The 57671-nt window shown below is 49.6% G+C and carries 50 protein-coding genes and 2 tRNA genes; 40 read left to right on the top strand and 12 right to left on the bottom strand.

What is annotated here, in order from left to right:
* Window positions 1–25 precede the first annotated feature (25 nt).
* Window positions 26–616, bottom strand: a complete 591-nt coding sequence (locus BZG76_RS13475; RefSeq protein ID WP_051109689.1) for a LysE/ArgO family amino acid transporter — start codon at window positions 614–616, stop codon at window positions 26–28.
* Between the two features lie 303 nt (window positions 617–919).
* Here BZG76_RS13475 and BZG76_RS13470 point away from each other — a divergent pair, with 303 nt between their 5' ends.
* Window positions 920–1618, top strand: a complete 699-nt coding sequence (locus BZG76_RS13470) for an oxidative stress defense protein (RefSeq protein ID WP_241824098.1) — start codon at window positions 920–922, stop codon at window positions 1616–1618.
* Between the two features lie 92 nt (window positions 1619–1710).
* Here the strand turns inward: BZG76_RS13470 and BZG76_RS13465 are convergent, their stop codons facing one another.
* From BZG76_RS13465 to BZG76_RS13455, 3 genes are all read right to left on the bottom strand, one after another.
* A complete protein-coding gene (locus tag BZG76_RS13465; protein ID WP_077461743.1) occupies window positions 1711–3258 on the bottom strand; it encodes an alanine/glycine:cation symporter family protein in 1548 nt (515 codons plus the stop codon).
* Window positions 3259–3495: 237 nt separating this feature from the next.
* Window positions 3496–4719: an ATP-dependent RNA helicase SrmB gene (gene srmB / locus BZG76_RS13460; protein ID WP_077461742.1), complete on the bottom strand. Its 1224-nt coding sequence runs from the start codon at window positions 4717–4719 to the stop codon at window positions 3496–3498.
* Window positions 4720–4825: 106 nt separating this feature from the next.
* Complete coding sequence (locus tag BZG76_RS13455; protein WP_241824097.1) at window positions 4826–5530, bottom strand: tRNA1(Val) (adenine(37)-N6)-methyltransferase; 705 nt, start codon at window positions 5528–5530, stop codon at window positions 4826–4828.
* A gap of 310 nt (window positions 5531–5840) precedes the next feature.
* Between BZG76_RS13455 and brnQ the strand changes: the two genes are divergently transcribed.
* On the top strand, window positions 5841–7145 hold the full coding sequence (brnQ, locus tag BZG76_RS13450; RefSeq protein ID WP_021023325.1) for a branched-chain amino acid transport system II carrier protein: 1305 nt from the start codon (window positions 5841–5843) through the stop codon (window positions 7143–7145).
* Between the two features lie 140 nt (window positions 7146–7285).
* On the opposite strand, the gene fldB is transcribed toward brnQ, so the two are convergent.
* Window positions 7286–7804 (bottom strand): flavodoxin FldB, encoded by a 519-nt coding sequence (fldB, locus tag BZG76_RS13445; protein ID WP_077461741.1) that lies wholly within the window; start codon window positions 7802–7804, stop codon window positions 7286–7288.
* A gap of 189 nt (window positions 7805–7993) precedes the next feature.
* Between fldB and xerD the strand changes: the two genes are divergently transcribed.
* The 5 genes from xerD to BZG76_RS13420 all read left to right on the top strand — a co-directional run bounded on the left by xerD (window position 7994) and on the right by BZG76_RS13420 (window position 14893).
* Window positions 7994–8842 carry a site-specific tyrosine recombinase XerD gene (xerD, locus tag BZG76_RS13440; RefSeq protein WP_241824100.1) on the top strand — a complete coding sequence of 283 codons (849 nt, stop codon included), beginning with the start codon at window positions 7994–7996 and terminating at the stop codon, window positions 8840–8842.
* A 21-nt stretch (window positions 8843–8863) separates the two neighbouring features.
* Window positions 8864–10594 (top strand): single-stranded-DNA-specific exonuclease RecJ, encoded by a 1731-nt coding sequence (gene recJ / locus BZG76_RS13435; protein WP_077461739.1) that lies wholly within the window; start codon window positions 8864–8866, stop codon window positions 10592–10594.
* Window positions 10595–10688: 94 nt separating this feature from the next.
* Window positions 10689–11787 (top strand): peptide chain release factor 2 gene (gene prfB, locus BZG76_RS13430; protein WP_108742909.1). Its coding sequence is split into 2 segments (ribosomal slippage): window positions 10689–10763 and window positions 10765–11787, totalling 1098 coding nucleotides; the frame shifts between segments, so codons are not numbered across the junction.
* Between the two features lie 26 nt (window positions 11788–11813).
* On the top strand, window positions 11814–13322 hold the full coding sequence (lysS, locus tag BZG76_RS13425; protein WP_077461738.1) for a lysine--tRNA ligase: 1509 nt from the start codon (window positions 11814–11816) through the stop codon (window positions 13320–13322).
* Window positions 13323–13555: 233 nt separating this feature from the next.
* Window positions 13556–14893: a sigma-54-dependent transcriptional regulator gene (locus BZG76_RS13420; RefSeq protein ID WP_077461737.1), complete on the top strand. Its 1338-nt coding sequence runs from the start codon at window positions 13556–13558 to the stop codon at window positions 14891–14893.
* A 34-nt stretch (window positions 14894–14927) separates the two neighbouring features.
* On the opposite strand, the gene BZG76_RS13415 is transcribed toward BZG76_RS13420, so the two are convergent.
* Both BZG76_RS13415 and BZG76_RS13410 read right to left on the bottom strand, forming a co-directional pair.
* Window positions 14928–15359, bottom strand: a complete 432-nt coding sequence (locus BZG76_RS13415; RefSeq protein ID WP_077461736.1) for a PACE efflux transporter — start codon at window positions 15357–15359, stop codon at window positions 14928–14930.
* A gap of 80 nt (window positions 15360–15439) precedes the next feature.
* Window positions 15440–16474 (bottom strand): NADP(H)-dependent aldo-keto reductase, encoded by a 1035-nt coding sequence (locus tag BZG76_RS13410; protein WP_077461735.1) that lies wholly within the window; start codon window positions 16472–16474, stop codon window positions 15440–15442.
* 208 nt (window positions 16475–16682) lie between these two features.
* Here BZG76_RS13410 and BZG76_RS13405 point away from each other — a divergent pair, with 208 nt between their 5' ends.
* On the top strand, window positions 16683–16985 hold the full coding sequence (locus BZG76_RS13405; RefSeq protein ID WP_077461734.1) for a DUF6482 family protein: 303 nt from the start codon (window positions 16683–16685) through the stop codon (window positions 16983–16985).
* Window positions 16986–16992: 7 nt separating this feature from the next.
* Here the strand turns inward: BZG76_RS13405 and mutH are convergent, their stop codons facing one another.
* Window positions 16993–17706: a DNA mismatch repair endonuclease MutH gene (gene mutH / locus BZG76_RS13400; RefSeq protein ID WP_198532351.1), complete on the bottom strand. Its 714-nt coding sequence runs from the start codon at window positions 17704–17706 to the stop codon at window positions 16993–16995.
* Window positions 17707–18287: 581 nt separating this feature from the next.
* On the opposite strand from mutH, the gene rppH reads away from it, so the two are divergent.
* The 5 genes from rppH (at window position 18288) to BZG76_RS13375 (ending at window position 23616) form a co-directional block, all read left to right on the top strand.
* The gene (gene rppH, locus BZG76_RS13395; RefSeq protein WP_021023314.1) at window positions 18288–18800 is read left to right on the top strand and encodes an RNA pyrophosphohydrolase; all 513 of its coding nucleotides are present in this window, start codon (window positions 18288–18290) and stop codon (window positions 18798–18800) included.
* Window positions 18801–18812: 12 nt separating this feature from the next.
* Complete coding sequence (ptsP, locus tag BZG76_RS13390) at window positions 18813–21071, top strand: phosphoenolpyruvate--protein phosphotransferase (protein WP_077461733.1); 2259 nt, start codon at window positions 18813–18815, stop codon at window positions 21069–21071.
* Window positions 21068–21877, top strand: a complete 810-nt coding sequence (locus BZG76_RS13385; RefSeq protein ID WP_077461732.1) for a sulfite exporter TauE/SafE family protein — start codon at window positions 21068–21070, stop codon at window positions 21875–21877. Before ptsP ends, BZG76_RS13385 begins: the two co-directional genes overlap by 4 nt.
* 12 nt (window positions 21878–21889) lie before the next feature.
* Complete coding sequence (gene lgt / locus BZG76_RS13380) at window positions 21890–22687, top strand: prolipoprotein diacylglyceryl transferase (RefSeq protein ID WP_021023311.1); 798 nt, start codon at window positions 21890–21892, stop codon at window positions 22685–22687.
* Window positions 22688–22776: 89 nt separating this feature from the next.
* Window positions 22777–23616 (top strand): thymidylate synthase, encoded by an 840-nt coding sequence (locus tag BZG76_RS13375; protein WP_021023310.1) that lies wholly within the window; start codon window positions 22777–22779, stop codon window positions 23614–23616.
* Between the two features lie 137 nt (window positions 23617–23753).
* Here the strand turns inward: BZG76_RS13375 and BZG76_RS13370 are convergent, their stop codons facing one another.
* Entirely contained in the window at window positions 23754–24902 is a 1149-nt protein-coding gene (locus tag BZG76_RS13370; RefSeq protein WP_077461731.1) for a Na/Pi symporter, read from the bottom strand.
* A gap of 434 nt (window positions 24903–25336) precedes the next feature.
* Between BZG76_RS13370 and nhaA the strand changes: the two genes are divergently transcribed.
* From nhaA to BZG76_RS13350, 4 genes are all read left to right on the top strand, one after another.
* Complete coding sequence (gene nhaA, locus BZG76_RS13365) at window positions 25337–26542, top strand: Na+/H+ antiporter NhaA (protein WP_077461730.1); 1206 nt, start codon at window positions 25337–25339, stop codon at window positions 26540–26542.
* A complete protein-coding gene (locus tag BZG76_RS13360) occupies window positions 26511–26792 on the top strand; it encodes a hypothetical protein (RefSeq protein ID WP_077461729.1) in 282 nt (93 codons plus the stop codon). Before nhaA ends, BZG76_RS13360 begins: the two co-directional genes overlap by 32 nt.
* A 73-nt stretch (window positions 26793–26865) precedes the next feature.
* Window positions 26866–27759: a transcriptional activator NhaR gene (gene nhaR, locus BZG76_RS13355; RefSeq protein WP_025744420.1), complete on the top strand. Its 894-nt coding sequence runs from the start codon at window positions 26866–26868 to the stop codon at window positions 27757–27759.
* A gap of 66 nt (window positions 27760–27825) precedes the next feature.
* Window positions 27826–28131, top strand: a complete 306-nt coding sequence (locus BZG76_RS13350) for an ArsR/SmtB family transcription factor (RefSeq protein WP_021023305.1) — start codon at window positions 27826–27828, stop codon at window positions 28129–28131.
* A gap of 80 nt (window positions 28132–28211) precedes the next feature.
* Here BZG76_RS13350 and rpsT read toward each other — a convergent pair whose 3' ends face one another.
* Window positions 28212–28472 (bottom strand): 30S ribosomal protein S20, encoded by a 261-nt coding sequence (rpsT, locus tag BZG76_RS13345; protein ID WP_021023304.1) that lies wholly within the window; start codon window positions 28470–28472, stop codon window positions 28212–28214.
* Window positions 28473–28747: 275 nt separating this feature from the next.
* Between rpsT and murJ the strand changes: the two genes are divergently transcribed.
* From murJ to carB, 9 genes are all read left to right on the top strand, one after another.
* Entirely contained in the window at window positions 28748–30319 is a 1572-nt protein-coding gene (gene murJ / locus BZG76_RS13340; protein ID WP_077461728.1) for a murein biosynthesis integral membrane protein MurJ, read from the top strand.
* Between the two features lie 91 nt (window positions 30320–30410).
* On the top strand, window positions 30411–31352 hold the full coding sequence (ribF, locus tag BZG76_RS13335) for a bifunctional riboflavin kinase/FAD synthetase (protein ID WP_077461727.1): 942 nt from the start codon (window positions 30411–30413) through the stop codon (window positions 31350–31352).
* 28 nt (window positions 31353–31380) lie between these two features.
* The gene (ileS, locus tag BZG76_RS13330; RefSeq protein ID WP_077461726.1) at window positions 31381–34206 is read left to right on the top strand and encodes an isoleucine--tRNA ligase; all 2826 of its coding nucleotides are present in this window, start codon (window positions 31381–31383) and stop codon (window positions 34204–34206) included.
* The gene (gene lspA / locus BZG76_RS13325) at window positions 34206–34715 is read left to right on the top strand and encodes a signal peptidase II (RefSeq protein ID WP_077461725.1); all 510 of its coding nucleotides are present in this window, start codon (window positions 34206–34208) and stop codon (window positions 34713–34715) included. Before ileS ends, lspA begins: the two co-directional genes overlap by 1 nt.
* A 43-nt stretch (window positions 34716–34758) precedes the next feature.
* Window positions 34759–35190, top strand: a complete 432-nt coding sequence (gene fkpB / locus BZG76_RS13320) for an FKBP-type peptidyl-prolyl cis-trans isomerase (protein ID WP_077461724.1) — start codon at window positions 34759–34761, stop codon at window positions 35188–35190.
* Window positions 35191–35199: 9 nt separating this feature from the next.
* Window positions 35200–36144: a 4-hydroxy-3-methylbut-2-enyl diphosphate reductase gene (ispH, locus tag BZG76_RS13315; protein ID WP_077461723.1), complete on the top strand. Its 945-nt coding sequence runs from the start codon at window positions 35200–35202 to the stop codon at window positions 36142–36144.
* 136 nt (window positions 36145–36280) lie between these two features.
* The gene (dapB, locus tag BZG76_RS13310; protein WP_021023297.1) at window positions 36281–37084 is read left to right on the top strand and encodes a 4-hydroxy-tetrahydrodipicolinate reductase; all 804 of its coding nucleotides are present in this window, start codon (window positions 36281–36283) and stop codon (window positions 37082–37084) included.
* A gap of 466 nt (window positions 37085–37550) precedes the next feature.
* Window positions 37551–38690: a glutamine-hydrolyzing carbamoyl-phosphate synthase small subunit gene (gene carA / locus BZG76_RS13305; protein ID WP_077461759.1), complete on the top strand. Its 1140-nt coding sequence runs from the start codon at window positions 37551–37553 to the stop codon at window positions 38688–38690.
* Window positions 38691–38705: 15 nt separating this feature from the next.
* Window positions 38706–41933: a carbamoyl-phosphate synthase large subunit gene (gene carB, locus BZG76_RS13300; protein WP_077461722.1), complete on the top strand. Its 3228-nt coding sequence runs from the start codon at window positions 38706–38708 to the stop codon at window positions 41931–41933.
* A 68-nt stretch (window positions 41934–42001) separates the two neighbouring features.
* Here carB and dacB read toward each other — a convergent pair whose 3' ends face one another.
* A complete protein-coding gene (dacB, locus tag BZG76_RS13295; RefSeq protein ID WP_077461721.1) occupies window positions 42002–43480 on the bottom strand; it encodes a serine-type D-Ala-D-Ala carboxypeptidase in 1479 nt (492 codons plus the stop codon).
* A gap of 268 nt (window positions 43481–43748) precedes the next feature.
* On the opposite strand from dacB, the gene greA reads away from it, so the two are divergent.
* Window positions 43749–44222, top strand: coding sequence for a transcription elongation factor GreA (greA, locus tag BZG76_RS13285; protein ID WP_021023293.1), 474 nt, complete (start codon window positions 43749–43751; stop codon window positions 44220–44222).
* 115 nt (window positions 44223–44337) lie between these two features.
* Here greA and yhbY read toward each other — a convergent pair whose 3' ends face one another.
* Entirely contained in the window at window positions 44338–44634 is a 297-nt protein-coding gene (yhbY, locus tag BZG76_RS13280; protein ID WP_021023292.1) for a ribosome assembly RNA-binding protein YhbY, read from the bottom strand.
* A 207-nt stretch (window positions 44635–44841) separates the two neighbouring features.
* Between yhbY and rlmE the strand changes: the two genes are divergently transcribed.
* The 13 genes from rlmE (at window position 44842) to rpsO (ending at window position 57378) form a co-directional block, all read left to right on the top strand.
* Entirely contained in the window at window positions 44842–45471 is a 630-nt protein-coding gene (rlmE, locus tag BZG76_RS13275; protein ID WP_077461719.1) for a 23S rRNA (uridine(2552)-2'-O)-methyltransferase RlmE, read from the top strand.
* Between the two features lie 51 nt (window positions 45472–45522).
* Window positions 45523–47472: an ATP-dependent zinc metalloprotease FtsH gene (ftsH, locus tag BZG76_RS13270; protein WP_077461718.1), complete on the top strand. Its 1950-nt coding sequence runs from the start codon at window positions 45523–45525 to the stop codon at window positions 47470–47472.
* 62 nt (window positions 47473–47534) lie between these two features.
* Window positions 47535–48380 (top strand): dihydropteroate synthase, encoded by an 846-nt coding sequence (gene folP / locus BZG76_RS13265; protein ID WP_077461717.1) that lies wholly within the window; start codon window positions 47535–47537, stop codon window positions 48378–48380.
* Between the two features lie 5 nt (window positions 48381–48385).
* Window positions 48386–49723 (top strand): phosphoglucosamine mutase, encoded by a 1338-nt coding sequence (gene glmM / locus BZG76_RS13260; protein WP_077461716.1) that lies wholly within the window; start codon window positions 48386–48388, stop codon window positions 49721–49723.
* Window positions 49724–49899: 176 nt separating this feature from the next.
* On the top strand, window positions 49900–50238 hold the full coding sequence (gene secG, locus BZG76_RS13255; RefSeq protein ID WP_021023287.1) for a preprotein translocase subunit SecG: 339 nt from the start codon (window positions 49900–49902) through the stop codon (window positions 50236–50238).
* Window positions 50239–50245: 7 nt separating this feature from the next.
* Window positions 50246–50332 (top strand) — tRNA-Leu (locus BZG76_RS13250).
* Between the two features lie 64 nt (window positions 50333–50396).
* Window positions 50397–50473 (top strand) — tRNA-Met (locus tag BZG76_RS13245).
* Between the two features lie 336 nt (window positions 50474–50809).
* Window positions 50810–51265 carry a ribosome maturation factor RimP gene (rimP, locus tag BZG76_RS13240; RefSeq protein ID WP_021023286.1) on the top strand — a complete coding sequence of 152 codons (456 nt, stop codon included), beginning with the start codon at window positions 50810–50812 and terminating at the stop codon, window positions 51263–51265.
* 21 nt (window positions 51266–51286) lie between these two features.
* Window positions 51287–52774: a transcription termination factor NusA gene (gene nusA / locus BZG76_RS13235; RefSeq protein WP_077461715.1), complete on the top strand. Its 1488-nt coding sequence runs from the start codon at window positions 51287–51289 to the stop codon at window positions 52772–52774.
* Between the two features lie 21 nt (window positions 52775–52795).
* Complete coding sequence (gene infB / locus BZG76_RS13230; protein WP_077461714.1) at window positions 52796–55513, top strand: translation initiation factor IF-2; 2718 nt, start codon at window positions 52796–52798, stop codon at window positions 55511–55513.
* Window positions 55514–55600: 87 nt separating this feature from the next.
* A complete protein-coding gene (rbfA, locus tag BZG76_RS13225; RefSeq protein WP_077461713.1) occupies window positions 55601–55993 on the top strand; it encodes a 30S ribosome-binding factor RbfA in 393 nt (130 codons plus the stop codon).
* A gap of 3 nt (window positions 55994–55996) precedes the next feature.
* Window positions 55997–56953: a tRNA pseudouridine(55) synthase TruB gene (gene truB, locus BZG76_RS13220; protein WP_077461712.1), complete on the top strand. Its 957-nt coding sequence runs from the start codon at window positions 55997–55999 to the stop codon at window positions 56951–56953.
* A 155-nt stretch (window positions 56954–57108) separates the two neighbouring features.
* Window positions 57109–57378, top strand: coding sequence for a 30S ribosomal protein S15 (rpsO, locus tag BZG76_RS13215; RefSeq protein ID WP_025673889.1), 270 nt, complete (start codon window positions 57109–57111; stop codon window positions 57376–57378).
* The last annotated feature ends 293 nt before the right edge of the window (window positions 57379–57671 follow it).

Here is a 57671-nt window from a genome sequence, read left to right as displayed (position 1 = left end):
AGTGTGCCGCATCCATTCCCATGGCTTAACTGGCGAGCAAGCGTGCATAAAGACCGAACGCCAGTTTGCCGGCAACAAAGATCATCATACTGGCCATTAACAGGTCGAGTAATCGACGTATCGATGGCGTCGACAGCCAAGGCGATAAGCGGGCAGCCCCTGCGGATAAGCCATAAAACCATAAACATGACCCCATCAGCGCGCCGATCGTAAAGGCAATTCGCTCATCGAATGCAAACTGGCCGCCAATCGCCCCTAACACCACCACGGTATCAAGGTAAACATGCGGGTTGAGCAAGGTCACCGCAAGCGCACCAATGATCACTGCTCGGCGCCCGCGGCTCATGCTCGGTACTGTTAAGTCGTCTTCCTGATGTTGCTGACGCGCACTTTGTATAAACTGCCACGCATACACACTGAGAAACGCGATGCCAGCGATAGTTATCGTATTCAGCAATAAAGGATAGCTCGCTAATAAAGCGCCTCCACCGAAGATACCTGTCGAGATCAAGACAATATCGCAGACAAAGCAAATGGATGCAGTGATCATATGGTGTTCACGGCTGATCCCTTGGTTAATCACATAGGCGTTTTGCGCGCCAATGGGGATAATCATGGTGAGACTTAATCCTAAGCCTTGAAGTGCAACTAAAAAACTGCTCACGGTCTATTCCTTTTATCTCGTGTCATTCCCCTCACTTTAAGCAGAGCGACCCGGAAAGGGAACCGAATTTTCTTCATCATGTAACGGATACGGGAGCAAGAAGAGAAATTGCCGATCACATACAGGTTTGTGCCGAGTAATAAATGGCGTTGATCGGGTTTTAACATAAACTTGACCTAAGCGAGGGAGTCTTTCGCTGATAAAAGAGTCTGACCTGTAACCTCATGATAATTTGAATCCATAAAAGGAGAGATGATGCGTAAGTTTAAAGCAATAATATGGCTCACCGGCGCGTTGGTTATTTCCCCGGCGGTGATGGCCAACATCGATTTTCCTCATTTAGAGATCACAGGTGTTGGGGAAATCACGGCAGCGCCTGATATGGCCAATATTGATGTTGGCGTGGTCACTGAGCGAAAAACCGCCAAAGCAGCAAAAAGCGCATCAGATAAAGCGGTTGCTGCTTTTATCGAACGGCTGGCAAAACAAGGTGTGAAACGTGATCAGATAGAGAGCGCCCATATCCAGCTATCTCCACGTTATCAACATACAAAAGACAAAGCGCCTGAACTGATAGGTTATCGTGCCGAACGACAGGTGACGGTGACGCTAAATCAGCTAGACAAATTGAATGCAGTGCTAGATGGTGCGTTGGGCGAGGGGATCAACCGTATCCGACAGGTACAGCTAACCAGTAGCGAACAGTTGGCGCTTAAAGACAAGGCGCGCGAGGCTGCTGTTAACGACGCAAAAGATAAAGCAGATGCCTTGGCTAAAAGCCTGGGGATGCGCATTGATGGCGTTTGGCAAGTGCGCTACCGCTCAAGTCATCCGCGCCCGGTGATGATGAACGCACAAATGCGTAGTGACAGTGCTGAAGTGGCAGCGACCTATCAGGATGCGACTATGCAGATACGCGATCAAGTCGATATTATTTTTCGTTTAGAAGACTAAGCCTGTAATACGTAATGCGCACGGCATTACCGCTATACCCATAAAAAAGGGCGCCCTCTAAGGCGCCCTGTATTTTATCGCTTTAGGATGGATTACGCGGTTGGATTAATCGGCTTTCCATCTGCATCTGTTGCTTGGCTGTCCTGAGTACCATTGCGACGCGCCAAGCGCTGCTCCCAGTAGTCAGCATTTTTGATCCCCAGTTTGACGGGATCAAAGGTGTAAGTTTCAACCCCTTGGGCTTGTTGCTCTTCATAGTCTTTCAACGCCTTCATCGCCGGTTTGGACATGAAGAAGATGATGATGATACCGACAATGTTGAGCCAAGCCATTAAGCCAACGCCAGCGTCACCAAATGCCCAAGCGAGGTTAGCACTACGAACACAACCATAGAATACCGCGGACATCAGCACCAGTTTCAGTACAAACATCATACCAGGCACTTTAAACGTGCGACGTAGGTAAGCAATGTTGGTTTCCGCAATGTAGTAGTAGGCAAGAATGGTAGTAAAGGCGAAGAAGAAAAGTGCAAACGCGATAAAGGGTTTGCCCAGTCCAGGCATCGCCGCTTCAATGGCAAGCTGAGTAAACTCAGGGCTATTGGCTGCCACCGATGAGGCTAAGTTTTGCACGATAAAGGCGTCACCGGCACCGTGCACATTGTAAGCGCCGGTAATGATGATCATAAATGCGGTGGCTGAACAGACCAGCAGAGTATCGATATACACGGAGAACGACTGCACCAAACCTTGCTGTGCTGGGTGCTCAACATTCGCTGCTGCTGCCGCATGGGGGCCCGTTCCTTGACCGGCTTCGTTAGAGTAAACCCCACGTTTCACCCCCCAACCGATTGCTGCGCCAGCACCGGCCATTGGTGTGAAGGCATCGCCAACAATCATGGCAAACACGGTAGGTACTTCGCTGATGTTGAGCAAAATGATGACGAAGGCGATAATAATGTACGCCAGCGCCATAAATGGCACGACGATCTGGGTAAAGTGGGCGATACGCTTCACGCCACCAAAAATAATGAAACCCAGCACGACAGAAATAAAGGCGCCGGTGATGATTTTAGACACCTCGAGTGCGCCAAACATGGCGGTATCAACCATAGCACCTGAGCCAAAGGCGGTTTCAACGGCATTACCAATGGCATTCGACTGTACGCCCGGCAACATGACGCCACAAGCGAGGAGTGTCGCGAGTGCAAAAAGAATGGCATACCATTTTTGCCCCATCGCTTTTTCAATATAATACGCTGGCCCACCGCGGAACTCACCGTTGTCTTCTTCTTTATAAATTTGCGCTAGGGTTGACTCGGTGAATGCCGTTGCCGCCCCTAAGAAGGCAACGACCCACATCCAAAAAACAGCCCCTGGGCCACCAAATCCTATCGCCGCTGCCACACCGGCAATATTACCGGTACCGACACGGCCAGAAAGGGAAACGGCGAGCGCTTGGAATGAAGAGATCCCTTTTTCCGAGCTTTTTCCAGAAAAGAGCAGTCGCCACATCTCGGAGAAATGACGGACTTGCACAAAACGTGTCAATATGGAGTAGAACAGTCCTGCACCTAGGCAGGTGTAGATCAGCACTGGGCTCCATATGATGCTATTTAAGAAATCGACAAACGATTGCATAGTGAGTTCCTTCTACTGTGTTTGCATCATGTTTTATTGTAATCGCGGCTAGCATCTTAAACTGATTTGCAGCTCAATTGTTAATATTTTGTGTCATTGCATTGCGTGATGTGTGAAATTGATCGTTTAGTGTGCAGTAAAATGGACGTGACAGGCGAAAAAAAGGAGACCGTGTAGGGCCTCCTTGAGTAAATCCTTATATTTCAGCCAGTCAGTGTGACGGATGGATGTCTAAATCTATTTGCGTTTTTTGGGCTTTTTAGCTGTGGTTGTCTTTTTATCGCTTTGCTTCTTTTTTTTCTTTTTGTGCTCTGCTTTTTTATGTTTTGGCTTCAAACCATCAATGGTTCGCTCTTTGATATCTTCATCCATATAACGGGTGATGCGATCCATCATGGGCTGATCGTGGGCCTCAACCAGCGAAATGGCAGATCCTTTCTTACCCGCGCGTGCTGTGCGACCAATACGGTGTAAATACACATCGGCAGTCCGCGGAAGATCGTAGTTAATCACGTGGGTTATATCAGGCACATCAATGCCGCGAGCGGCCACATCGGTCGCGAGGAGAATACGCACTTTTCCCTCACTAAAACGGCTGATGGCATTATTGCGTTTGGCTTGTTGCATTTCACCTTGAATCCAGGCGCATTCGAGTTGTTGTGACTGCATATACTCGCGAAGTTCCGCCAAGCGTTCACGTGTTTTTATGAAGACAATCGCGCGCGCCGCTTGATCGTTCACAATGGCTTTGAGTAGCGCGCGTTTATGATTGAGGTCGTCACAACGGTAATACCACTGGGTGATTTTTTTGCGTTCACGGCGAGGAGGGGTGACATCGATTAGCTCTGGCTCGTCTAAAAGACTGTCAGTGAATCCGCTAACCCCACGACCTTCAAGTGTTGCTGAAAATAGCATGGTCTGACGACGACGTTGGCACTCATCAGATAGGCGATTGACCGTATTGGCAAAGCCCATATCCAACATGCGATCTGCTTCATCGAGAATAAGGCACTCAACGGCGCGACAATCGAAACGCTCTGCCTCGATGTACTCCATTAAGCGACCTGGGGTCGCGACGACAATATCCTGGGTTTTTCCCAATTGCTCGGCGTGCTCTTGATACGAAATCCCGCCGGTAATGGTGAACACCTTTAGACTTGTGTTTTTGGCTAATGCACGCGCTTCATCAGCGACTTGTATTGCCAGTTCACGCGTGGGGGTCAGAATAAGCACGCGGCCTGGTCCTGGCTTTTGCCGTGGAAAATCTAACAAGTGCTGCAGCATTGGCAGCAAAAAAGCCGTGGTTTTTCCCGTTCCGGTTGGTGCCGACGCGAGGATGTCGCGCCCATCCATACCATGGGGGATGACCTCCGATTGGATAAGCGTTGGGCGCTGATAGCCCATATCGTCGAGTGCACTGAGCAGTTCAGGATCCAGCTCTAGTTCGGCAAAGCTTCGCACAGGGTAATTCTCCAAGGATAGTTAAGCGCGGCATTATAGACGCAAATGGTGTAAATAGGCAGCGCGTCATCACCAATACGGGTTGTCCTACACTGCGATGTTTTGCTTACGGCAATTTGAGATAAAACGCGCGCGTCAAGGCGGCAAACGTTTGGGTGTAGTCGCCATGTTGATCACGCACGGTGATCGTATCAGATCTTAGCGTTCCCGTCGTGGGACTTAAAGTGAACAATAATCGTGATGGCGGTTTATTCGAGCTAGGCTTCACGCGGACATAGCGGCGTAAGTAGAGACCACATTCAGCGGCCTGTTCGATCAACGCCTCGGCTTCTTTGAGGGGTAAAATCAGATCAGCACATCCTGTTGGCGTTAAAAGACGAGCCAAGCAGTGAACTAAATCTTCATGGCTAAGCGTTTGCGTGTGTCTGGCGATCGCACGTTGCTTGTTTTTTGATGAAATACCACTGGTAAAATACGGCGGATTACACACAATGTGAGGCCATAGATGCGGGCTGCGATAGGTGTTGATATCGGTCTGTTGTACCTGAATTTGATCCACAAACCGTGACCTTGCCACATTGTCGTATGCACAGTGAAACGCTGACACGTCATAGTCGACGGCTGTCATTGCCAGGTTAGGAAAACGTTGTGCCAACATAAGGGCTAATAATCCGGTGCCAGTCCCTATATCTAAACTGTGTTGTGCCTGATTCGGTTCGGCCCACGCCCCTAACAGCACCCCGTCGGTACTGACTTTCATGCCACAGTTACTGTGTTCAATCGTGAACTGTTTAAATCGAAATTGACTCACAAGATGCTCAGTGTCTCCGTAGTTTGGTCAGCAAGCCGATAGCATTTTTTGCTTTAATGTGATCAGAGTGTTGCAAGATGTCGTTATTGAAAAATGCCAGAGATAATTATTTAGCCAGTTTATTGAGCTGATTGTTATTGCTAAAGCAGAAGATCACAAGGTTTTTTGCCAATGCCTTTACTGTGACAGGGAACTTGTTCATTATTCTGCATTCCGCCTATCGTCTGAAACAAAATATTATAAATCAGCGTTTCAGATGGGCGAAAGATTATTCATTTGCAAACACCCTCTAAAGCTGTAGGTATTCATCGTGACTAAACGTTTAAAATTAGTAGATATTTTAGCGTTAGGTTTTATGACCTTTGCCTTTTTCTTAGGCGCGGGAAATATAATCTTTCCACCACAAGCTGGCATGTTAGCTGGCGACCATTACACCGCCGCCATGATCGGATTTTTGATCACTGCCGTCGGTCTTCCGCTGATTGGTATTATCGCCGTTGCCATCGCAGGAGGGGGCTGGAAAGGGCTCACTCGTGATTTGCCAACCGGTGTCGCGACCCTGATGGCAGTGTTGATTTTTATTATCATTGGCCCGGCTTTTGCGGCGCCTCGTGCCGGATTGGTCGCTTACGAGATTGGTTTTAAGCCTTTTTTGTCATCGCCTGGACAGCTTGAGCTGGGTGCGTTTTCTGTTGTCTTTTTCGCCGCCGCGATGTTTTTCTCTCTTTCGCAAGGAAAACTGATCGACACGATCGGTAAATTCTTGACGCCTTTATTATTTGCGGCATTAGCGATCTTGGCGATCGCGGTGATTGTTAATCCACAAGGTGAGGTGGCCGCCGCGCAAGGAAGTTACGTTGAGAATGCGCTGACGACCGGTTTTCTTGAAGGGTATAACACCATGGATACCTTCGCCGCCTTGATGTTTGGTATGTTGATTGTCGATGTTATCCGCAAAAAAGGTATTGAAGACAACAAAGCGACCTGCATGTATCTGATTTACGCCGGCATTATTGCTGCCGCAGGCTTAGCGTTTGTCTATGTTTCCTTGTTTTATTTAGGCTCAACCGCGAGTGTGGTGGCACAGGGGACACAAAACGGTGGCGAAATCATGGCCGCCTATGTGGATGCCCTGTTTGGTCCGGTTGGACAAATGATCCTTGCCGCCATCATCGGTTTGGCGTGTTTGACCACAGTAATTGGCTTGGTCAGCGCATGTGCAGACTATTTTAGCTCACTGACTTCATGGACATACCGCCGCTGGGTGGTAGTGGTAGCAACCGTCTGTGCCGTGGTTGCCAATGTTGGCCTAAAGCAGTTAATCGCCATTTCCGTTCCGGTGTTGTTCGCTTTATACCCCGTCGCGATTGCCCTGATTGGCTTGACCTTTATTCGTCGCTGGTTGCCGAATCCAGCACTGGGTTATCGTTTAGTGATGGGCGTTGCCTTGGTATTTAGCTTACTCGATGCGGTAAAAGTAATGGGAGTCGATATGAGCACCTTCAACTTCTTGCCATTGTTTGATGTCGGTATGGCGTGGTTACTGCCGACGTTAGTCGCCATGGTGGTAGCCAAGTTTGTTGGCGCCCGAGACTCGGCCTTAGCCGAAGCGTAATCGCCTGGCATTAAGATAAAAACCGCGCCAAGTAGCGCGGTTTTTTTATTATGGTAGTGGTAACTCTATCACCGCCTAGGCGATTCAAGCGCTCACGCTTAGCAAGTGTTCAGCGTAGGATTGATTGCACGCAGTGCGCGCTAAAGCATTGCCTGATATTCTACCAGCACTTGCTCGCACCAGGTTTGAATGCGCTCATCACTGAGATCGTATTCGCTGTCTTCATCGAGGGCTAAGCCGACAAACTGTTTACCATCCTCCGTCACCGCCTTGGATGCATCAAAGCGGTAGCCTGCGGTTGGCCAGTAGCCAATAAACTGCGCGCCACAACCTTGTAACTGCTGATGAAGCATGCCCATGGCATCGAGATACCATTCCGCGTAGCCTTCCTGATCCCCTAAACCGAACAGGGCGATGACTTTATCGTTTAGCTGCAAGCTATCTATATCTTGCCAAACGGCTTCCCAGTCTTCTTGGAGCTCACCGAAATCCCAGGTGGAAATACCTAGCAGTAGTAAGTCATAGTCTGCCATCTTGGCGAGCGGCGTTTCTTTTACATTGTGGAGCTCGACCAGATCGTCACCGATAAAATCACGGATTTTTTCCGCGGCCATTTCGGTGTAGCAGGTGGTAGAGCCATAAAAAAGACCGATTTTCATAGCGCGACTCTGTTGTTTATCATGCGGGCAGTTTACCTGTTGAACGGCAATTTGATCCAGCAAGGGCTAGCGACATTTTGTATAATGTTGGTCGTCCCTACCCCGGCAAACCACGTATTTTCCGATTTATAACCAAGCAGGCTGAACGTGAATAAAAACATTGAATTAATCGAACAGTTTCTGGACGCCATGTGGATGGAACGCGGGTTATCCGAGAATACCTTAAATTCCTATCGTGCCGACTTACTCAAGCTTTGTTACTGGCTCGACCGCCGTGCATTGGTGGCAGTGAGTAAGCAAGATTTACAAGATTATCAGTATTGGTTACACGAACAAGGCTACCAATCCAGCTCTCGCAGCCGAATGGTGTCGGCATTACGTCGGCTTTTTCAATATGTATACCGTCAGAAGTTGCGTCCCGACGATCCGAGTGCAACGCTGATAAGTCCCAAACAACCTAAACGATTGCCAAAAGATCTAACTGAAGCGCAGATCGACGATTTATTAGAGGCACCGAACACGCGCGATCCGTTAGAGTTGCGAGATAAAGCGATGCTAGAGCTACTCTATGCCACTGGGCTACGTGTAACCGAATTAATTGAACTCACCACTGAAACCGTGAGCCTTCGCCAAGGTGTCGTGCGTGTCTCAGGGAAAGGCGATAAAGAGCGGTTAGTACCGATGGGTGAATCGGCGGTGGATTGGCTCGAACAGTATTTAGCTCACAGTCGTCCCGTCTTATTGGGCCAAACCAGCACCGATGTGTTTTTTCCGAGTAAACGCGCGCGGCAAATGACACGACAAACTTTTTGGCATCGAATTAAATATTATGCTCAACTGGCCGGTATTGAGACCGATGATTTATCTCCACACGTCCTTCGACATGCTTTCGCGACCCATCTGCTTAATCATGGTGCGGATTTGCGGGTAGTACAGATGTTGTTGGGGCACAGTGATCTTTCAACGACGCAAATTTATACCCATGTGGCGACGGAGCGTTTGAAACAGCTTCATCAAGCGCATCATCCTCGAGGTTAACCCGCAATTGGTAATCACTTCATGATAGAAATAAAAAGACGGACGCCGTCAGTCACGCCAGCATTCAGCGATGCCATTCCTCCGCTCTTACAGCGTTTATATGCGCACCGTGGGCTACAAACAGATAGCGAGCTAAATCGCAGCGCAGCGGGGCTCCATCAATATCAAGCGCTCAAAGGGATCGATGCCGCCGTACACTTGCTTGCCGAGGCCTTGGCGGCCCATCGGTCTATTTTAATCGTTGGAGATTTTGATGCTGATGGCGCGACTTCATCGGCGCTATCAGTGAAAGCACTGCGTATGATGGGCGCGACACGGGTAGATTATTTGGTGCCCAATCGCTTTGATGATGGTTACGGCTTGAGCCCAGAGGTGGTTGATCAAGCCGCTGAGCGAGGCGCAGAGCTGATTATGACCGTCGATAACGGCGTATCTTCATTAGCAGGTGTTGCCCATGCCAAAGCCCTCGGTATGCACGTATTGGTAACCGATCATCATTTGCCCGGCGATCAACTGCCGAATGCGGATGCGATGGTCAACCCGAATTTAGATGACTGCCACTTTCCCTCTAAAGCGTTAGCAGGGGTCGGAGTCGCGTTTTATTTAATGCTTGCTTTGCGAGCGCACTTGCGTGACCAAGGTTGGTTTACGCAACAAGGTTTGGCTATCCCTAATCTGGCTGAGCTACTCGATTTAGTCGCACTCGGCACGGTGGCGGATGTGGTGGCGCTTGATAGCAACAACCGCATTCTTGTTCATCAAGGGTTACAGCGGATCCGAGCAGGTCGTTGTCGGCCAGGGATTCAAGCCTTGATCGAGGTCGCCAATCGCAATATGGCAACACTGGTCGCCAGTGATTTTGGTTTTGCGCTAGGGCCCAGGATCAATGCGGCAGGACGGTTAGATGACATGGCCTTCGGGGTAGAGCTATTACTGTGCGACAACATCCATGCGGCCAGACGGATGGCGTCCGAGCTGGATGCGTTAAATCAAACGCGTAAAGATATCGAACAAGGTATGAAGCAAGAAGCCGTGGCTTGGTGCGAGCGCTTGATTGCCGAACACTCTGAGCAAGATTTACCGGTGGGACTGGCCTTATTCCAGCGCGATTGGCACCAGGGTGTCATTGGCATTCTCGCGTCGCGCTTAAAAGATCAATTTCATCGTCCGGTGATCGCCTTTGCCGACGGTGGCGAGGGGCTGATCAAAGGATCGGCACGCTCGATTCCCGGCTTACACATGCGTGACACGCTAGATAGGATAGATACGCTCAATCCCGGGTTAATTAAAAAGTTTGGCGGCCATGCCATGGCCGCGGGACTGACCATCGACGAAGCACAGTTTGATACGTTCGCCAAGCAGTTTGATGCGCAGGTGCGCGAGCAAGTCAGTGAGGATGATTTGAAAGGGGTACTATTGAGCGACGGCGCGCTGCAAAGCCATGAGCTGGGGATAGAGACTGCCGAGATCATTCAATCTGGCGGACCTTGGGGACAAGGGTTTCCAGAGCCGCAGTTCGATGGCAACTTTCATGTATTACAGCAAAAGCTGGTGGGAGGAAAACACTTAAAATTGATGGTTGAGCCTGAAGGTGGTGGCACCATGATAGATGCGATCGCATTTAACGTGGATGTGCGTCGCTGGCCGGATCCCAGTGTCAAAACGCTTCACCTCGTTTATCGACTGGATATCAATGAGTTTCGTGGTAATCGCAGTGCTCAGCTGATTGTTTCTTACCTTGAACCGGCTTAATTGTGCGGCTTTTTCCATCACGCCCTGTTTATTAGCGCGACAATTCGCTAAAATTCGGCGGTTAAATTTCCGCAAATAATGAAGATGCTTGACCATGTTTGAGATTAATCCAATCAAAAATCGCCTCGCGGATATCGCTGAACGCACCGATGTCCTTCGGGGGTATCTTTGACTACGATGCTAAAAAAGAGCGTCTAGAAGAAGTTAATGCCGAATTAGAACAACCCGACGTATGGAATGAACCACAACGTGCCCAAGCGCTGGGTAAAGAGCGTGCTTCACTGGAGGCAGTGGTTGAAACCATCGATCACTTGACCCAAGGGGGCGAAGAGGTCAACGAGCTGTTGATGCTGGCGGTCGAAGAAGACGATCAAGAAACCTTTGATGAAGTTGAGCCTGAGTTGGCCGACCTTGAAGCAAAGCTCACTAAGCTTGAATTCCGTCGTATGTTCTCTGGCGAGCATGATGCATCCGATAGCTATATTGACTTGCAAGCAGGGTCTGGCGGCACAGAAGCGCAAGATTGGACCAACATGATGCTCCGCATGTACCTGCGTTGGGCGGATGCTAAAGGCTTTAAAACCGAAGTTATCGAAGTGTCTGAAGGCGATGTCGCTGGGCTTAAATCCGCGACTGTGCGTATCTCGGGCGAATACGCCTATGGGTGGTTACGTACGGAGACAGGCGTACATCGCTTGGTGCGTAAGTCGCCGTTTGATTCTGGCGGGCGCCGTCATACCTCATTTGCGTCTGCGTTTGTGTACCCTGAAATTGATGACGACATTGATATCGAGATCAATCCTTCTGATTTACGCATTGATGTTTACCGTGCGTCGGGCGCTGGTGGTCAGCACGTTAACACCACAGAATCAGCGGTCCGTATTACCCATGTGCCGACCAATACTGTGGTGCAGTGTCAAAACGATCGCTCGCAACACAAGAACAAAGATCAAGCGATGAAACAGCTAAGAGCCAAGCTGTTTGAGCTTGAGCTACAAAAGCAAAATGCGGAAAAACAAGCCAACGAAGATGCAAAGTCGGATATTGGTTGGGGCAGTCAAATTCGCTCCTATGTCTTGGATGATTCGCGTATCAAAGACTTGCGTACCGGTGTTGAAAACCGTAATACCCAGGCCGTTCTTGATGGCGATTTAGATAAATTTATTGAAGCCAGCCTCAAATCTGGCCTGTAATCACGATTTAATGTAAAGGGTTTTCTATGACTGACCAGTTACCAGACGAAAATAAGCTGATTGCCGAGCGTCGCGCCAAACTGAATCACATTCGTGAAAACTGTAAGGCAAACGGCCATCCTAACGACTTTCGTCGTGAGCATCTTGCCGCAGACCTGCAGGCTGAATTTGGCGATAAAGACAAAGCCGAGCTTGAAACACTTGATCACAAAGTTACGATCGCAGGCCGTATTATGGCCAAGCGCGGGCCATTTATGGTGGTACAAGATGTCTCGGGCCGTGTGCAAGCCTATGCCTCGAAAGACGTACAAAAAGCGCTGAAAGCCGAGTATCAAGGCTTAGATATTGGTGACATTATTGGCGTGCATGGTGCGTTGCATAAGTCGGGCAAAGGCGATCTGTATGTCAACATGGAGCGCTACCAGCTACTGACCAAAGCATTGCGTCCGTTGCCAGAAAAATTCCATGGCTTGGCTGATCAAGAGCTGCGTTATCGTCAACGTTATGTCGACTTGATTGTCAACGAAGAGTCACGTCACGCATTCCAAGTACGTTCAAGTGTGGTGACTGCCATTCGTAACTACATGGTAGAAAAACACTTTATGGAAGTGGAAACACCGATGATGCACGTTATCCCAGGTGGGGCAACAGCACGTCCATTTACCACTCATCATAATGCGTTAGATATCGACATGTATCTACGTGTCGCGCCTGAGCTATACCTCAAGCGTCTCGTTGTCGGTGGTTTCGAGCGTGTGTTTGAAGTGAACCGGAATTTCCGTAACGAAGGTTTATCGCCACGCCATAACCCAGAATTCACCATGATGGAATTCTATATGGCGTACGCGGACTATAACGATCTGATGGATCTCACCGAAGATATGTTATCGCGTGTGGCGCTGGAAGTGATGGGGCAATCTGTAATGCCTTATGGCGAACATGAGATTAATTTTGCTGGGCCTTTCCCACGCATTACCATGCTTGATGCCATTAAGCAGTACAACCCTGATCATGCTGAGATTCAAGCGCTGAACGATGACAATGTGCAAGAGCGAGATCATCTAGCCGCCATTGCCAAATCACTGAATATCAGTGTCGAATCGTTTTGGACGGCTGGCCAGTTACTTGAAGAAATCTTCGGTGAAACGGCGGAGCCACAATTAATTCAGCCGACCTTCATTACCGAATACCCAGCGGATATCTCACCATTGGCTCGTCGCAATGACGAAAACCCATTCGTGACTGACCGTTTTGAATTCTTCGTGGGTGGGCGTGAAGTGGCCAATGGCTTCTCGGAGCTGAATGATGCCGAAGATCAAGATGCGCGCTTCAAAGCCCAAGTTGATGCCAAAGATGCCGGTGATGATGAGGCCATGTATTACGATGCCGATTATATTAATGCGCTTGAACATGGCTTGCCGCCAACGGCAGGGCAGGGGATTGGCATTGATCGCCTGGTGATGCTCTTTACCAATACACATACCATTCGCGATGTGATTTTGTTCCCAGCGATGCGCCCTCAACAAGGTAGCTAAAACTGGAAAGACCACCATGGAAGCGGCTCACAGAGCCGCTTTTTTTGTGCCTTATACCCGATATTTAGGTCAAAGACTCAACATTTTATCGGGTTTATTCATATATTTGACTAAAATAATGCTTATGGTGTCCAGCTGATGTCTCTTTATTGAGACAGATTTAAAATCGGCCATCTTTATAATAAGGCTTTGTTTGGCAAGTAGTATGACAGACTGGATGTAAGGCAGGTGTTATGGGATTTGATGCAGGGAGTGACAAAACCTTAAGCTCACTCGTGGTGGTCGGTGGCGCTTATGAGCCTTGGCTGGCAACCCTTGAGCAAGCTGGCTGGCATTGTCATCGCTGCTATGATTTGCGTGCTGCGCAGTCATTGTTACAAGATATCGGCCCTTGTATTGGTATTGTCGATCTCAGCCATAACGACTTTAGCCTCAATGGTGTCGCTTCGCTAGTTAACCGTAACAAGCAGGTGCGTTGGTTAGCCTTGGTGAGAGAAAATCAGCTTACTAATGAAGCGATCTGCCAGTTTATTGTCAGTTTCTGTATTGACTACTTCACTTCGCCTGTTCCTAATTCGCAACTGATGAGTACCATTGGTCACCAACTCGGTATGCTGCGTCTTGAGCGCTATGTCTGGCCACAACTCGGTGATCACAGTGATATGGGATTAGAGGGAAAGAGCCCGGCGATGAAAAAGTTGCGTGATCAAGTACGTCGTGTCGCGCCAACCGATGTGTCTGTGTTAATCGCCGGCGAGAGCGGTACCGGTAAAGAGCTAGTGGCCCAAGCGATTCATCATGCATCTACTCGTGCGAAAGCGCCGTTTGAGTCGGTGAAATGCTCGGCGTTAGCCGATGAGTCGATGCAGCATGCGTTGCTGGGCGATGAAAAGATGCCAGGGAAAATCCGCCAGTGTCATAAAAGCACCTTGTTTTTTGATGAAATTRGCGATTTACCTCTGCACTTACAAGGGCACTTACTACATTTGCTGCAAGAAGGCACCTTAGATATCACCCATGACCAATATAATCGTGATCTCGATGTGCGCGTGATTGCCTCCACCCATATGGATTTAGAAAAGCGTGTCGCCGAAGGATTATTTCGTGAAGACTTGTATTATCGATTAAATGTGCTGCGCATTAATATGCCGGCGCTCAAAGATCGCCAGTCCGATGTGCCTGAGTTAGCAGAGTATTTTTTGCTTAAGTTTGCACGTCAATATAATACGCAAGCACGAACCTTTTCTGATGAAGCCAAGCGCGTACTGAGCAGTTATTCGTGGCCGGGCAATGTGCGCGAGCTTATCAACCAGGTGAAGCGCGCGGTATTGCTGGCCGATCATCTGGTGATTGATGCGGAGCACTTAGATTTGCCCCATCAGGGTGATTATAAACAAAGCTTACGTAAAATCCGTGAAGAGTCGGAACGCGATGCGTTAATTGCTGTGCTAGAGGAAAATAAGGGACAAGTATCGGCCGCGGCTAAAGAGCTCGGTGTTTCACGTGCGACCATGTATCGGCTTTTAAATAAACACAATTTGATCCCCGCGCCACGCACGTTTCGTCAATAAACCTTTTGACGTATTTCTATGAAGGTTAATGTACTCAGCCTTGTTTTGAGTGGGGAGCTGGAATCGGAAACAAATAGTCATACAGCCAGTTATAAACAAACGCATAAATCAGATAAAAAATGACGAGCCCAATATCCATGCTCAGAGCTTGCCAAAAGCTCATCGACAGCCACCACATGATAAAGGGGATAGTGGCGACCAGAAGCCCAGCCTCAAAAAGCACAGCATGCAATAGACGCAAGGGGAGGGTTTTGATCACTGAGCCCCGCCAAGCCAACATCGCTTTATCAAAGCCAATGTTGTAGACATAATTCCAGAAGGTGGCGAGCACCGAAAAAATCGCGCCCATGATCCCAAGATGACCGATGTCCGCTCCCAGAATCCAATTGAGCCCCAAGACCACCAAGATCAAGCCCGTTAGTTCAAAACCGATAGCATGGCGCCATCTATCTGCTTTTGTTCGCATCAGATTTCCGGTTGCGGTTGGATAATGCGGCCAGATTACATGAAATGGACGGCAACCCCAAGGGGTTGCCGTTTTGCGATCTAAGGGCAGGGGTTAGGGTAGCGGTTAGCGATCTCATCAATACCGGCAAGCACATCGTCACTCAGCGTTAGCTCCAAGCTATCGAGATTACTCTCCAGCTGTTTTAGCGTCGTGGCGCCAATAATATTGGAAGCGACAAAAGGACGACTGTTGACGAACGCGAGTGCCATTTGCGCCGGATCAAGACCATGACGCTGAGCCAGATCGACGTATTCTTGTGTGGCCTTTTGCCCTGATTCAGTAAAATAACGGGCGAAGCGTTGATGCAGTGTACAGCGTGCGCCTTTTGGACGTGCACCTTGCAAATATTTACCGCTCAGTGCGCCAAAGGCAAGCGGTGAGTAAGCCAATAACTCCACCCCTTCTTGGTGGCTGATCTCAGAGAGCCCCACTTCAAACGTCCGGTTAAGCAGGTTATACGGATTCTGAATAGAGACAATACGTGTGAGGCTGTGCTTCTCTGCCAGATGCAAATAGCGCATCACGCCCCAAGGCGTTTCATTAGAAACGCCGATATAACGGATTTTTCCCGCTTGTACTAGCTCGTTCAGTGCATCCAAGGTATCCAAAATCGTCACCCCAGAATGCTCGTCTTGATAAGGATAATTGAGCTTACCAAAACAGTTATTATGCCGTTGCGGCCAATGGACTTGATACAAATCGATATAGTCGGTTTTCAGTCGCGTCAGACTATCTTCAACGGCTTGATGCACATGACGTCGGTTGAGCGACATGTTGTCACGGATGTAAGGAACATTGCGCGGGCCAGCCACTTTAGTGGCGAGAATCACTCGATCGCGCTTTCCCGACTTTTCCAGCCAGTTACCGATATATTGCTCGGTTAAACCTTGTGTCGGTTGGCTTGGGGGGACGGGGTACATCTCTGCGGTGTCGATAAAATTAACACCGCGCTCAAAAGCAAGATCGAGCTGAGCATGCGCGTCGGCTTCACTATTTTGCTCACCAAATGTCATTGTGCCAAGACACACTTTGCTCACGTCTAGCGAGGAATGGGGCAAACGGTGGTATTGCATCCTGTCTCCTTGTCTGCAATCGACCTATGGCAGTCCATAGTAGAGAATTTTGCCTTTAATCGAAAGCGGTTTAACCGCACCGCTCGGCTTGACAGGTGTGCAAACTTTAACCATTACTTGTATGGGTGACGCCATGAATTGCCGGGCGATGGGGTGTATTGGGTCAGGTAGCAACAGGCGCCAAAGAAAGCGACAAGAGGAAAGTCAAATGAACTATGCACAACTCAAGGCGTGGATGCGCGCGGATCCCCAGTCATGTCCGCAATGCTACATCATGGCTCATGCGGGAGGCGCCAAGTATTCGGTAGAAGTCGAAATCAAGAAGCAGCTCGAGCCGTTACGTTCCGATCAAACCGGCGAGGTGATGCAGTTTGATCATGTGGGACAAGTGGGGGATAAGCTCAAGGCGCTTGGCATTGAACAGGGCGTGTTACGCTTAATGGATCCCTATGATGAGTTCGCGACCGGTGGGGAGCCTGGGTGTCGAGAAGACATGCCGATTCGATTTTAAGGCGCTATTATTGCGGATCGAGGAAGTAACGGCTCAGGATCTGGTGGGTAAATTGTGTCCGTAAATAAAACCCACGTGGTAGCGTTCGAATTGGCTCGCCATGAGATCCAAAGGCGTCGGTGAGTACGCTGCCATTAGCAGCCTTGGGCCGCAATTGTAGGTATTGGCCTTGACGTGCCGTGATTTCTGTCACGCGTCCCAATGCCACCCAATCCATTAATTCTTCCCAGTCGGCGCGTAAGCATGCGTCTTCTTCTGAGCTAGGAGACCACAGCAGGGGGGTCCCTATCCGTCGCTTCACCACAGGAATATCACGCTCGCCTTCCACTGGGACCCATAACACGCGTGATAGTTTTTGTCTTACATGGCTGGTTTCCCAACGTACCCCCGCAATCCCAGTGAGTGGTGCGACACAGACAAAGGTTGTTTCTAGAGGCTTACCGTTTTGGTTGACGGGAATGGTTTTTAGCTCAATCCCCAAATGCGCGAAGTCTTGTTCAGGCTTACTCCCCGCATTGGCACCTAAACAGGTCTCGAGTAACATACCGATCCAGCCTTTTTCCCGAGAGAGTGTTTCCGGACAGCTTATCGCTTGTGACTGGCTCACTTCACCCAGCGTCAGACCTGCAAGCTCTAGTGCTCGGTCCATCAGTATCTGTTCAGACTCAGGAGGATGTATCACAGTGGCTCGATCCTGTTTATGGGCATAACGGTCGTGCATTATCGAGAACTGTCATCGGTGCTGCAAGTGGATCCTTGGAGAGAAAATGTCATGACTGTCCTTTAGTTATCCACATGGGCATCATTTTATGCGCGTAAAATGAGGCACATGATCATATATACAGTAATAAAAATCAGAGAAAAATGGATAAAAGAGCTGATCTGTCGTTTTTTTGAGCTATCGATGTGGATAATTCACTAACTGGTGGATCTTTGAGCGATCTGTGCGTATTTAATGATCGTCGGATCTTGTCAAGGATCCTATCTTAACGAATTACTTTTAAGTTTATGAATTTAAGGTCTTATTTTATTTGTATGACAATATTTCCTTCCGTTAGATGATCGATACCTGATGCTTTAATGCACTTTTTCTAGGCTTCTTCACAAATCTATCCACAGAAAGCGTGAATAAATGTGCGCAAACTCTCATTGCTATGTTTATAACTTCCTGTTAGAGAGTGAGTTATCCTCAGATGACGACGAGAGCGCAAAAAAGAAGGTCAATCCACAATGTTTGTTTACCCTCAGCCGCTTTTTGTGAAAAAATCAGGTTCAGTAGAGATTTATCATTGAGGTTGTCCAGTGATTGATGGCGATGGCTATCGTCCCAATGTGGGGATAGTAATTTGTAACGGCCACGGTCAAGTACTCTGGGCTCGTCGATATGGTCAGCATTCATGGCAGTTTCCACAAGGTGGTATTGATGAAGGAGAAAGTCCTGAGCAAGCCATGTATCGTGAATTGTATGAAGAAGTTGGACTGACCAAAAAAGATGTGCGCATCTTGGGGACTAGTCGACATTGGTTACGTTATAAATTACCGAAACGCTTGGTGCGGTGGGATTCTAAACCCGTATGTATTGGGCAAAAGCAAAAATGGTTTTTGCTTAAGCTTGAGTGTGATGAGTCACACGTGAACGTTTTGCGTGGCGGGACACCGGAATTTGATGGCTGGCGTTGGGTCAGTTATTGGTATCCTGTGCGTCAAGTCGTGGCATTTAAGCGTGAAGTCTATCGGCGTGCAATGAAAGAGTTTGCGCCGCTTGCGATGCCTTTTAAAGAACGCAAACCTCGACGTAAAAATAAGCGAGGGTAAAGGAGAAACTCGGTGCTCACGCAGTTAAGGAATATTGTGCAAAGCGTTGCAGTGTCAGCCGATCTCGATCAGGCGCTGCATACGTTGGTGCAACAAACCTGCTTGGCAATGCGTACCGAGTGCTGCTCTGTCTATCTCGCCAACCTTGAGCAACAAAGCTTTGATTTGATGGCAACGCAGGGGCTCGATCCGTCGGCGCAAGTGTCGATGTCGTTTGGTGACGGGTTAGTTGGCGTGGTTGGTCAACGAGCTGAGCCTTTAAACCTCGCTTATGCACGACGACATCCTGCGTTTAAACCTTTTCCAGCGACAGGAGAAGATGCGTTTCAATCTTTTTTGGGTACGCCCATTATTTATCGCAAAAAGGTGCTGGGCGTATTAGTCGTTCAGCAACACCAACCGCGTCAATTTGATGAAAGTGAAGAGTCGTTTCTTGTCACCTTAGCCGCGCAGTTGGCGGTGGTATTTGCCCATGCGGATGCGCAAGGGGGGTGGCAAGGTACCCGATCGCCTATTTTACTTGAAGGGATGCCGGCGTCACCGGGGATCGGTATTGCTCAAGCTTGGTGCGACGAGTCGCAACCAAGGCTAGAGGACGTTGCTCCGGCAAGCAGTCTCGATGTGTCGCGAGAGCTCGACCGCTTAGACGCCGCGATTGATGAGGCYAGTACCGAGTTCCGGCGTTTGCGTAAGCGCTTTGATAAGGAGCTACAAAAAGACGCATTAGCGATTTTTGATCTGTTTGTACATCTGCTCAATGATCCCATGTTGCGAGAAGACATAACGGTCAGGATCCAGCAAGGTGATGAAGCGACGTGGGCCGTGCGACAAACTGTGGAGGCCTTTTCCGCGCGCTTTTCCCTGATGGACGATCCTTATCTCAAAGCGCGCGCAGACGATGTAAAAGAACTGGGTCAGCGATTACTCTATTTTTTGATGGCCCCGGCAGGCAGTGCTCCAGCGATTTCATCACCGGTTGTGTTACTGGCTCACGAGCTGACAGCCGGTATGCTGGCTTCGATTCCTCGTACCTTACTGGCAGGCGTTGTCGCCGAACAGGGAGCGGCTAATTCTCATGCTGCCATTCTCGCGCGGGCATTGGGGATCCCTGCGATCATGGGGGTCAGCTTTTCTCCCTCACGCTTGCACCACAAAACCGTTATCCTCGATGGACACAAAGGGGTATTAATGATCGAGCCTGCCGAGGCCTTGATCAACGAATACCTGCAATTAGTGCAAGAAGAAGCCAGCTTACAATCGACCTTTGAGACAGCACTGGCCAGCCCGGGACAAACCCAAGACGGCACCCGGGTTGAGGTCCATTTAAATGCCGGTCTTAGTGCCGATAGTCAAATTGCGATTAATCAAGGGGTGGATGGGGTAGGACTTTTTCGCACTGAAGTCCCTTTTTTAATGTTACGCCGGTTCCCCTCTGAAGACGAACAAGTGAAACAGTATCGCGCCATTCTTGCCAGTTACCCTGATAAGCCTGTGGTGATGCGTACGTTGGATATCGGTGGGGATAAGCCGCTTCCTTACCTAAGTGTGGAAGAAGATAATCCTTTTCTGGGGTGGCGCGGTATTCGCTTCAGCTTGGATCATCCGGATATCTTTTTGATCCAAGTCCGTGCCATGTTACGCGCGAGCATAGGTTTAAATAACCTTAAGTTACTACTGCCAATGATCTCTGGCCGCAATGAGTTATTGGAAGCGAAAACCTTGGTCAGCCGCGCGTATCAAGAGGTCAGCCAAGAGGCCGAGAGGACGGGTGAGAGCGTTAATATCCCTATGCTCGGGATCATGGTCGAAGTCCCCTCTATTTTGTATCAGTTGGATAATATCGCGCGTGATATCGATTTTTTATCGGTAGGGACCAATGACTTGACCCAATATTTACTCGCCGTTGATCGCAATAATGCGCGGGTCGCGGATATTTTTGATGCCCTGCATCCTTCAGTACTCCATGCCTTATCATCCATTGCAACCATGGGTGCGCGCCATCAATTACCGGTAAGTGTCTGCGGTGAGTTGGCCGGCGATCCTGTGGGTGCAGCATTATTAGTGGGATTGGGTTACCAGCAACTGAGTATGAACACTCGGAATGTCGCCAAAATCAAATATCTGTTAAGTCGATTACCGCATGAGGCGCTAGTGGTGCAGGCGAATACTATGCTGACATTAGACGACCCTGATGCGATTCGGGCATCGACCGAAGCTTTTCTGGCTGAACATGGGCTTGATGCGCTAGTCAAAATCGGACAAATGCGATGATCACTGGCCTAACACTGTTGTTGTTTGTGGTCTGCATGCTAGTCGGTGCGTGCGTAGGTACCTTATCAGGGCTGCTTGGCATTGGCGGTGGACTGGTGGTGGTACCCGCTTTAACGTTTCTATTGCCGGTTTTTGGCATTTCACCGACGGTGGTGATGCCCATTGCTCTGGCGACGTCGTTAGCAACGATCGTTTTGACCTCAAGTGCGTCGGCATGGCGGCATTTTCGCTTAGGTAATGTGCATATCGAGGCGGTCAAAGCTCTTGTTCCTGGCATGCTGTTAGGCGGTAGTCTTGGGGCCGGATTTGCTGACTTGCTGCCTCCTGATTGGCTACCCCGTTTATTTGGTGTGATTGTGCTTGCGATGGCACTGCAAATGTTACTTAATCGCCGCGTCTATCAAGCGCGCCCATTGCCGCATTGGTGGCGGCTTTCTGCGGCTGGAACCTTGATTGGGACGCTTTCTAGCTTGGCAGGCATTGGTGGCGGATCCTTTACTGTTCCATATTTACACTGGCGTGGGGTCAGCATGCATCAAGCGATCGGTAGTGCCTCAGCGGGGGGAGCGGTATTAGCGTTCGGTGGCATGATTAGCTTTGTGTGGTTGGGCTGGCGACAGACGGAACCCTTACCGCCACTCAGTGTCGGATACTTGTATTTACCCGCGTTGCTCGGGGTGGTTTCCACGTCTGTGTGGATGACACGGGTAGGCGCGCAGCTTGCGGTGAAGTTACCTACTGAGCAAATAAAACGTATTTTTGCCGTCTTTCTTGTTATTGTCGGCGCTAGCATGTTATTGAAATAAAGGATCAAATTCATGGCTGAAGGTTATTTCACCTTTCCGTCAATCGACCCGGTATTAATCGAGTTAGGCCCCATAGCGGTACGCTGGTACGGGTTGATGTATTTGTTAGGGTTTGTGTTTGCTCTTTGGCTGGCAAACCATCGTGCGACAAAACCCAACAGTGGTTGGAACAAAGAAGAAGTCAGCGATCTGCTGTTTGCCGGCTTTCTTGGCGTGGTATTGGGTGGACGCATTGGCTATGTGCTTTTTTACCAATTGGATGCTTTTATCGCCGACCCCTTGTTTTTGTTCAAAGTATGGACAGGAGGCATGTCCTTCCATGGTGGTCTGTTGGGTGTGATCACCGCCATGGCATGGTATGCACGTAAAACGCAGCGCCACTTTTTTACCGTGGCTGACTTTATTGCGCCGTTAGTACCATTCGGCCTTGGCGCTGGCCGGTTGGGCAACTTTATGAACGGTGAGCTATGGGGGCGCGTCACGGATGTGCCTTGGGCAATGGTCTTTCCAACCGGGGGCCCGTGGCCACGCCATCCCTCGCAGCTTTATGAGTTTGCATTAGAAGGCGTCGCGTTATTTGTGATCCTCAATATGTACATTAAAAAGCCACGCCCAATGGGGGCGGTCTCGGGGCTTTTCTTGGCCGGTTACGGCACATTCCGCTTTACCGTGGAGTATTTCCGCGAGCCAGATGCACATCTTGGACTGTTTGGTGATCTGTTAAGCATGGGGCAGCTACTCTCGTTGCCAATGATTGTGGCAGGCGCATTGATGATTCTATGGGCTTACAAGCGCAGGCCTGCACCATGATTAATGTCGCGTAATCAGATATACTGTTTATCACACCAAGGCACCCTATGCGGTGCCTTTTGTTTGTTCGGTCAATGATAGGAAACACTATGAAGCAGTATCAGGCGTTGATGCAGGATATTCTCGATAATGGGACAGATAGGGGAGATCGCACGGGTGTCGGAACGCGATCGATATTTGGACGCCAACTACGGTTCGACCTTGCTGAAGGCTTTCCACTGTTAACGACCAAAAAACTCTATACCCGAGCGATTATCCACGAGCTTTTGTGGTTTCTTAACGGCGAGACTAACATCCAGTACTTACAAGACAACAAGGTACGTATTTGGGATGAATGGGCCACCGAGCAAGGTGATCTCGGTCCCGTCTATGGCGCTCAGTGGCGCTCTTGGGCGTGTCCAGATGGCTCAACCGTGGATCAGATTGCGCAATTGATCGAGCAAATTAAAACCAAACCCAATTCGCGTCGCCATATTATCACTGCGTGGAACCCTGCCGATTTGCCGGATGAGTCCATCAGCCCATCAGAGAACGCGGAGCAAGGCAAAATGGCCTTGGCCCCTTGCCATTGTTTGTTTCAGTTCTACGTGGCGGATGGCAAGCTCTCATGCCAGCTTTATCAGCGTAGTGCAGACTACTTCTTGGGTGTGCCGTTTAATATTGCCAGCTATGCGCTGTTCACCCATATGGTGGCGCAACAGTGCGACCTAGCGGTCGGTGATTTTGTCCATACTTTCGGTGATGTTCACCTTTATCATAACCATCTGACCGATGATATTGTCCATGAACAGCTAAAGCGTGAACCGCGTGCGTTGCCGACATTGACCATTAAACGCAAGCCTGCCTCTATCTTTGAATATAAAATCGATGACTTTGAGATTGCAGGCTACGATCCGCATCCGACCATTAAAGCGCCGATTGCGGTTTAACGCATAGCGGTTTAACACATAGCTGTTTGATAGGCAGTAACGTTAACGAGACGACTTGGTGTCATCTTGAGCCAATTTTCAATAAAAAAAACGCAGCCAGCTGGCTGCGTTTTTTGTGTGCGACCTAAATCTTAGGCTTATTGAGATAAGAGGACGATGCTGCCTGGGATTACAACAAAGACCATGCTGATATAAACGAGGACGGCCATTTTTGATTTGGCGGCCATTTTGCCCAACAAGTCTGCACCTTTGAGCGGTAATTCGCGTAAAAACGGCACACCAAAGATAAGCGCGGTGGCTAGGATATTAAAACTAAGGTGTACTAATGCAATTTGCAGCGCAAAGACGGCGAACTCGCCCGTGACGGCTGTGGCGGCAAGTAACGCGGTAATGCAGGTACCAATATTTGCGCCCAATGTGAATGGATAAATATCACGCACCTTTAACACGCCTGAGCCGACCAATGGCACCATCAAGCTAGTGGTCGTTGATGAAGATTGCACCAACACAGTGACGATTGAGCCTGAGAAAATACCATGCAATGGACCGCGACCGATAGCATTTTTAAGCATGTCTTTTGCCCGACCCACCATCAGTTTTTTCATCACGCGACCCATCACGGTGATGGCAATGACAATGGTGACAATGCCCATGGCAATCATCACGAAGCCACCAATGTTGCCCGGGAAGATGGCATCCAAGGGCGATTGCACAGCATTAACGACGGGTTTGGTCAATGGCTTAATAAAGTTTAACCCCTTGATACTCATATCGTTCGCTTGTGCCAATGGCGACACCAACCAGCCAGAAATTTTATTCAGTATTCCAAATGCCATTTCGAGTGGGAGAAAAATAGCAACGGCAAAGAGATTAAAGAAGTCATGAACAGTGGCACAACTAAAGGCACGACTAAACTCTACTTTACAGCGGGCATGGCCTAAACTGACGATAGTATTAGTCACTGAGGTACCCACGTTGGCTCCCATTACCATGGGAATCGCCGCTTCAACCGGCAAGCCACCCGCGACCAGGCCGACGATAATAGACGTCACGGTACTTGAAGATTGAATCAATGCAGTGGCAACAATACCAATCATTAAGCCAGCTACGGGATGAGACGCAAACGCAAAGAGCGTCTTCGCTTCGTCGCCTACGGCCCATTTGAAGCCGCTTCCTACCATGGCAACGGCCACCAGTAGGAGGTAAAGCATAACGGCAAGCTTGGTCCAACGGAACCAATTTGAGGAGCTCTGAGTTGCCTCTACTGCTGTAGCATGGGGAGTCATAAGATATCTCCGTGACAATTCGATGTCAGTTTAGTGTCAAAGCAAAATCTGAGGCGATAGTAAAAAGGGAATATTTCAGAAATATGACATAAATACTGCAGTGAGTTGAAAATACGATCTTGGCACGGATATGCCGCAGCAAAAGCGCTGTTACCCCCCTGATTCCTAGCGTTATTTGTCTCTAAATACACGGCTAGAAAAAACAGAGATAAAAATGTAACAACAAGGTTGAAATCGACACTATGCTAGAGAGAAAGCGTTAAGCTATAAGTCGGTAAACAGGATATAAAAGCGTTAGACTACGAATAAATCAATGGTAAGTTAGTTTTAACATCGGTTTTCCCGATGTTTACTATCAGAACAAACGATTTTTCTAAAAGTGGTCTGACTGTCTAGACTACTGAAATCCACTTTTATTGTATGGAGTGCTCTAAATGACTGATGTCATTCGTCAGTTTCTGAAAATGGAATCCGCAGGAGGTATTGTGCTGATTGTAGCGGCGGTATTAGCGATGTTCGTAGCGAACTCGGATTTACAGCCTTTATATGACAGCACGCTTCATACCTATGTAGCAGGCTTATCCGTTGGTCATTGGATCAACGATGGCCTGATGGTGATTTTTTTCCTGCTGATTGGTTTGGAAGTTAAACGTGAGTTGGTTCAAGGTGCCCTAAACTCAAAAGACAAAGCCACATTCCCTGCGGTTGCAGCGATCGGAGGTATGCTTGCTCCCGCACTGGTTTACTTGGCGTTCAACTGGGGCGACCCACTGGCCGTGTCTGGTTGGGCTATCCCAGCTGCTACGGATATCGCGTTTGCGCTCGGTGTGTTGGCGTTGTTGGGTAATCGTGTCCCGCTTGCGTTAAAAGTATTCTTACTGGCATTGGCGATCATTGATGATCTCGGGGTGATTGTGATCATTGCCCTGTTTTACAGTAGCGACTTATCGCTGGTAGCCCTAGCGTCAGCCTTTATAGCCACTGTGGTACTGGTGGCGATGAATATGCGCAAAGTGACCAGTATTCCTGCGTACGTCGTGGTTGGACTGATTTTATGGTTCAGCGTGTTGCAATCGGGCGTTCATGCGACGCTTGCCGGTGTGGTGCTTGGTTTTGCCATCCCGCTTAAAGGTAAAACGGATGATGCCCCCTCGCCATTGAAAAAAATGGAACATGCGCTGCATCCATACGTGTCGTATCTGATTTTGCCGATTTTTGCGTTCGCGAATGCTGGGGTATCGCTTGACGGTGTATCACTGGCTAACTTGACGGAAATGTTGCCGCTAGGTATTGCCTTAGGCTTGCTTCTGGGTAAACCACTTGGGATCTTTACCTTTAGTTGGGCCGCAGTGAAATTAGGTATTGCCAAACTGCCAGCACGCGTGAATTTCACCCATATCTTTGCCGTGTCAGTGCTCTGTGGTATTGGTTTCACCATGTCTATCTTTATCTCATCACTGGCCTTTGTTGGTGTGAATGGCGAGTTCGTCACACTCTCTCGTCTTGGTATCTTGATAGGATCGACCTTGGCGGCCGTGATTGGCTACGTAGTGTTGCACTTTGCACTGCCACCAGCCAGCGCGCTTGCAGATGAACAAGGAGACGAGTATGAAGAAGGTAATACTGGCGTTGATTACTAGCCTGGTTACCGTCTCTGGCTCTGCCATGGCGGTAAACCAAGATATGTATTGCAACGGAAAGCAAGACCAAAGCGATGTTTGCCAAGCCTATCGCGCAGGTGTTGCGGCCGGAAAGGCGATGACATCGAACGTTGATAAGGTTGATAGAGAAGAACAGGATAAATCCTCAAGCTTCTCAGAGCGTGCTTTAGAGCATCGAGCGGGTGAGCGGGTAAGAAAGCCGCTTGATAAAGACGATGTGAAAAACTAAAACGTGTATGCCACTTGAAGGCGCCAGAGAGGCAGCGTAAGCTGCTTCGTCTGGCGTTTTTTTATCTATCAGCATGGCTCACCTAAATTACAACCACCTGTACTACTTCTGGATGGTCTGCAAGCAAGGTTCAATCACCCAAGGGGCGGATAAGCTTTGTTTAACACCACAAACCGTTACTGGGCAAATTCGGGCTCTGGAACAGCGCTTAAATGGTAAGCTCACTAAACGCAATGGGCGCTACGTGGAGCCCACTGAGCTCGGCCAGCTGGTTTTTAAATATGCTGATCGTATGTTTGGTCTGAGCTACGAAATGCTAGATATTGTCAATTACAGCCAGCAAGAGAATATCTTATTCGATGTTGGGGTTGCTGATGCATTATCGAAGCGGCTGATTAGCCAAATTCTCTTGCATGCGATACCTCACGATAACGCCATCCACCTGCGCTGTTTTGAATCCACGCATGAAATGCTACTTGAGCAACTCGCAGAGCATAAATTAGATATGATCCTTTCAGACTGCCCGATAGATTCGACCCAACAGGCCGGCTTATTTAGCGTCAAGTTAGGTGAAAGTAGCATGAGCTTATATTCCTCAAACCCTGCAGAAGACCTCGATGTGCCGTTACCTATACGTTTAGCGACACAGAAAGTCTTAATTCCTAGCAAATCGACCGCAATGGGACGTAAGTTAACGCAGTGGTTTGATCAACAAGGCATCGTACCTAATATTCTGGGAGAATTTGACGATTCCGCCTTAATGAAAGCGTTTGGGATTAGTCATCAAGCGTTATTTATTGCACCTACGACCTATGCTGAGGAAGTCACCCGTTTGGGTCAAGCGATACAAATTGCTGAGCTGAGTGTGGTAAAAGAGGAATATTTCGTTATCTTTGCGGAACGTATGATTCAGCACCCAGCGGTCAAAAGGATTTGTGAGGCAGATTACAGTCACTTGTTTGTTTAGTTACAAGCTAGCATAAAGATCGTGCTAGACTCGTGCCATTGAGTATTAACTGATGATGGAAGTTGAATGGATTTAGCCCGCATGCAGCAGAATGGGCCTAAGGCAGTCAGCCTGCTAAAAGCCATGGCCAATGAAAAACGCCTTTTTATTCTGTGTTATTTACTACAAGGTGAATTGTCGGTGGGGCAGTTAGTGGAGCGGGTTCCTCTGAGCCAGTCAGCCTTATCGCAGCATCTCGCTTGGTTACGAAAAGATGGTCTGGTGACAACGCGCAAAGAGGCGCAGACGGTATATTATTCGCTAAAAAGTGATGAAGTCGTCGCTGTCATTCAGCTTTTACATGATCTCTACTGCAGCGAAACCGTGAGTTAGCACCTGGGTAAGCAACAAGTGATAAGTAAAAAAAAACCGGCCAAGGCCGGTTTTTTTTTATCTCTATGCAAAGAGCAATCTTACAGCGCTTTAATTTGTGCTGAGAATGCTGCTTTGTAACGAGCTGCTTTATTCTTGTGGATCATGCCTTTAGTGGCTGAACGATCAAGAATAGGCTGAACTTGTGCAAAAGCAGCAGTTGCCGCTTCTTTGTCGCCTGCAGCAATTGCTGAAGCAGTTTTCTTCATATAGGTGCGCATCATAGAGCGACGGCTTGCGTTGTGCTGGCGACGCTTTTCAGACTGGATCGCACGCTTCTTAGCAGATTTGATATTCGCCAAGGGTCTAACTCCCAAATCTTTTTGTTCGGTGACATTTCAAGGCGGAGGACTATGCCTCTTTTTGCCTCTATTGTCAATTCATTTGTGCAAAGATCCGCCGCTCCAAGGTAGTATTGGCGCTGCGGGGTTATCACAGTTAATATGGCGGCTGATTCTATCAGCATTTCAGCCCCGACGTCACCTATATTTCGATTTGTTCTCCCTTTCGGCGTATCGCCAGGGGCGAAAAAGTAGAAGCAACGCGCGCATCGGGCACGTGTTTTCAAGAGGTTACCGTGAGTAAGCGACTTTTACGCTCTGGGCTCATCGTGAGCACCATGACATTAGCGTCCCGTGTTTTAGGATTGGTGCGCGATGTTGTCATTGCCAACTTAATGGGCGCGGGTGCGGCCGCCGATGTCTTTTTCTTTGCCAATAAAATCCCTAATTTTTTGCGTCGTCTATTTGCCGAAGGGGCATTTTCACAAGCGTTTGTGCCGGTATTAACCGAATACCAGGCGCTTGATAAAGATGATACCACCCGAGCCTACTCACGCGAGTTAGTGGCCAATGTGGTCGGCACGCTTGGTGGGCTGGTCACTGTTGTGACATTGCTAGGTGTGGTCGGATCGCCCGTTTTAGCCGCGTTGTTTGGTACCGGTTGGTTTGTCGATTGGCTAGACGGCGGGCCTGATGGTGCAAAATTTGAGTTAGCCAGCTTGATGTTGAAAATCACTTTCCCCTATTTGTGGTTTATTACCTTTGTTGCGCTATCGGGGGCTATCCTTAACACGCTGAATAAATTTGCAGTTTCCAGCTTTACGCCGGTGTTTTTAAACGTTGCGATTATTGCTGCGGCGATCGGTCTATCCCCGCATTTGGCACAACCTGAAATAGGCCTTGCGATCGGTGTGTTTGCAGGCGGTGTGATTCAACTTTTGTTCCAACTGCCTTTTTTAGCGCAAGAGGGGATGCTCGTGCGGCCTAAATGGGGATGGCATCATCCCGGCGTTGTCAAAATTCGACAGTTAATGATCCCAGCATTGTTTGGGGTATCCGTGAGTCAGATTAATCTGTTATTCGATACCTTTATTGCTAGCTTCTTAATGACGGGTTCTATCAGTTGGCTGTATTACTCCGATCGTTTATTAGAGTTCCCACTGGGGTTATTTGGCATTGCGATTGCGACGGTGATCTTGCCCGCGTTATCCAAAAAACATGTCGATAAATCGGCGGATCAGTTTGCTGCGACCATGGATTGGGGCGTACGTATGGTTCTGCTACTCGGGATCCCCGCCATGGCTGGATTAATTGTGCTCGCCAAGCCCATGTTGATGGTGCTGTTTATGCGGGGTGAATTTGGTGTACCTGACGTGGAGGCGGCCAGTCTATCTCTGGTGGCTTATGCTTGTGGTTTAGTCAATTTTATGGTGATCAAAGTCCTGGCGCCTGGTTATTATGCGCGCCAAGATACTAAAACACCGGTCAAATACGGTGTCATCGCAATGGTCAGCAATATGGTCTTTAATGCGATTTTTGCCTATTTCTTCAGCTACGTGGGGCTAGCAATGGCCACGGCCTTATCGGCGCTGATTAATGCAGGCCTGTTGTATCAAGGGCTACACCGTCGTCATATTTATCGCCTTTCTCGAGACACAGTGACGTTTATTGTTAAGTTACTGGTGGCTGTTTGTGCCATGGTCATTGGGCTTTATGTTTTGATGCCGAGTTTGTCACAATGGGTGGCTATGCCATTATTCTCTCGCAGCATTAGCTTGGCTGGCTGTATTCTTGGCGGGGGGAGCCTCTATCTGATCACGGCAGTGATGTTTGGTGTGAGATTAGGCGATATCCGCCACCGAGGATGATGGTAAGCGCGGAATATCAATCCAGGGCTGATTGCCAGCGCTGACTAGTATATAATCCGCCAGTTTTTATAGTTCAAATAGTCAGCAGGCGATGGAATTAATTCGAGGCATTCACAATATCCGGGCCAAACACCGAGGCTGTGTACTCACCATCGGTAACTTTGATGGTGTCCACCTTGGGCACCAAGCGGTCTTGCGCCAAGTGGTCGAGAAGGCCAGGGCCCTCGATTTGCCTGCGACTGTCATGCTGTTTGAGCCTCAACCGCTCGAATTGTTTCAAGGCGATCAGGCTCCTGCACGTTTATCCCGGCTGCGTGACAAATATAGTCAACTGGCTAAGTTAGGCGTGGATAGGCTGTTGTGTGTCAGCTTTACACCAGCATTTGCCGCCATGAGCCCGGATGCCTTTGTTGATCGCTTGTTGGTCAATCAATTGGGTGTTAAGTTTCTGGTAGTGGGTGACGACTTTCGCTTTGGCCTCAAGCGTGCCGGTGACTTCTCTCGATTAGAGCAAGCCGGGAAAGAGCATCACTTTGCGGTGGTGAGTACCGAAAGCTTTTGTGTCAGCGACCGACGGGTGAGTAGCACCGCTATCCGAGATGCGCTTCTCGCGGGCCAGTTAGAGGCGGCAGCCGATATGTTGGGGCGACCCTACAGTATTTGCGGGCGGGTCGCGCATGGGCGAAAGCTTGGACGTACGATCGGCTTTCCTACCGCGAATGTGCTGCTTAAGCGGCGAGTCTCTCCTGTATCGGGTGTGTACGCGGTAACCGTGTCCGGTGCGCGTGCAGGGCAATCTTTGCCGGGCGTTGCCAACGTGGGTAATCGACCGACGGTCAATGGCACCCATCAGCAGTTAGAAGTGCATCTATTCGATCAAACGCTCGATTTATACGGCAAACAATTAGAAGTTAGCCTACTGCACAAATTGCGTGATGAAACCAAATTCGCGTCAGTAGACGCATTAAAAATGCAAATTCAACGAGATGCATCGGCAGCGCGTGCGTGGCTGGCTGATGGCAATAATGTCTAGAGTAACCTCCATACGGAATCAATAATCAATGAGTGACTACAAAGATACCTTAAACCTGCCGGAAACTGCGTTTCCGATGCGAGGTAATCTTGCTAAGCGCGAGCCTGATATGCTCAAGCGTTGGTATGATGAAGATCTTTACGGTGCAATCCGTCAAGCGAAGCACGGCAAAAAAACATTTATTTTGCACGACGGCCCTCCGTACGCGAACGGCAATATTCATATTGGTCACTCTGTTAATAAAATTCTCAAAGACATTATTATTAAATCGAAAACGCTGGCGGACTATGACGCACCGTATGTCCCTGGCTGGGACTGCCACGGTCTACCTATCGAATTGATGGTAGAAAAAAAAGTGGGCAAGCCGGGTCAGAAAATCTCCACCGCCGAGTTCCGTGAAAAATGTCGTGAATACGCGGCCAAGCAAGTGGAAGGTCAAAAAGCCGACTTCAAACGTCTTGGCGTGTTAGGTGAGTGGGATAAACCCTATCTCACCATGGATTTTAAAACTGAGGCCAGCATCATCCGTGCCTTGGGTAAGATTGCGGATAATGGCCACTTGCACAAAGGGTTTAAACCGGTTCACTGGTGTACGGATTGTGGTTCAGCCCTTGCCGAAGCCGAAGTCGAGTATCAAGACAAGACGTCCCCATCGATTGACGTTATGTTCCGTGCGGTCGATGAACAGGCGCTCGTGAACACCTTTACCCTTGCTGGTGAGCATCAAGGCGAAGGGCCTGTTTCGGCGGTGATCTGGACGACGACGCCTTGGACTCTGCCGGCTAACCGCGCCGTTGCTGTGTCCGCGGATCTGGAATATGTGCTGGTGCAAGTCGAAGGCGAGCAGCCACAGCGCTTAATTCTGGCGGCAGAGTTGGCCAAAGACGTCATGGATCGTGCTGGTATCGAGCACTATCACAACCTTGGTTTTTGTAAAGGTGAAGCGTTAGAGCTGCAACGTGTTCAACACCCATTTTATGATTTTGACGTGCCGGTGATCCTTGGCGATCACGTGACAACTGAGTCGGGTACGGGGGTTGTCCACACTGCGCCTGGACACGGCCAAGAAGACTTCGTGGTGGGGAAAAAATACGACCTAGAAGTGGCCAATCCTGTGGGGAGCAATGGTGTGTATTTACCTGATACACCACTGTTTGCCGGTCAGCACGTGTTTAAAGCCAATGATAATGTCATTGAGACGCTTAAAACGCATGGCGCGCTGCTGCATCATCATGCCTATGAACACAGCTATCCGCACTGCTGGCGCCACAAAACGCCGATTATTTTCCGAGCGACGCCACAGTGGTTTATCGGCATGGATAAAGCCGGTCTGCGAGATAAAGCCTTACAAGAGATCAAAAACGTTGAATGGATCCCTGACTGGGGGCAAAGCCGCATTGAATCCATGGTTGAAGGCCGTCCAGACTGGTGTATTTCTCGTCAGCGTACCTGGGGCGTACCCATTGCTTTGTTCGTTCACAAAGAAACGTCAGAGCTTCACCCCGATACGATTAACCTGATTGAGCAGGTTGCACAGCGGGTAGAGCAATCGGGCATTCAAGCGTGGTGGGATTTGGATCTTAACGAGCTGCTTGGCGATGAAGCAGACCAGTACGAGAAAGTGCTGGATACGCTCGATGTATGGTTTGATTCAGGCGCGACGCACTATGCGGTGGTTAACCAGCGTGACGAGTTCAACGGCCAAGAAGCTGACATGTACCTCGAAGGGTCGGATCAGCACCGTGGTTGGTTCCAATCATCGTTAATGACCTCGGTCGCCATCAAAGAAAAGGCCCCGTATCGAAAAGTGCTGACTCATGGTTTCACCGTTGACGGCAAAGGCCGCAAGATGTCGAAATCTTTGGGGAACACCATCGCGCCGCAAGACGTGATGAACAAGCTGGGTGCCGATATTTTGCGTTTATGGGTGGCATCAACCGATTACACCGGTGAGATCACCGTTTCGGATGAGATCCTAAAACGCAGCGCCGATGCGTATCGTCGTATCCGCAACACCTCGCGTTTCTTGCTGGCTAATCTACATGGCTTTGATCCTAAAACCGACTTGGTTGCCCCAGACGATTTGGTCGCGGTCGATCGTTGGGCGGTGGGACGTGCGTTGGCGGCACAGCAAGAAATTACAGAAGCATTTGAAGCCTGTAATTTCCACCAAGTCACGCAACGCTTGATGCAGTTCTGCTCGATTGAGATGGGCTCTTTTTATCTCGATATTATTAAGGATCGCCAATACACCGCGAAAGCCGGCAGCCATGCGCACCGAAGCTGCCAAACGGCACTGTTCCACATTGTCGAAGCCTTGGTCCGTTGGATGGCTCCTATTATGTCGTTCACGGCGGATGAAATTTGGAATGAAATGCCGGGTGAGCGTAGCAAGTTTGTCTTTACCGATGTCTGGTATGACGGCCTGTTTGATCTTGAAGACAGTGCTGCCCTTAATCAGGCGTTCTGGGCGAAATTGTTAAACGTGCGCGATGCGGTCAATAAAACGCTTGAACAGGCCCGTAACGAAAAAGTCATTGGTGGCTCACTAGAAGCCGAAGTGACCCTGTATGCGCCCGCCGATTTTGCCGAAAAACTGCGCTTAATGGGCGATGAACTTCGCTTTGTGCTGTTAACGTCAAAAGCAACTGTGGTCGCCGGTGAAGCCCCAATATCTGCGACGAAAACGGATGTTGAAGGCCTTGCTGTTGAGGTGACGGCTTCAAGTGCGGCGAAGTGCGAACGCTGCTGGCATCACGTCGCCGACGTGGGCACCATTGCTGRCCATGAAGAGATCTGTGGCCGTTGTGTGACCAACATTGCAGGAGAAGGCGAAACTCGCCAATTTGCGTGATGCAGACTCTTTCCCTCTCGCAATCAGGATGGCGCTGGCTTTGGCTGGCGCCTCTGGTGTTTGCGCTCGATATTAGTAGTAAGTGGCTGGTGATGCAAACCATGGAATACGGGTTTGCTAACCGCATTGAACTGTTGCCTTTTTTTAATCTTACCTACGTGCACAACCATGGCGCAGCCTTTAGTTTTTTGAGTGATGCTGGAGGCTGGCAGCGTTGGCTGTTTAGCGTGATTGCACTAGGAGTCAGTGGATTACTGGCTTATTGGATGCGGACCACCCCAGCAAGCCAACGGCTGATCAATATTGCCTATGCGATGATCATCGGCGGCGCATTGGGTAATTTATTTGATCGGCTTGTTCATGGTTATGTCATCGACTTTTTAGATTTTTACATTGGCACGTCGCATTGGCCGGCGTTTAACTTGGCGGATTCCGCGATTTGTTTGGGGGCGGCGTTGGTGATTCTGGAAAGTTTTCGTCAGGACGCGTCATCGACCAAGCAGGGATAATGCGTATCTATCTGCACACTCCGACTTTCAAAAAGGATGAATCATGAAAGCGATCAGCGCCGCTAGCGAAGTGATTATGCATTTTACCATCAAGCTTGAAGATGGCTCGGTGGCCGATACCACCCATAATGCGGGGAAGCCTGCGAAATTGGTGATGGGAGACGCCAGTCTGACCGAAAACTTTGAAAACTGCTTACTGGGCTTAAAAGAAGGCGCCTCGAGTAGCTTTACCTTAGCGCCTGAAGATGCCTTTGGGCAGCCAAACCCTGATAATATTCATTATATGGATCGCCGCCATTTCGGAGGAGAAACACCCGCCGAAGAAGGTGCGATCATTGCGTTTAGTGGTCCTCAAGGGCAAGAAATTCCGGGGATTATTACCGCGGTCTCTGGCGACTCAGTCACCGTTGACTTTAATCATCCTTTGGCGGGTAAAACCGTCATTTTTGACGTTGAAATTATAAGTGTGCAATAAGGCGTAGTCATGAAGATCCTACTTGCCAATCCCCGTGGCTTTTGTGCGGGCGTCGATCGTGCAATCAGTATTGTTGAACGAGCGTTAGAAATCTATCAACCGCCGATTTATGTGCGTCATGAAGTGGTGCACAACCGTTTCGTCGTGGAAGGGTTAAAGCAGCGTGGGGCGATTTTTGTTGAGCAGATCAGCGAAGTGCCTGACGACAGTATTGTGATCTTCTCTGCACACGGTGTATCACAAGCGGTGCGGAACGAGGCGAAATCGCGTCAATTGACCGTGTTTGATGCCACCTGTCCATTGGTGACCAAGGTCCATATGGAAGTGGCGCGCGCAAGCCGCAAAAACATGGAAGTGGTGCTGATAGGCCATGCGGGCCACCCAGAAGTGGAAGGCACCATGGGTCAATACGCCAGCGAAACGGGTGGCATGTATTTGGTCGAAACCCCAGACGATGTCTATACCCTCAAGGTCAACGATCCAGATAACCTACACTATGTCAGTCAAACCACACTGTCTGTGGATGAAACGGCAGATGTGATTGATACCTTGCGGCAGGTATTTCCCAATATCCAAGGCCCGCGCAAAGATGATATTTGTTATGCCACACAGAACCGCCAAGATGCAGTACGCGATCTTGCGCAAAGCTGTGATGTGATGATTGTCGTTGGGTCGAAAAATAGCTCAAATTCAAATCGCCTCCGTGAGCTTTCTGAAAAGCTAGGTACGCCTGGGTATTTGGTTGATACAGCACAAGACATTGCCCCCGCTTGGTTAGACGGCAAGCATACCGTTGGGATCACGGCAGGGGCATCGGCGCCTGAAGAGCTGGTGAATCATATTATCGAGCGCATCAAGCAGCTTGGTGCCACAGAGGTTGAAAATCTCTCTGGACGAGAAGAAAACATGTTCTTTGAAGTGCCGAAGGAATTACAAATTCGTGAAGTCACTTAACCGTGATGATCCAGACCAAAAAGGGAAGCGAAAGCTTCCCTTTTTTTCGCCAATATACAAGTGCCAGGGAACGCGCTAGAGTGGTCAGTTACGATCAAGGAGCCAATTTGCTGGCAAAGTGACAAAGGGGAAAATCATGGTACGTATTGCCATTGCAGGCGCGGCTGGACGAATGGGCCGCAACCTTATTCAAGCGGTTGCACAATACTCGGGCGCAACATTGGGCGCGGCGAGTGAGCGCCCTGAATCTAGCCTAGTAGGCACAGATGCGGGTGAGTTGGCAGGAATTGGCCGTTTAGGGGTTAACGTGGTGGACGACCTTGCTAATGTCAGTGATGACTTCGACGTGATTATCGACTTTACCGCACCATCGGCCACGATGGCGCATTTGGCGTTATGCCAACAACAAGGTAAACAATTAGTCATTGGCACCACCGGGTTTGACGAGGCGCAAAAACAAGTCATTCATGAGGCCGCTGAGTCAACTGCCTTAGTCATGGCGCCCAACTACAGTGTGGGGGTGAACCTAGTGTTTAAGTTGCTCGAGCAAGCCGCCAAAGTGATGGGGGAGGAATGCGATATTGAAATTGTTGAAGCCCACCACCGCCATAAAGTGGATGCCCCTTCAGGCACAGCGCTAGGTATGGGCGAAGCGATTGCGGGGGCAATGGGTAACAACCTCAGCGATGTGGCTGTCTATGCGCGAGAAGGGAATACGGGCGAGCGCAGCAAAGACGAGATTGGTTTTGCCACCCTTCGTGCCGGTGACATTGTTGGCGAACATACTGCGATGTTTGCCGATATCGGTGAGCGTGTTGAGATCACGCACAAGGCCTCAAACCGTAATACCTTTGCCAAAGGCGCGGTCCGTGCAGCGGTTTGGCTCAATCAGCACCCGTCGGGTTTTTATACCATGCAAGATGTCCTCGATTTAAAATAACTATTCATCGCGCTTCGGCGCGATGTTTTTTGCTTATACGTAAAACGCCCTCTCTGTTTGTGTTACTCCTCCAGCTTTATCTATTTTTTACTGGGCTCATATCGCTATTTTTGCACGAGACTGTATTTCTCAGGTGTTAAAAGTAAAGGTAAACGTTTGCTAATGAGCTTTTATTTTTTTAGACAGATATTGTGTCTTACGTAATGATGCTGGCAGTGATTTGGGTGTTTTTTGTACCGTAAAGTCGATTTAAGCTGTGTTTTATGGCGGCTTAGATAAGGAAATCTATTGAGTGGTGAATAAAGAAAACAAAAAAACGCGGGTTTGATTGACAGCTTCTCCATGCATCCCTAGAATGCGCGCAATTTGTCAAAATTCAGCTTGACGCGGGTTTTGATCTTAGATGGAATACGTAAATGCAACGTTAGTCGTTAAAAGTGCATTTTTATATAAACTGGAGGTTGTCTTGAGCAAGTTTGCGCTCTTAGTCCTAGAAGATGGGACAGTGTTCCACGGTACCCCGATCGGCGCGGATGGCTCCGCGGTGGGAGAAGTGGTTTTCAATACCTCGATGACGGGGTATCAAGAAATTGTCACCGACCCCTCTTATTCCCGTCAAATAGTCACTCTTACTTATCCCCACATTGGCAACACCGGCACCAATACCGAAGACGAAGAATCCTCCCAAGTTCACGCTCAAGGCCTCGTGATTCGTGATCTCCCTCTCTTAGCTAGCAACTTCCGCAATCAACAATCCCTTTCTGATTACCTCAAGCAACACAACATTGTTGGCATTGCCGACATTGATACGCGCAAGCTCACCCGTTTGTTGCGTGAAAAAGGGGCGCAAAATGGTTGCATTGTCGCTGGCGACAGCGTGGATGAAGCATTGGCTTTGGCTAACGCGCAAGATTTTCCTGGCCTCAAGGGCATGGATCTCGCCAAAGAAGTGACCACTCAGGAAAGCTATAGCTGGACACAAGGCTCTTGGCAACTTCATCAAGGCTTACCCGATGCTTTACCTGATAGTGAATTGCCTTATCACGTAGTGGCGTATGACTTTGGTGCCAAACGTAACATTTTACGTATGCTGGTTGACCGTGGCTGTCGTTTGACGGTGGTGCCTGCCACCACACCCGCAGACGAGGTGCTGGCGATGAATCCGGATGGAGTTTTCCTATCCAACGGTCCTGGCGACCCAGCCCCGTGTGACTACGCGATAGCGGCGACGCAAACCTTCTTAGCGAAAGGCATGCCTTTATTTGGTATTTGCTTGGGCCACCAAATTTTAGCACTGGCGAGCGGTGCTAAGACGGTGAAAATGAAATTCGGCCATCATGGTGCCAATCACCCGGTGAAAGATTTAGACCGAGACGTGGTGATGATCACCAGCCAAAACCATGGCTTTGCGGCCGATAAAGATAGCTTGCCAGACACATTGCGGGCGACCCATGTGTCTTTGTTCGATGGCAGCTTACAAGGCATTCATCATATTGAAAAACCCGCCTTTAGCTTCCAAGGCCACCCAGAGGCAAGTCCAGGACCGCATGATGCGGCGCCTCTTTTTGACCATTTTATCGACCTTATCAAACAACATCGCGCCTAATCGGAGTCGTTGAGCATGCCAAAACGCACAGACATAAAAAGCATTCTAATCCTGGGCGCAGGCCCGATTGTCATCGGCCAAGCCTGTGAATTTGACTACTCAGGGGCACAAGCGTGTAAAGCGCTACGCGAAGAGGGGTACCGGGTTATTCTCGTGAACTCGAACCCAGCGACCATCATGACTGATCCCGAAATGGCCGATGCGACCTATATCGAGCCGATTCAGTGGCAGGTAGTGAAACATATTATTGAGAAAGAGCGCCCCGATGCGGTGTTACCGACCATGGGCGGTCAAACGGGATTAAACTGTGCACTTGATCTCGAGCGTCACGGCGTACTGGAGGAATTTGGCGTAGAGATGATTGGTGCAACAGCCGACGCCATTGATAAAGCGGAAGACCGACACCGTTTTGATGAAGCGATGCGCAGCATTAACCTTGAGTGTCCGCGTGCGGGCATTGCCCACAGTATGGATGAGGCTCACAAGGTACTCGACGAAGTGGGTTTCCCTTGTATTATCCGTCCTTCATTTACCATGGGCGGCACCGGTGGCGGTATTGCCTACAACCAAGAAGAATTTAAAGACATTTGCGAGCGAGGCTTGGATTTGTCGCCAACCAACGAGCTGTTGATTGATGAATCCTTGATTGGTTGGAAAGAGTACGAAATGGAAGTGGTGCGGGATAAAAACGATAACTGCATCATTGTCTGCTCGATTGAAAACGTCGATGCGATGGGTGTCCATACTGGCGATTCGATCACCGTCGCGCCCGCCCAAACATTGACCGATAAAGAATACCAACTGATGCGCAATGCCTCCGTGGCTGTGCTGCGTGAAATCGGTGTCGAAACCGGTGGGTCGAACGTTCAGTTTGGGATCAACCCTAATAATGGGCGCATGGTGATCATTGAAATGAACCCGCGCGTCTCGCGTTCATCAGCCTTAGCATCAAAAGCAACCGGTTTCCCGATTGCCAAAGTAGCGGCCAAATTAGCGGTTGGCTTTACCCTTGATGAGCTGATGAATGATATTACCGGCGGCGCCACACCGGCTTCATTTGAGCCGACCATTGATTACGTGGTCACGAAAATCCCACGCTTTAATTTTGAAAAATTTGCTGGCGCCAATGATAGACTGACGACCCAGATGAAATCCGTGGGCGAGGTGATGGCCATTGGCCGTAACCAACAAGAATCGTTACAGAAAGCATTACGCGGTCTAGAAACCGGCGCGTCTGGTTTTGATGAGATGGTCAACCTGGATGACGATACCGCATTGACGCGTATTCGCCATGAGCTGAAAGAGCCGGGCGCCGAGCGGATTTGGTATGTCGCGGATGCCTTCCGTGCAGGCATGTCGGTCGATGGGGTTTTCAACCTCACCAATATTGATCGCTGGTTCTTGGTGCAAATCGAAGACATCGTCAAACATGAACAACAAGTCCGAGATAATGGGTTTGCTGGTCTTAATGCGGTCGCGCTGCGCCAATTAAAACGTAAAGGTTTTTCCGATGTGCGCTTGGCGAATCTTCTCGGGGTGTCTGAAATTGAAGTGCGCAAACTACGGGATAAATTCAACATCCATCCGGTCTACAAACGCGTTGATACGTGCGCAGCTGAGTTTTCCTCTGATACCGCGTACATGTACTCAAGCTATGATGATGAATGTGAATCGCAACCAACCGATAAAAAGAAAATCATGGTTATCGGTGGTGGGCCGAACCGTATCGGACAGGGCATCGAGTTTGATTATTGCTGCGTCCATGCTTCGTTAGCGCTGCGCGAAGACGGCTATGAGACCATCATGGTGAACTGTAACCCTGAAACCGTCTCTACCGACTATGATACTTCCGATCGCCTCTACTTTGAGCCAGTGACCTTGGAAGATGTGTTGGCGATTGTTCGGGTCGAAAACCCTGAAGGGGTGATTGTTCAGTATGGTGGACAAACCCCACTTAAACTGGCTCGAGCGCTAGAAGCGGCTGGGGTGCCGATCATTGGTACCAGTCCTGATGCAATTGACCGCGCGGAAGACCGTGAACGTTTCCAAGATGCGGTAGAGCGCCTAGGGCTGAAACAACCTGCCAACGCCACCGTGACGGCATTAGAGCAGGCGGTGGAAAAAGCGAAAGAGATTGGCTACCCGCTAGTGGTGCGTCCGTCTTATGTGCTTGGGGGGCGGGCGATGGAAATCGTGTATGACGAAACGGATTTGCGTCGCTACTTTAATGAGGCCGTGAGTGTGTCGCATGAATCTCCCGTCTTGCTCGATCACTTCCTTGATGACGCGACCGAAGTAGATATTGATGCCGTGTGTGACGGTGACATCGTTGTCATTGGTGGCATTATGGAGCACATTGAGCAAGCGGGAGTGCACTCGGGCGATTCGGCGTGTTCACTACCAGCGTATACGTTGAGCGATGACGTTCAAGATCGGATGCGTGAACAAGTACGTAAATTAGCCTTAGAGCTTGGTGTACGCGGCTTGGTGAATACCCAGTTTGCGGTGAAAGATGATGAAATTTATCTGATTGAAGTAAACCCGCGGGCTGCACGAACGGTTCCATTTGTGTCTAAAGCGACAGGAGTGCCGCTGGCGAAAATTGCTGCTCGCGTCATGGCAGGACAATCACTTGCCGAGCAAGGGTTCGTGAACGAAGTGATTCCACCTTACTATTCCGTGAAAGAGGTGGTACTCCCGTTTAATAAGTTCCCAGGCGTGGATCCTTTGCTTGGGCCAGAAATGCGCTCAACCGGTGAAGTGATGGGTGTGGGCGATACCTTTGCTGAAGCGTTTGCTAAAGCGGATTTAGCCTGTGGCAAAGCCTATAGCGAAAGCGGGCGAGCTTTGTTGTCGGTTCGCAATAATGATAAGCAGCGCGTGGTCGACCTGGCCGCGAAGTTGCTGAAACTTGGCTTTGAGCTTGATGCCACCCACGGCACTGCCGTTATTCTGGGAGAAGCGGGGATCAATCCGCGCCTTGTCAACAAAGTGCACGAAGGACGTCCGCACATTCTTGACCGCATCAAAAACGGTGAGTATAGCTATATTGTCAATACCACCGAGGGGCGCCAAGCGATTGAAGATTCAAAAGTCTTACGTCGTGGTGCGCTGGCCGCCAAGGTCAATTATACCACCACACTGAATGCGGCCTTCGCCACGTGCATGGCGTTAACGGCGGCCGATACGACCAAAGTGAATCCGGTGCAATCGCTGCATGCACGGGTACTGACCAAGTCTTAACGCTGATAACACTGGGATAGCCATAGAGACCAGGCCCGCCTTTTTGGCGGGTCTTTCTTATCGCGCGTTCATGGCTGAGCGCGAGCGAAAGCAGGTACGAGCTGGCCACGGATCAATGCGTGATAAAACTCACGTTCAAATTGGGTGATCGGTGCGGGTACATTGTCAGGTAACGCGTCTTCATCCGGGTGATAATGACTGACTAACTGCACCACAATATGCGCCTGCCCGGTGTCATCCTCTAGTAAACCGGCCAAGTTATAACTGCCATAAAGCGAGCCGCTCTTGGCTTTTAATCGCCCTTTAATCGGTGCGTGTCGGACACTTTGCCGATACTTAAGTGTGCCATCCATGCCTGCCGTGGGGAGCATATCAATCAGTCCCAGCTTAGGATGCGTCGAGATATAGTGAAGAACACTGGCCAACTGGCGCGCGCTTAAACGGTTGTTTCGGGATAAACCGGATCCATCCACTAAGATCGCGCGGGATAGGTCGATCCCTGCCTTTTGCAAGATGGCTTTAACTGCCGCGACGCCATTGCGGTAAGATCCCGGCTGCTGAAAATAGCGCCGCCCGAGCGCTTTCAAAAGGTTATCCGCAATCAAGTTGTCTGAGTCTCGCAGCATGGTGGTCAGCAGTGACGGTAACGGGACAGAGTGATGGCGGGCAAGTTCACGATGTTGGCTAGGAGCCGGTGCGACCAGAATTTGACCATTGAGGTGCACATTCAATCGTGCGAGCTCATCGGCAACAATGGCTTTCACATAGGCGGAAGGGGTTTGAACCGCAAAATTTAATGGCAGCGGCCTGTCCCGGTGGGCAAGACAGCCAGAAAAGTGATACTGATTATCCGCGGTGGCGGTTAAATCAAGCCCGCAGTGACGCGCTGTTTGCTGTTCTTCTGTCACCGTAAGGGCGTCGCTAGTCACTGAAATTGGCTGATGACGAGGAACATGAACGCGTGTTTGTACTTGATCGGACTGGCTGTATATTGCCCCCTGCACACAATTATGATCCAGTGTTATTGCGGTTGAGGGAGCGCTGTAACAGACGGCGAGAATATCCCAAGGCCATCCGGGGGCACGAGAGCGACCGGCGAAGGCTTGGCCGTCCAGGTAAAGATGATTGATATTATCCAGCCCTCGACGAGGCAGTTGGCTAAGTAGCTGACGAATATCTTTGCGAGTTAATAAGGGATCGCCATTAAAAATAAGCGCGATGTCATCGCCAGCTTGTACCAGCCGTGTCGAAAAACGGAAGGTACTGGGTAAATAAAGGCGTGCAGCGAGCCCGGTGAGTAGCTTTTGTGTACTCGCAGGGGGAAGCAATGCATCCACTTGCTGACTAAGCTGCGGTTGTGTGTGTTGGGGATCGCTGACCCACAAGGCGGCCTGACTGCCTTTGGGCAATAAAGGGGTCAGCTGTTCAATCGTCAGCTGATTCGATGCATAAGCTAGTGATGTTGTGAACAATACGCTAAGTGCGAGGCAGAAAATAACCGCTAGGCAATGTATCGGTGCTAGCCAGCGAAAAAGAGCGCGAATCATGAGTGATAGCCTTTGTGTTATTGCATCGTGTTTATCCTACCCTGTCCAGCCTTGAAGACAAGCCGCCCGCATGGCCTGATACACCTCATCTGCTGGACAATCACCGGTTGGTCGGTCACGCTATTGCCGGATCAGAGATGATTTTGCGCCAATTCTTGTTTACAATCGAAAAAAAGCGTTGAATTCCGCCGCGCCCAAATTTTTGTTTGGGCGTGGCTTTGTTTTGCCAAAATCCCTTTGCTGTGGATTGAAAGAGGTAATGTCATTTATGGATAAAGTGCCAATGACCGTACGCGGCGAGCAGCTGCTACGAGAAGAGCTGGACAAGTTGACCAAACGTCGCCCAGAGATCTCTAACGCCATTGCAGAGGCGCGTGAGCTGGGTGATTTAAAAGAAAACGCGGAATATCATGCTGCGCGAGAAGAGCAGGGGATTTGTGAAGCGCAAATCCGCGATATTGAATACAAACTATCGGTCGCTCAAGTGATTGATGTCACCAAAATGCCGAATAATGGCAAAGTGATTTTTGGTGCTACCGTGACTGTGATTGACATCAATACCGACGAAGAACTGACCTATCGTATCGTGGGTGATGATGAGGCGGACATTAAAGCCAACCTTATTTCAGTGAACTCACCGATTGCCCGAGGCTTAATTGGTAAAGAAGAAGGCGAAGAAGTGAGTATCACCACACCGGGTGGTGTGAAAGAATTTGAGATTGGCAGCGTCGATTACGTCTAAGTAAAGTGTTACGAGATGTAACTTTTCGCTGAGTTTTCAACAGTAAAAAGGCCGCGACGCGGCCTTTTTTGTTATGCTTCAGCGCAAATGCGGCAAACCACTAAGGCCACCCAAACTATTTGCGTGGTAATGTGATTTTACGCTCTTCGCTTTGACGGTAAATCACCAGTGTTTTGCCGATAACCTGCACTTTTTCGGCGCCAGTTTCACGAATGATAGCGTCGACAATCAGGTTTTTGGTCTCGCGGTCTTCTGATGCGACTTTCACTTTGATCAATTCATGGTGGTCAAGCGCAAGCTCAATTTCAGCGACCACGGCTTCGGTTAAGCCATTGGCGCCCATTAAGACTACAGGCTTAAGCTGGTGAGCCAGTCCTTTGAGATACTGTTTTTGTTTGGTGCTGAGTTTCATGTTGGCTCGATTTCTATTTGCTAGGGGTTGAAAACATGCCATTCTAACGCCATCTCATCACAAACTGAAACAGTATAAAGACGCTCCATGGCAACCGAATTATCTAGATAGCCGCTTTTGAGCTACCTTTAATAATAACATTCAGTGCGCAATAGATTGAATTTTATGACAATGCGTTGCCAACAATAGGGTTTGGTTAGGAACAACATGGCGAACAAAAAGCATTCAGCTAGCTCAGGACGTTGGTTGAAAGAACACTTTGACGATAAGTATGTGCACGAAGCGCAAAAAAAAGGTTATCGCTCACGCGCTATCTTTAAACTGGAAGAAATCCAGCAAAAAGATCGCATCTTAAAGCCCGGTATGACAGTGGTCGATTTAGGGGCCGCGCCTGGCGGATGGTCGCAGTATGCCGCGACGCAAGTGGGCGATGAAGGCCAAGTTATCGCGTGCGACATCTTACCGATGGATTCGATGCCAGGCGTCAGCTTTCTCCAAGGCGATTTTCGTGAACAAACCGTTCTTGATGCCCTGCTTGATCGTATACAACCTGACATGGTTGACGTGGTGATGTCTGACATGGCGCCGAACATGAGTGGCAACCAGGCGGCAGACCAACCGCGTGCGATGTATTTGGTGGAGCTGGCGTTGGATATGTGCCGGGAAGTGTTAGGCCCCAAAGGCTGCTTCGTGGTAAAAGTATTTCAAGGAGAAGGCTTTGATCATTATCTGGCCGAAGTCCGTAAAATGTTTACAGCGGTCAAAATTCGTAAACCCGACTCATCCCGCGCACGGTCGCGAGAGGTCTACATTGTGGCTACAGGTTATAAACTGTAGTACCCTTACATTTATCTATCTCAGTTATGCGAGGCTAACACCTTGAGTGACATGGCAAAAAACTTGATTCTGTGGCTGGTTATCGCCGTTGTCTTAATGTCTGTGTTCCAAAGTTTTGGACCAGGTGACAACGCCGGTCGTCAAGTCGACTATACCTCTTTCGTACGCGAAATCGGCAACGATCAAATACAGGAAGTAAAATTTGACGATCGCGAGCTGAGTGTCACCCGACGTGACGGCTCGAWTTATGTCACCTACATGCCTGTTATGAACGATCCAAAGTTGTTAGATGACTTGCTTAACAAAAATGTCAGTGTCAAAGGGACACCACCAGAAGAGCCAAGCATGTTGGCGTCTATCTTCATCTCGTGGTTCCCTATGCTGTTGCTTATCGGGGTATGGATATTCTTCATGCGTCAGATGCAAGGCGGGGGCGGCAAAGGCGCTATGTCATTTGGTAAATCAAAAGCCAAAATGATGAGCGAAGAGCAGGTCAAAACATCGTTCACCGATGTCGCTGGTTGTGACGAAGCAAAGGAAGACGTCAAAGAGCTGGTGGATTACCTGCGTGATCCAAGCCGATTCCAAAAACTGGGCGGTAAAATTCCAACCGGTGTATTGATGGTGGGGCCTCCGGGTACGGGTAAAACCTTGCTGGCGAAAGCCATTGCAGGTGAAGCGAAAGTGCCTTTCTTCACCATTTCCGGCTCTGATTTCGTCGAAATGTTCGTGGGTGTGGGTGCATCACGTGTCCGTGATATGTTTGAGCAAGCCAAGAAAGCGGCACCGTGTATTATCTTTATCGATGAGATCGATGCAGTGGGTCGTCAACGTGGCGCTGGCTTAGGCGGCGGTCACGATGAGCGTGAACAAACCCTTAACCAAATGCTGGTCGAAATGGACGGCTTTGAAGGGAACGAAGGGGTGATTGTTATCGCCGCGACGAACCGTCCTGATGTCTTGGATCCTGCGTTATTACGTCCGGGGCGTTTTGACCGCCAAGTCGTGGTGAGCTTGCCTGATGTCCGCGGCCGTGAGCATATTCTAAAAGTGCACATGCGCAAAGTCCCCCTCGGCAATGATGTCGATGCATCGCTTATTGCACGTGGTACCCCAGGGTTCTCAGGGGCCGATTTAGCTAACTTGGTCAACGAGGCAGCATTGTTCTCGGCTCGCGGTAACAAGCGTGTGGTCTCCATGGTCGAGTTTGAACTGGCTAAAGACAAAATCATGATGGGTGCAGAGCGCCGTTCGATGGTGATGTCAGAAGAAATCAAAGAGTCGACTGCCTATCACGAAGCAGGCCATGCCATTGTTGGACGTTTAGTGCCGGAACATGATCCTGTCTACAAAGTCTCGATCATCCCACGTGGACGCGCATTGGGTGTGACCATGTACCTGCCTGAGCAGGACCGCATCAGCATGTCGCGTCAGCACCTGAACTCGATGATCTCAAGCCTTTATGGCGGTCGTTTAGCCGAAGAGCTGATTTACGGAAAAGACAAAGTCTCGACCGGGGCATCCAATGACATTGAACGTGCAACAGAAATTGCTCGCAAAATGGTCACGCAATGGGGCTTTTCAGAGAAACTAGGTCCATTGCTCTATGCGGAAGAGGAAGGCGAAGTTTTCCTTGGCCGTTCAATGGCACAGACCAAGCATATTTCGGACGAAACGGCGCGCTTGATTGATGGAGAAATCCGTCAAATCATTGACAGTAACTACGACCGTGCAAAACAAATCTTGGCAGACAATCTCGATATCATGCATTCGATGAAAGATGCGTTGATGAAATACGAGACCATCGATGCGGCACAAATCGATGACTTGATGGCCCGTCGTGATGTTCGCGAGCCTGCAGGTTGGGAAGGCGGTGACGGGGGGTCTTCATCGGATGACACGCCCAAAAAACCGGATGAATCAGCGACGAAAGCATCTGATGAACAATCAGATGATAAAAAACAGAAGCCGTTAGATTCAGAAAACCAATCTGAAGCGTAAACCAACAGTAGTACAAACCCCGATACGTCGGGGTTTTTTTGATCGTGCTTGGAAGTAAACGCATGGAAATAACACACCAGAATAAAACCCTGTCTCTTGATAGCCCCGTCGTTATGGGGATCCTCAATGTCACGCCGGACTCTTTCTCTGATGGCGGATTGTTTCAACAACAAAGCAAAGCCGTTGAGCGGGCACGACAGATGCTGGCTGATGGCGCGACGATTATCGATATTGGGGGCGAGTCGACCCGTCCTGGTGCCGCTGATGTGGCAGAGCAAGACGAAATTAATCGTGTTGTGCCAGTGATAAAAGCTATCCGCGAGCGATCGGATTGTTGGATCTCGATTGATACCAGCAAAGCTGCGGTCATGCGCGCCGCTGTCGAAGCTGGCGCGAACCTGATCAATGATGTTCGCGCGCTCAGAGAGCCTGGCGCATTGACTGCCGCTGCCGATCTCCAGGTACCTGTGTGCATCATGCACATGCAGGGCCAGCCTAGAACCATGCAAGCGGCACCCGACTACACGGATGTTATCCAAGACGTAATACAATTTCTAAACCAGCGAATAGATGCTTGCCTGGATGCTGGTGTTATCAGGCAAAATATCATTTTGGATCCGGGCTATGGGTTTGGTAAAACCTTGGCACACAACTATCAGTTGCTCGCACAATTAGATCATTTCCATCACTTTGGTTTGCCGATCTTGGCGGGGATGTCGCGCAAATCTATGATTTACAAAGCGCTAGATAAAACACCTCACGACGTGCTAGGTGGCAGCATCGCTTGTGCCACGTTAGCGGCAGTGAAAGGCGCACAGATTATCCGTGTTCACGATGTTAAAGAGACGGCCGATGCGCTCAAGGTCGTGGCGTTGACGATGCAAGAAAATGAAGCACCAGGAGAATAAAAACAATGGCAGAACGTAAATACTTTGGCACAGATGGTGTGCGCGGTAAGGTGGGCGAATTTCCGATCACCCCAGAGTTTATGCTCAAACTAGGTTGGGCCGCCGGGCGCGTCTTGTCGCAACAAGGCACCCGCAAAGTGCTGATTGGTAAAGATACTCGAATATCGGGCTACATGCTTGAGTCTGCACTCGAATCAGGCTTATCCGCAGCAGGCTTAGAAGCTGCCTTCACTGGCCCTATGCCAACGCCGGCGATTGCGTATCTGACTCAAACGTTTCGCGCTGAAGCAGGGATCGTTATTTCTGCCTCACATAACCCGCATTACGACAACGGCATTAAATTCTTCTCCTCAGAGGGCACCAAACTTCCCGATGATGTTGAGCTTGCGATTGAAGCGGAACTCGAAAAAACACTCACTTGTGTCGAATCTGCCGAATTGGGCAAAGCAAGCCGCATCAACGATGCGGCCGGACGTTACATCGAATTCTGTAAAGGTACCTTCCCCAGTGCGTTAAGCCTGAGTGGCTTAAAAATTGTCCTTGATTGCGCCCATGGTGCGACGTATCACATTGCCCCCTCTGTTTTTCGTGAATTAGGGGCAGACGTGCTGACCATTGGCTGTGCGCCAAACGGGACCAATATCAATGATGAAGTGGGGGCTACCGATGTACGCGCGCTGCAGCAACGCGTGTTGGAAGAAAAAGCAGACCTTGGGGTAGCCTTTGATGGTGACGGTGATCGTGTGATCATGGTTGATCATCTTGGCAATAAAATTGATGGCGACCAAATTGCCTACATCATCGCGCGCGAAAGTTTACGCCGTGGTGAGCTGAAAGGCGGCGTGGTTGGCACTTTGATGACCAACATGGGCATGGAGTTGGCATTACAATCGCTCGGGATCCCATTCGCACGTGCCAAAGTGGGTGATCGCTATGTGATGGAGCTACTCCAAGAAAAAGGCTGGCGAATTGGTGCGGAAAATTCAGGCCATGTGATTGTCTTGGATAAAGTCACCACCGGAGACGGCATTGTGGCGGCATTGCAGGTACTGGCCAGTGTTGCCGCCACGGGAATGGATTTAAAAGCGTTAAGCGATGGCATGACGTTATTGCCACAAGTACTAGAAAACGTGCGCTTTAGTGGCAGTGTCGACCCACTCCAAAGTGAGCCCGTACTGGCTGCCAAAGCCGCAGTGGAAAATAAACTGGGTGAGCAGGGGCGCGTGTTGCTGCGCAAATCAGGCACTGAGCCTTTGATTCGGGTGATGGTCGAAGGACCGGATGCCGATAACGTGAACGCCTACGCACTCGAAATCGCAGAGGCGGTGAAGGCGAACTGTTAATAATAAAGGGCGGGTGGTCATAGATTGCGCAAACGACGTCGAAATCAAGGTTTTTTGTAAATTTCTCTTGTTTCATCACCGCGCTTTCGCTAGTATTCACCCGCTCCCAACAAAGGGGGCTGCGCTGGCTGAGAAGTAACACTGCCGGCTCAACAACCTGGAGCATAGGTGGAACCATGTACGAAATTCTACTTGTGATTTATCTGTTGGCCGCAATCGGTGTAATTGGCCTGGTTCTGGTTCAGCAAGGTAAAGGCGCAGATATGGGAGCCTCATTCGGGGCTGGGGCATCAAACACCGTGTTTGGCTCTGGCGGCTCTGGAAACTTTCTAACTCGAATGACAACCGGTTTTGCAATCGCGTTCTTCGCACTGAGTCTTGTGCTCGGTAACTTGACAGCGCATGACCCTAAAGCAAAAAGCGGTTTTGAAGATTTAAGCGAGCCTGCTACACAACAGCAAGCTGCGCCAAAAGAGGATGAAATCCCTGTTGATAACAGTGAGATTCCTCAGTAAGAATTGAGCCGAGGTGGTGGAATTGGTAGACACGCTATCTTGAGGGGGTAGTGCCTTTATAGGCGTGCGGGTTCAAGTCCCGCTCTCGGCACCAAGTTCACAAAGGGCAATCACTTGCACCTTTGTTGTAAAAAGCGATATAATTATCGCGAATCGGACGCGGGATGGAGCAGTTTGGTAGCTCGTCGGGCTCATAACCCGAAGGTCGGCGGTTCAAATCCGTCTCCCGCAACCAATTTTAAGTTTGTTGTTTAAATAACGGCTAAACTGAATAACGCGTCAGCGTTTGTTGTCAAAGCCACGCTGACCGGGCTAGCCACGTGCTAGCCTTTTTGCCCTCGGGGCAGCACGAAGCGGACCAATAAGCCTTTGTGTAGAGAGTTACTCTCTCGTTATTGTTGCGATGATTCCGACACCAGCAATAACGGCTATGCTAACGACTTATGTTGATGGCATAGCATCAGGGTCCAGTTACATTAAACCCCGATTTTCGGGGTTTTTTGTTATCTGAAGAAGACCATTCGGATAGTAACTGGGCTTTTAAGCCCTTTTTTTATTTCTGGGGTTTGGAATGACAGGATTAGAGAAACAACTGGCTGAACTTTTAACCGCGCCTGTTGAGGCGTTGGATTATGAGTTGGTTGGGCTTGAATTTGTTCGAGCTGGCCAGCATTCAACACTGCGTATCTTTATTGACCATGAAAATGGTATCACGGTGGACGATTGTGCCGATGTGAGCCGTCAAGTGAGCGCGGTAATGGATGTGGAAGACCCAATCACAGTGGCGTACAACCTAGAGGTGTCATCTCCAGGTGTTGATCGTCCACTGTTCACCGCTGATCACTATCAGCAATTCATCGGGCATGAAGTGAACATCGTGCTGAAAATGGCTATGCAAAACCGCCGTAAGTGGAAAGGCGAAATCCTTTCTGTCGATGGCGATACCATCACGGTTCGCGTGGACGGCCAAGATGAGGCGTTTGCCTTGAGTAACATCGCCAAAGCAAACCTGGTTCCTTCATTTTAAGAGTAAATGAGGCATTAGTAGATGAATAAAGAAATCTTGGCTGTTGTCGAAGCGGTCTCAAACGAAAAAGCCGTTCCACGAGAGCGTATTTTCGAAGCACTGGAAACCGCGCTGGCAACGGCAACCAAAAAGAAGTACGAGGCCGAAATCGATGTGCGTGTCGCCATTGATCGCAAATCCGGTGAATTCGACACCTTCCGTCGTTGGCTTGTCGTCGATGAAGTCACCCAGCCAACGCGTGAAATCACGTTGGAAGCGGCCCAATATGATGATGAAACCCTCGAACTAGGCGGGTTTGTAGAAGATCAAATTGAATCGGTTGTCTTCGACCGCATTACCACCCAAACCGCTAAGCAAGTGATCGTACAAAAAGTGCGTGAAGCTGAGCGTGCACAAGTGGTTGAGCAGTTCATGGACAACGAAGGTGAGCTTGTCACCGGTGTGGTCAAAAAAGTCAATCGCGATGTTATCATTGTCGACTTAGGAAACAACGCGGAAGCGGTTATCCAACGTGATGATCAACTCCCTCGTGAAAACTTCCGTCCTGGCGACCGAGTACGTGGTCTGTTGTATGCTGTGCGTCCTGAAGCGCGAGGCTTCCAATTGTTCATGACGCGCTCCAAGCCAGAAATGCTCAGTGAGCTATTCCGCATCGAAGTGCCAGAAATTGGCGAAGAGATGATTGAGCTGATGGGCGCTGCCCGCGATCCTGCTTCACGCGCTAAAATTGCCGTGAAAACCAACGACAAACGTATCGATCCCGTCGGTGCGTGTGTGGGGATGCGTGGTGCACGTGTACAAGCGGTATCAACTGAACTGGGTGGCGAGCGTATTGACATCGTGCTTTGGGACGATAATCCTGCCCAATTTGTGATCAATGCCATGGCGCCTGCAGACGTCGCCTCTATCATCGTCGATGAAGATACTCACTCCATGGATATTGCCGTCGAGGCTGATAACCTGGCGCAAGCGATTGGGCGTAACGGACAAAACGTGCGTTTGGCCTCTCAACTGACCGGTTGGGAACTGAACGTGATGACGGTTGAAGACCTCCAGAAAAAACACCAAGAAGAAGCACAAGCTTCGTTAGAGCTGTTTGTTAAATATCTCGATATTGACGAAGACTTTGCACAAACCTTGGTGGAAGAAGGTTTCACCACCCTTGAAGAAGTGGCCTATGTGCCAACCAGCGAAATGCTCGAAATTGACGGCTTAGACGAAGATACTGTCGACATTTTGCGCGCACGTGCGAAAGAAGCGTTGACCACCATCGCGCTCGCACAAGAAGAATCGCTGGGAGACGCTGAACCTGCCGAAGATCTGCTGGCATTAGACAGCCTTTCTCGTGAGATGGCCTTTAAACTGGCCGCGAAAGGCGTGAAGACGCTGGAAGATCTTGCTGATCAAGGCACTGACGATCTGTTAGATATTGATGGATTGGACGAAACCAGTGCAGGCGAGCTTATTATGGCAGCGCGTAATATCTGCTGGTTCAGCGACGAAGCGTAAAGACGGCAAAGGAGGAGCAGAATGTCAGAGGTTACAGTACATACACTGGCGAAGGAAATTGATACGCCGGTTGATCGTCTGCTGAAGCAGTTTAAAGAAGCTGGTATGCAAAAATCGGCGGACGATCAGGTAAGCCAAGATGAAAAACAAGCTTTGTTGACGCATTTAAAGCGTGAGCATGGTGACAACGGCAATGCTCCGACGCGTCTGACGCTTCAGCGCAAGAAACGTAGCACACTGAGCGTGTCAGGGGCTGGCGGAAAAAACAAAGATGTCCAAGTTGAAGTGCGTAAAAAGCGCACTTATGTGAAGCGTAGCGAGCTTGAAGACCAAAAGTCAGCGCAAGAAGCGGAAGAGCAAGCCCAACGCGAAGCCGAAGAAAAAGCGCGTCTAGAAGCGGAAGAGCAAGCAAAACGCGAAGTAGAAGAGAAAGCGAAACGTGAGGCCGAAGAAAAAGCCAAGCGTGAAGCACAAGAGAAAGCCAAACGCGAAGCTGAAGAAAAAGCTAAGCGTGAAGCCAAGCCGCAAGCGCAACCAAAATCTGAGCAGCCTGAAGACGACGCAGCGGATACTGCTGCCACTCGTGCTGCTGATGCGCAAGCGAAGAAAGAAGCTGATGAACTTAAGCGTCGCCAGGAAGAGGAAGCCAAGCGTAAAGCTGAAGAAGAAAGTCAGCGGCAGTTAGAAGAGGCACGCAAAATGGCAGAAGCAAATCAAGAGCGCTGGTCAGATCAAGACAAAGCGCTAAGTACCATGGAGGCGGCTGACCACCATACGGTTACCTCCGAATATGCCCGCGAAGCGGAAGACGAAGCGGATCGCCGCGAAGAAACGGCCGCGCCGCGTCGTAAGAAAAAGAAAAAAGCCACTGCAACAGAAGACAAAAACCCCCGAGGCCGTCGTGGTAAAGGTGGTAAAGGCAAAGGCCGTATGGCTAAGCCGTCTTCGATGCAGCATGGCTTTAAAAAACCTGCCCAGAAAGTAAACCGCGAAGTCGAGATCGGTGAAACCATTACGGTTGCTGAGCTCGCGAATAAAATGGCGGTGAAAGGTGCAGAAGTCATTAAAACCATGATGAAAATGGGTGCAATGGCGACCATTAACCAGGTGATTGACCAAGAAACCGCACAGCTTGTCGCGGAAGAAATGGGTCACAAAGTTATCCTGCGCAGAGAGAATGAGCTGGAAGAGGCCGTACTCTCTGATCGTGATAACGATGCACCTATGGCACCGCGTGCACCGGTTGTTACTATCATGGGTCACGTTGACCACGGTAAGACATCCTTGCTCGACTACATCCGTAAAGCACACGTTGCAACGGGTGAAGCTGGCGGTATTACTCAGCATATCGGTGCGTACCATGTACAAACTGATAACGGCATGATCACCTTCCTGGATACGCCAGGACACGCAGCGTTTACCGCGATGCGTGCACGTGGTGCGGGTGCGACGGATATCGTTGTGTTGGTGGTGGCGGCCGATGATGGTGTGATGCCACAAACCAAAGAAGCGATTCAACACGCCAAAGCCGCGGGTGTACCTTTGATTGTTGCCGTCAACAAGATGGACAAAGAAGGTGCTAACCCTGACAGCGTCAAGAATGAGCTCGCGCAGTATGATGTTATCCCAGAAGAGTGGGGCGGTGAGAACATCTTTGTTCACGTCTCTGCGAAACAGGGTGAAAACATTGATACCTTGCTCGAGTCCATCTTGTTGCAATCAGAAGTCCTTGAGCTGAAAGCGGTTGAGAAAGGCATGGCGCGTGGCGTTGTGGTTGAATCTCGTCTGGATAAAGGCCGTGGTCCTGTTGCGACTGTCTTGGTTCAAGAAGGTACCTTGAATAAAGGCGATATTGTACTTTGTGGCCTTGAATACGGTCGTGTTCGTGCGATGCGTGATGAGAACGGCCAAGACATCGAACATGCTGGTCCATCCATTCCGGTTGAGATCTTAGGTCTGTCAGGTGTCCCTGCCGCCGGTGATGAAGCTACGGTTGTACGTGACGAGAAGAAAGCCCGTGAAGTGGCACTTTATCGTCAAGGTAAATTCCGTGATGTGAAACTGGCGCGTCAGCAAAAAGCCAAACTGGAAAACATGTTCTCGAACATGGAAGAAGGTGAAGTCTCTGAGCTCAACATCGTTCTGAAAGCCGATGTACAAGGTTCGATTGAGGCAATTGCCGATTCACTGGTTAAACTGTCAACTGACGAAGTCAAAGTGAAGATTGTTGGTTCCGGCGTGGGCGGTATTACTGAAACCGACGCGGTACTGGCAGCGGCATCGAACGCGATCATTTGTGGCTTTAACGTGCGTGCCGATGCGACCGCACGTAAGACTATCGAGAATGAAAGCTTAGATCTTCGCTACTATTCTGTTATCTACACCATGATTGATGAAGTGAAACAAGCGATGAGCGGTATGCTTGCGCCTGAGTTCAAACAAGAAATCATTGGTTTGGCAGAAGTTCGCGATGTCTTTAAGTCACCAAAACTGGGCGCAATTGCCGGGTGTCAGGTGTCTGAAGGCTTGATTAAGCGTAACAACCCAATTCGTGTTCTGCGTGATAACGTGGTTATCTACGAAGGGGAGCTGGAATCACTGCGTCGCTTTAAAGATGATGTGAACGAAGTGAAGAAAGGCTACGAGTGTGGTATTGGCGTGAAGAACTACAATGATGTTCGCGTTGGTGACCAAATCGAAGTCTTTGAAACGGTTGAAATTCAGCGCTCAATTGACTAATTAAGCGTTTAAAAACAGCCAGGTCGTTTGGATACACCGTGGGGGGAGGCGCATGCGCTTACCCCCATTTTGTTGAGAGAAAAGAAAATGGGTAAAGATTTTAGCCGGACGGACCGCGTCGCCCATCAGTTGCAAAAAGAAATTGCACTGATCTTGCAGCGTGAAGTGAAAGATCCACGTATCGGTATGGTGACCGTCTCTGACGTCCAAATCTCGCGTGACCTTGCTTACGCCAAAGTCTTCGTCACCTTTTTAACCGTTGACGAACAAGCACCAACCGAGAGCCTAAAGGCACTCAATGAAGCGAGCGGATACATTCGCTCATTGGTCGGTAAGGCAATTCGTTTACGTATCACGCCGGAACTGACTTTTGTATTTGATGAGTCGCTGACTGAAGGTATTCGTATCTCGAACCTGGTGAGCAAAGCGGTGCGCAGTGATAATGAGCGCCGTGATGATGATGACAAAGGTGAGGAATAAAAGATGGCGCGTCGTCAACGTCGTCGAGGTCGCCCCGTTGATGGGATTATCCTACTCGATAAACCCACGGGCATAACCTCTAATGATGCTCTGCAGAAAGTAAAACGTATCTTTTTTGCCGAGAAAGCAGGACACACTGGAGCCTTGGATCCGCTTGCAACGGGCATGTTGCCAATTTGCCTAGGTGAAGCGACCAAGTTCTCTCAGTTTTTGCTGGATGCCGACAAACGTTATCGGGTGGTGGCAAAATTGGGTCAGCGCACCAATACCTCAGACGCCGATGGTGAAGTGGTAGAAACCCGCGATGTAAAAGTCAATTTAGGATTGCTGGAGCGCTGTATTGCTAAGTTCCGCGGTGAAACCCAGCAGATCCCATCGATGTTCTCCGCGCTCAAATATCAAGGTAAGCCTTTGTATGAATATGCGCGTCAAGGCATTGAAGTACCGCGTGAAGCGCGTACGATTCATGTTCATCAAATTGAATTGTTGCGCTTTGAAGGTGATGAGATTGAGATGGAAGTCCATTGTTCTAAAGGCACTTACATTCGAACCATCGTCGATGATCTTGGGGAAATGCTAGGCTGTGGTGCTCACGTCACCGCACTGCGTCGCACGGGTGTTTCTGGCTATCCGACGCGCCAGATGGTGACATTAGAGCAGCTCGAAAGCTTGTTGAATGAAGCCAGAGAACAAGAGATCCAACCTAAGCAGTTGCTGGATCCTTTGTTACTCCCACTTGATACCGCGGTACAAGACTTGCGAGAAATCAACTTGTTGCCGGTAATGGCCAGCTATGCCTTACAAGGCCAAGCGGTACAGGTGCCGAATGCACCTACCAGTGGCTTTGTTCGCTTAACCGCGGGCGAGGAACGTCACTTTATTGGTGTTGGTGAAATTGACGCCGATGGCTTGGTGGCGCCACGTCGTTTAGTGGCCAGTCGCCAGCCGGAAGCAGGCTAAAAAACACGCTGCCATTTGCGCGTGTTTAACGGAAAAAGCGGCGTGGATAGATTGCTACCTTAGACGAAAGTCAGTAGAATACGCGCCTTCGGGCACCGGCTGAATCAGAGATTGGCTGGTGCATGATAATCACACACTCTTATTAGGAGAGCATTATGTCTCTGACTGCAGAAGCAAAAGCACAAATCGTTGCTGATTTTGGCAAAACCGAGAACGACACGGGTTCACCGGAAGTTCAAATCGCCCTTTTGACCGCATCAATCAACGATCTGCAATCGCACTTCGCTGAGCACAAAGGTGACCACCACAGCCGCCGTGGCCTGCTACGCATGGTTTCACGTCGTCGTAAGCTGCTGGACTACCTGAAAAAGAACAGTGTTGACCGTTACTTGGACGTTATCAAGCGTCTAGGCATCCGTCGCTAAGATTCTGGAGAAAAGGGAGCTCAGGCTCCCTTTTCTTTTTTTTTACTTTCTCTGGTTTTCTCTCACTTCCCTAGTATTCTTCCCACACCCACACCCACACCCACACCCACACCCACACCCACACCTATCTACTTCATTGTCAATATCAGCTTTAGAGCAGGCGTCCTTTTACGCGGATACCACAATCACCTTAAATTTATAATATTATCAATTAGTTATTTTTTGCGATCGACTAGACAGTGGTCGGTTAAATAGTCAGATCTGCGTCAAATTATAGGCATAACGGCATAACG

This window comes from Salinivibrio sp. AR647 (assembly GCF_001995415.1).
GTDB lineage: Bacteria > Pseudomonadota > Gammaproteobacteria > Enterobacterales > Vibrionaceae > Salinivibrio > Salinivibrio costicola.
Note: the sequence above shows the minus strand (reverse complement) of the source record. Positions and strands in the feature narration are given on the sequence as shown.

Coding starts and splice junctions, on each gene's coding strand:
- BZG76_RS13350 (WP_021023305.1), top strand. CDS start 27,826: ATGGATTTAGCCCGCATGCAGCAGAATGGGCCTAAGGCAGTCAGCCTG.
- rbfA (WP_077461713.1), top strand. CDS start 55,601: ATGGGTAAAGATTTTAGCCGGACGGACCGCGTCGCCCATCAGTTGCAA.
- BZG76_RS13410 (WP_077461735.1), bottom strand. CDS start 16,474: ATGCAATACCACCGTTTGCCCCATTCCTCGCTAGACGTGAGCAAAGTG.
- glmM (WP_077461716.1), top strand. CDS start 48,386: ATGGCAGAACGTAAATACTTTGGCACAGATGGTGTGCGCGGTAAGGTG.
- dacB (WP_077461721.1), bottom strand. CDS start 43,480: ATGATTCGCGCTCTTTTTCGCTGGCTAGCACCGATACATTGCCTAGCG.
- BZG76_RS13470 (WP_241824098.1), top strand. CDS start 920: ATGCGTAAGTTTAAAGCAATAATATGGCTCACCGGCGCGTTGGTTATT.
- truB (WP_077461712.1), top strand. CDS start 55,997: ATGGCGCGTCGTCAACGTCGTCGAGGTCGCCCCGTTGATGGGATTATC.
- BZG76_RS13405 (WP_077461734.1), top strand. CDS start 16,683: ATGAACTATGCACAACTCAAGGCGTGGATGCGCGCGGATCCCCAGTCA.
- BZG76_RS13415 (WP_077461736.1), bottom strand. CDS start 15,359: ATGCGAACAAAAGCAGATAGATGGCGCCATGCTATCGGTTTTGAACTA.
- nusA (WP_077461715.1), top strand. CDS start 51,287: ATGAATAAAGAAATCTTGGCTGTTGTCGAAGCGGTCTCAAACGAAAAA.
- rimP (WP_021023286.1), top strand. CDS start 50,810: ATGACAGGATTAGAGAAACAACTGGCTGAACTTTTAACCGCGCCTGTT.
- BZG76_RS13385 (WP_077461732.1), top strand. CDS start 21,068: ATGATCACTGGCCTAACACTGTTGTTGTTTGTGGTCTGCATGCTAGTC.
- BZG76_RS13465 (WP_077461743.1), bottom strand. CDS start 3,258: ATGCAATCGTTTGTCGATTTCTTAAATAGCATCATATGGAGCCCAGTG.
- lysS (WP_077461738.1), top strand. CDS start 11,814: ATGACTGACCAGTTACCAGACGAAAATAAGCTGATTGCCGAGCGTCGC.
- infB (WP_077461714.1), top strand. CDS start 52,796: ATGTCAGAGGTTACAGTACATACACTGGCGAAGGAAATTGATACGCCG.
- nhaA (WP_077461730.1), top strand. CDS start 25,337: ATGACTGATGTCATTCGTCAGTTTCTGAAAATGGAATCCGCAGGAGGT.
- recJ (WP_077461739.1), top strand. CDS start 8,864: ATGATAGAAATAAAAAGACGGACGCCGTCAGTCACGCCAGCATTCAGC.
- rpsO (WP_025673889.1), top strand. CDS start 57,109: ATGTCTCTGACTGCAGAAGCAAAAGCACAAATCGTTGCTGATTTTGGC.
- BZG76_RS13360 (WP_077461729.1), top strand. CDS start 26,511: ATGAAGAAGGTAATACTGGCGTTGATTACTAGCCTGGTTACCGTCTCT.
- ispH (WP_077461723.1), top strand. CDS start 35,200: ATGAAGATCCTACTTGCCAATCCCCGTGGCTTTTGTGCGGGCGTCGAT.
- ribF (WP_077461727.1), top strand. CDS start 30,411: ATGGAATTAATTCGAGGCATTCACAATATCCGGGCCAAACACCGAGGC.
- greA (WP_021023293.1), top strand. CDS start 43,749: ATGGATAAAGTGCCAATGACCGTACGCGGCGAGCAGCTGCTACGAGAA.
- secG (WP_021023287.1), top strand. CDS start 49,900: ATGTACGAAATTCTACTTGTGATTTATCTGTTGGCCGCAATCGGTGTA.
- carB (WP_077461722.1), top strand. CDS start 38,706: ATGCCAAAACGCACAGACATAAAAAGCATTCTAATCCTGGGCGCAGGC.
- fkpB (WP_077461724.1), top strand. CDS start 34,759: ATGAAAGCGATCAGCGCCGCTAGCGAAGTGATTATGCATTTTACCATC.
- lspA (WP_077461725.1), top strand. CDS start 34,206: ATGCAGACTCTTTCCCTCTCGCAATCAGGATGGCGCTGGCTTTGGCTG.
- dapB (WP_021023297.1), top strand. CDS start 36,281: ATGGTACGTATTGCCATTGCAGGCGCGGCTGGACGAATGGGCCGCAAC.
- fldB (WP_077461741.1), bottom strand. CDS start 7,804: ATGAAAATCGGTCTTTTTTATGGCTCTACCACCTGCTACACCGAAATG.
- BZG76_RS13370 (WP_077461731.1), bottom strand. CDS start 24,902: ATGACTCCCCATGCTACAGCAGTAGAGGCAACTCAGAGCTCCTCAAAT.
- BZG76_RS13475 (WP_051109689.1), bottom strand. CDS start 616: ATGATTATCCCCATTGGCGCGCAAAACGCCTATGTGATTAACCAAGGG.
- BZG76_RS13375 (WP_021023310.1), top strand. CDS start 22,777: ATGAAGCAGTATCAGGCGTTGATGCAGGATATTCTCGATAATGGGACA.
- yhbY (WP_021023292.1), bottom strand. CDS start 44,634: ATGAAACTCAGCACCAAACAAAAACAGTATCTCAAAGGACTGGCTCAC.
- nhaR (WP_025744420.1), top strand. CDS start 26,866: ATGGCTCACCTAAATTACAACCACCTGTACTACTTCTGGATGGTCTGC.
- lgt (WP_021023311.1), top strand. CDS start 21,890: ATGGCTGAAGGTTATTTCACCTTTCCGTCAATCGACCCGGTATTAATC.
- mutH (WP_198532351.1), bottom strand. CDS start 17,706: ATGCACGACCGTTATGCCCATAAACAGGATCGAGCCACTGTGATACAT.
- folP (WP_077461717.1), top strand. CDS start 47,535: ATGGAAATAACACACCAGAATAAAACCCTGTCTCTTGATAGCCCCGTC.
- xerD (WP_241824100.1), top strand. CDS start 7,994: ATGTGGATGGAACGCGGGTTATCCGAGAATACCTTAAATTCCTATCGT.
- rlmE (WP_077461719.1), top strand. CDS start 44,842: ATGGCGAACAAAAAGCATTCAGCTAGCTCAGGACGTTGGTTGAAAGAA.